At 64.7% G+C, this 56744-nt stretch carries 50 protein-coding genes, 1 tRNA gene and 1 pseudogene (1 of these 52 running past the window's edge); 27 read left to right on the forward strand and 25 right to left on the reverse strand.

Translation table 11 applies throughout. From position 1 onward, the window contains the following. Window positions 1-490 precede the first annotated feature (490 nt). Window positions 491-799, reverse strand: a complete 309-nt coding sequence (rpmB, locus tag XI09_RS29530; protein ID WP_271569968.1) for a 50S ribosomal protein L28 — start codon at window positions 797-799, stop codon at window positions 491-493. Window positions 800-1317: 518 nt separating this feature from the next. On the opposite strand from rpmB, the gene XI09_RS29535 reads away from it, so the two are divergent. The 5 genes from XI09_RS29535 to XI09_RS29555 all read left to right on the forward strand — a co-directional run bounded on the left by XI09_RS29535 (window position 1318) and on the right by XI09_RS29555 (window position 8190). Then, window positions 1318-2127, forward strand: a complete 810-nt coding sequence (locus XI09_RS29535) for a DUF3108 domain-containing protein (RefSeq protein ID WP_271570083.1) — start codon at window positions 1318-1320, stop codon at window positions 2125-2127. A gap of 787 nt (window positions 2128-2914) precedes the next feature. Continuing rightward, window positions 2915-6292: a helicase-related protein gene (locus tag XI09_RS29540; protein WP_271569969.1), complete on the forward strand. Its 3378-nt coding sequence runs from the start codon at window positions 2915-2917 to the stop codon at window positions 6290-6292. Between the two features lie 21 nt (window positions 6293-6313). Then, a complete protein-coding gene (locus XI09_RS29545; protein ID WP_271570084.1) occupies window positions 6314-6571 on the forward strand; it encodes an RNA-binding S4 domain-containing protein in 258 nt (85 codons plus the stop codon). A gap of 132 nt (window positions 6572-6703) precedes the next feature. Further along, window positions 6704-7042, forward strand: coding sequence for a ferredoxin FdxA (gene fdxA, locus XI09_RS29550; protein ID WP_027545217.1), 339 nt, complete (start codon window positions 6704-6706; stop codon window positions 7040-7042). A gap of 344 nt (window positions 7043-7386) precedes the next feature. Then, window positions 7387-8190 carry a CarD family transcriptional regulator gene (locus XI09_RS29555; RefSeq protein WP_271569970.1) on the forward strand — a complete coding sequence of 268 codons (804 nt, stop codon included), beginning with the start codon at window positions 7387-7389 and terminating at the stop codon, window positions 8188-8190. 124 nt (window positions 8191-8314) lie between these two features. On the opposite strand, the gene XI09_RS29560 is transcribed toward XI09_RS29555, so the two are convergent. Continuing rightward, window positions 8315-10150, reverse strand: coding sequence for a DUF4231 domain-containing protein (locus XI09_RS29560; RefSeq protein ID WP_271569971.1), 1836 nt, complete (start codon window positions 10148-10150; stop codon window positions 8315-8317). A 231-nt stretch (window positions 10151-10381) separates the two neighbouring features. Between XI09_RS29560 and XI09_RS29565 the strand changes: the two genes are divergently transcribed. Then, the gene (locus XI09_RS29565) at window positions 10382-11896 is read left to right on the forward strand and encodes a toll/interleukin-1 receptor domain-containing protein (RefSeq protein ID WP_271569972.1); all 1515 of its coding nucleotides are present in this window, start codon (window positions 10382-10384) and stop codon (window positions 11894-11896) included. 4 nt (window positions 11897-11900) lie between these two features. After that, the gene (locus XI09_RS29570) at window positions 11901-14756 is read left to right on the forward strand and encodes an nSTAND1 domain-containing NTPase (RefSeq protein ID WP_271569973.1); all 2856 of its coding nucleotides are present in this window, start codon (window positions 11901-11903) and stop codon (window positions 14754-14756) included. Window positions 14757-14765: 9 nt separating this feature from the next. Here XI09_RS29570 and XI09_RS29575 read toward each other — a convergent pair whose 3' ends face one another. From XI09_RS29575 to cyoA, 7 genes are read right to left on the reverse strand one after another with little or no spacing between them, the layout of a single operon-like run. After that, window positions 14766-15299, reverse strand: coding sequence for a response regulator transcription factor (locus XI09_RS29575; protein ID WP_027545216.1), 534 nt, complete (start codon window positions 15297-15299; stop codon window positions 14766-14768). Then, the gene (locus XI09_RS29580; protein ID WP_271569974.1) at window positions 15289-16686 is read right to left on the reverse strand and encodes an ATP-binding protein; all 1398 of its coding nucleotides are present in this window, start codon (window positions 16684-16686) and stop codon (window positions 15289-15291) included. The genes XI09_RS29575 and XI09_RS29580 overlap by 11 nt, the downstream gene beginning before the upstream one ends. Beyond that, complete coding sequence (locus XI09_RS29585) at window positions 16658-17521, reverse strand: SURF1 family protein (protein ID WP_271569975.1); 864 nt, start codon at window positions 17519-17521, stop codon at window positions 16658-16660. The genes XI09_RS29580 and XI09_RS29585 overlap by 29 nt, the downstream gene beginning before the upstream one ends. A 13-nt stretch (window positions 17522-17534) precedes the next feature. Further along, complete coding sequence (gene cyoD / locus XI09_RS29590; protein ID WP_271569976.1) at window positions 17535-17915, reverse strand: cytochrome o ubiquinol oxidase subunit IV; 381 nt, start codon at window positions 17913-17915, stop codon at window positions 17535-17537. Beyond that, window positions 17912-18541 (reverse strand): cytochrome o ubiquinol oxidase subunit III, encoded by a 630-nt coding sequence (cyoC, locus tag XI09_RS29595; RefSeq protein ID WP_271569977.1) that lies wholly within the window; start codon window positions 18539-18541, stop codon window positions 17912-17914. The genes cyoD and cyoC overlap by 4 nt, the downstream gene beginning before the upstream one ends. Next, window positions 18542-20539, reverse strand: a complete 1998-nt coding sequence (cyoB, locus tag XI09_RS29600) for a cytochrome o ubiquinol oxidase subunit I (protein ID WP_271569978.1) — start codon at window positions 20537-20539, stop codon at window positions 18542-18544. An 11-nt stretch (window positions 20540-20550) separates the two neighbouring features. Further along, window positions 20551-21714, reverse strand: coding sequence for a ubiquinol oxidase subunit II (cyoA, locus tag XI09_RS29605; protein ID WP_271569979.1), 1164 nt, complete (start codon window positions 21712-21714; stop codon window positions 20551-20553). A 181-nt stretch (window positions 21715-21895) separates the two neighbouring features. Here cyoA and XI09_RS29610 point away from each other — a divergent pair, with 181 nt between their 5' ends. Then, complete coding sequence (locus XI09_RS29610) at window positions 21896-23224, forward strand: MFS transporter (protein ID WP_271569980.1); 1329 nt, start codon at window positions 21896-21898, stop codon at window positions 23222-23224. Between the two features lie 234 nt (window positions 23225-23458). Here XI09_RS29610 and XI09_RS29615 read toward each other — a convergent pair whose 3' ends face one another. Together XI09_RS29615 and XI09_RS29620 are read right to left on the reverse strand one after the other, a co-directional pair. Continuing rightward, window positions 23459-24850, reverse strand: a complete 1392-nt coding sequence (locus XI09_RS29615) for a M48 family metalloprotease (protein ID WP_271570085.1) — start codon at window positions 24848-24850, stop codon at window positions 23459-23461. A 132-nt stretch (window positions 24851-24982) separates the two neighbouring features. Continuing rightward, window positions 24983-25786 (reverse strand): thermonuclease family protein, encoded by an 804-nt coding sequence (locus XI09_RS29620; RefSeq protein WP_271569981.1) that lies wholly within the window; start codon window positions 25784-25786, stop codon window positions 24983-24985. Window positions 25787-26189: 403 nt separating this feature from the next. Between XI09_RS29620 and XI09_RS29625 the strand changes: the two genes are divergently transcribed. From XI09_RS29625 to XI09_RS29640, 4 genes are all read left to right on the forward strand, one after another. Beyond that, a complete protein-coding gene (locus XI09_RS29625; protein WP_271569982.1) occupies window positions 26190-27395 on the forward strand; it encodes an ABC transporter substrate-binding protein in 1206 nt (401 codons plus the stop codon). A 136-nt stretch (window positions 27396-27531) separates the two neighbouring features. Next, window positions 27532-28323: an enoyl-CoA hydratase gene (locus XI09_RS29630; RefSeq protein ID WP_271569983.1), complete on the forward strand. Its 792-nt coding sequence runs from the start codon at window positions 27532-27534 to the stop codon at window positions 28321-28323. A 2-nt stretch (window positions 28324-28325) separates the two neighbouring features. Further along, entirely contained in the window at window positions 28326-29078 is a 753-nt protein-coding gene (locus XI09_RS29635) for a hypothetical protein (protein WP_271569984.1), read from the forward strand. 150 nt (window positions 29079-29228) lie between these two features. Then, complete coding sequence (locus XI09_RS29640; RefSeq protein ID WP_271569985.1) at window positions 29229-31400, forward strand: acetate--CoA ligase family protein; 2172 nt, start codon at window positions 29229-29231, stop codon at window positions 31398-31400. Window positions 31401-31528: 128 nt separating this feature from the next. Here XI09_RS29640 and XI09_RS29645 read toward each other — a convergent pair whose 3' ends face one another. The 3 genes from XI09_RS29645 to XI09_RS29655 all read right to left on the reverse strand — a co-directional run bounded on the left by XI09_RS29645 (window position 31529) and on the right by XI09_RS29655 (window position 34772). After that, entirely contained in the window at window positions 31529-32341 is an 813-nt protein-coding gene (locus XI09_RS29645) for an enoyl-CoA hydratase/isomerase family protein (RefSeq protein ID WP_271569986.1), read from the reverse strand. A 189-nt stretch (window positions 32342-32530) separates the two neighbouring features. Continuing rightward, window positions 32531-33691 carry an acyl-CoA dehydrogenase family protein gene (locus XI09_RS29650; RefSeq protein WP_271569987.1) on the reverse strand — a complete coding sequence of 387 codons (1161 nt, stop codon included), beginning with the start codon at window positions 33689-33691 and terminating at the stop codon, window positions 32531-32533. Between the two features lie 16 nt (window positions 33692-33707). Continuing rightward, on the reverse strand, window positions 33708-34772 hold the full coding sequence (locus tag XI09_RS29655; RefSeq protein WP_271569988.1) for an acyl-CoA dehydrogenase family protein: 1065 nt from the start codon (window positions 34770-34772) through the stop codon (window positions 33708-33710). 260 nt (window positions 34773-35032) lie between these two features. On the opposite strand from XI09_RS29655, the gene XI09_RS29660 reads away from it, so the two are divergent. Continuing rightward, window positions 35033-35818, forward strand: coding sequence for an SDR family NAD(P)-dependent oxidoreductase (locus XI09_RS29660; RefSeq protein ID WP_271569989.1), 786 nt, complete (start codon window positions 35033-35035; stop codon window positions 35816-35818). Between the two features lie 174 nt (window positions 35819-35992). On the opposite strand, the gene XI09_RS29665 is transcribed toward XI09_RS29660, so the two are convergent. Both XI09_RS29665 and XI09_RS29670 read right to left on the reverse strand, forming a co-directional pair. Continuing rightward, complete coding sequence (locus XI09_RS29665; RefSeq protein ID WP_271569990.1) at window positions 35993-36265, reverse strand: GlsB/YeaQ/YmgE family stress response membrane protein; 273 nt, start codon at window positions 36263-36265, stop codon at window positions 35993-35995. Window positions 36266-36307: 42 nt separating this feature from the next. After that, a complete protein-coding gene (locus XI09_RS29670) occupies window positions 36308-36904 on the reverse strand; it encodes a YidB family protein (protein WP_271569991.1) in 597 nt (198 codons plus the stop codon). Between the two features lie 161 nt (window positions 36905-37065). On the opposite strand from XI09_RS29670, the gene XI09_RS29675 reads away from it, so the two are divergent. Then, complete coding sequence (locus XI09_RS29675) at window positions 37066-38067, forward strand: 2-dehydropantoate 2-reductase (RefSeq protein ID WP_271569992.1); 1002 nt, start codon at window positions 37066-37068, stop codon at window positions 38065-38067. A gap of 459 nt (window positions 38068-38526) precedes the next feature. Here the strand turns inward: XI09_RS29675 and XI09_RS29680 are convergent, their stop codons facing one another. Then, the gene (locus XI09_RS29680) at window positions 38527-39147 is read right to left on the reverse strand and encodes a hypothetical protein (RefSeq protein WP_271569993.1); all 621 of its coding nucleotides are present in this window, start codon (window positions 39145-39147) and stop codon (window positions 38527-38529) included. A gap of 208 nt (window positions 39148-39355) precedes the next feature. On the opposite strand from XI09_RS29680, the pseudogene XI09_RS29685 reads away from it, so the two are divergent. From XI09_RS29685 to XI09_RS29710, 6 genes and pseudogenes are all read left to right on the forward strand, one after another. Next, a pseudogene (locus XI09_RS29685) lies at window positions 39356-40364 on the forward strand (alpha/beta hydrolase). A gap of 96 nt (window positions 40365-40460) precedes the next feature. Next, window positions 40461-41978: an AMP-binding protein gene (locus XI09_RS29690; RefSeq protein WP_271569994.1), complete on the forward strand. Its 1518-nt coding sequence runs from the start codon at window positions 40461-40463 to the stop codon at window positions 41976-41978. A 26-nt stretch (window positions 41979-42004) separates the two neighbouring features. Then, a complete protein-coding gene (locus tag XI09_RS29695; RefSeq protein ID WP_271569995.1) occupies window positions 42005-42643 on the forward strand; it encodes an RraA family protein in 639 nt (212 codons plus the stop codon). Window positions 42644-42754: 111 nt separating this feature from the next. Then, on the forward strand, window positions 42755-43669 hold the full coding sequence (locus XI09_RS29700) for a hypothetical protein (RefSeq protein WP_271569996.1): 915 nt from the start codon (window positions 42755-42757) through the stop codon (window positions 43667-43669). 20 nt (window positions 43670-43689) lie between these two features. Continuing rightward, window positions 43690-44061, forward strand: coding sequence for a cupin domain-containing protein (locus XI09_RS29705; protein WP_271569997.1), 372 nt, complete (start codon window positions 43690-43692; stop codon window positions 44059-44061). 124 nt (window positions 44062-44185) lie between these two features. Continuing rightward, the gene (locus XI09_RS29710; RefSeq protein ID WP_271569998.1) at window positions 44186-45142 is read left to right on the forward strand and encodes a tripartite tricarboxylate transporter substrate-binding protein; all 957 of its coding nucleotides are present in this window, start codon (window positions 44186-44188) and stop codon (window positions 45140-45142) included. 57 nt (window positions 45143-45199) lie between these two features. Here the strand turns inward: XI09_RS29710 and XI09_RS29715 are convergent, their stop codons facing one another. Next, the gene (locus tag XI09_RS29715; RefSeq protein WP_135215901.1) at window positions 45200-45493 is read right to left on the reverse strand and encodes a GYD domain-containing protein; all 294 of its coding nucleotides are present in this window, start codon (window positions 45491-45493) and stop codon (window positions 45200-45202) included. Between the two features lie 124 nt (window positions 45494-45617). After that, a complete protein-coding gene (locus XI09_RS29720; RefSeq protein ID WP_271569999.1) occupies window positions 45618-45971 on the reverse strand; it encodes a VOC family protein in 354 nt (117 codons plus the stop codon). Between the two features lie 142 nt (window positions 45972-46113). On the opposite strand from XI09_RS29720, the gene XI09_RS29725 reads away from it, so the two are divergent. The 3 genes from XI09_RS29725 (at window position 46114) to XI09_RS29735 (ending at window position 48849) form a co-directional block, all read left to right on the forward strand. Then, window positions 46114-46190: transfer RNA gene (locus XI09_RS29725), tRNA-Arg, on the forward strand. 239 nt (window positions 46191-46429) lie between these two features. After that, the gene (locus XI09_RS29730) at window positions 46430-47569 is read left to right on the forward strand and encodes a DUF2252 family protein (protein ID WP_271570000.1); all 1140 of its coding nucleotides are present in this window, start codon (window positions 46430-46432) and stop codon (window positions 47567-47569) included. A 140-nt stretch (window positions 47570-47709) separates the two neighbouring features. Then, on the forward strand, window positions 47710-48849 hold the full coding sequence (locus XI09_RS29735; RefSeq protein WP_271570001.1) for an amidohydrolase/deacetylase family metallohydrolase: 1140 nt from the start codon (window positions 47710-47712) through the stop codon (window positions 48847-48849). Window positions 48850-48854: 5 nt separating this feature from the next. Here the strand turns inward: XI09_RS29735 and XI09_RS29740 are convergent, their stop codons facing one another. From XI09_RS29740 to XI09_RS29750, 3 genes are read right to left on the reverse strand one after another with little or no spacing between them, the layout of a single operon-like run. After that, window positions 48855-49460: a TlpA disulfide reductase family protein gene (locus XI09_RS29740; protein ID WP_271570002.1), complete on the reverse strand. Its 606-nt coding sequence runs from the start codon at window positions 49458-49460 to the stop codon at window positions 48855-48857. Continuing rightward, window positions 49453-49911, reverse strand: coding sequence for a DsrE family protein (locus XI09_RS29745; protein ID WP_271570003.1), 459 nt, complete (start codon window positions 49909-49911; stop codon window positions 49453-49455). Before XI09_RS29745 ends, XI09_RS29740 begins: the two co-directional genes overlap by 8 nt. Before the next feature lie 20 nt (window positions 49912-49931). Further along, window positions 49932-50360, reverse strand: coding sequence for a DoxX family protein (locus XI09_RS29750; protein ID WP_271570004.1), 429 nt, complete (start codon window positions 50358-50360; stop codon window positions 49932-49934). A 104-nt stretch (window positions 50361-50464) separates the two neighbouring features. Here XI09_RS29750 and XI09_RS29755 point away from each other — a divergent pair, with 104 nt between their 5' ends. After that, window positions 50465-51349: a LysR family transcriptional regulator gene (locus XI09_RS29755; protein WP_271570005.1), complete on the forward strand. Its 885-nt coding sequence runs from the start codon at window positions 50465-50467 to the stop codon at window positions 51347-51349. Window positions 51350-51388: 39 nt separating this feature from the next. Here the strand turns inward: XI09_RS29755 and XI09_RS29760 are convergent, their stop codons facing one another. Further along, window positions 51389-52114, reverse strand: a complete 726-nt coding sequence (locus XI09_RS29760; protein ID WP_271570006.1) for an alpha/beta hydrolase — start codon at window positions 52112-52114, stop codon at window positions 51389-51391. 151 nt (window positions 52115-52265) lie between these two features. Between XI09_RS29760 and XI09_RS29765 the strand changes: the two genes are divergently transcribed. Beyond that, a complete protein-coding gene (locus XI09_RS29765) occupies window positions 52266-53246 on the forward strand; it encodes a helix-turn-helix domain-containing protein (RefSeq protein ID WP_271570007.1) in 981 nt (326 codons plus the stop codon). A 6-nt stretch (window positions 53247-53252) separates the two neighbouring features. Here the strand turns inward: XI09_RS29765 and XI09_RS29770 are convergent, their stop codons facing one another. Beyond that, window positions 53253-54398, reverse strand: a complete 1146-nt coding sequence (locus XI09_RS29770; protein ID WP_271570008.1) for an acyl-CoA dehydrogenase family protein — start codon at window positions 54396-54398, stop codon at window positions 53253-53255. Window positions 54399-54524: 126 nt separating this feature from the next. On the opposite strand from XI09_RS29770, the gene XI09_RS29775 reads away from it, so the two are divergent. Next, window positions 54525-55202: an alpha/beta hydrolase family protein gene (locus XI09_RS29775; protein WP_271570009.1), complete on the forward strand. Its 678-nt coding sequence runs from the start codon at window positions 54525-54527 to the stop codon at window positions 55200-55202. Between the two features lie 3 nt (window positions 55203-55205). On the opposite strand, the gene XI09_RS29780 is transcribed toward XI09_RS29775, so the two are convergent. Beyond that, entirely contained in the window at window positions 55206-56180 is a 975-nt protein-coding gene (locus XI09_RS29780; RefSeq protein WP_271570010.1) for a ketopantoate reductase family protein, read from the reverse strand. 154 nt (window positions 56181-56334) lie between these two features. Here XI09_RS29780 and XI09_RS29785 point away from each other — a divergent pair, with 154 nt between their 5' ends. After that, on the forward strand, window positions 56335-56744 hold the 5' portion of the coding sequence (locus XI09_RS29785) for an enoyl-CoA hydratase-related protein (RefSeq protein ID WP_271570011.1). Its footprint extends 394 nt past the window's final position; 410 of the gene's 804 nt are visible here — the first part of the coding sequence; the start codon lies at window positions 56335-56337; the stop codon falls past the right edge of the window.

The following is a 56744-nucleotide window of genomic DNA, read 5'->3' on the forward strand; positions in this document are numbered from 1 at the left end:
AACCTCATCGAGCTGATCAGGTTCTACAAAGAGAACCCTGGACTGCTCAGGCGGTAACCCTGCGGCCTACGCCGAATGGATACGGTCCAGTTCATCAAAAGCGAATTGGGGCTACAGAGAGAATGAGTTGGCGCGTGGCCGGCTTGTTGGATGATCGAAATGCCGCGATGGAGTACGAGACCCTATTCAATATTAGGAGCGCCTTTGTCCACGGGCGAACGATGGGGGCAATATCAACCGAGCAGCGGATACTCGCTCGTTCGTTGGCACGCCGCGTCGTTTGGCAGCTTGTTTTGATGGCTAGCAACAGGACTGTCACCTCTCGAGCATCCTTTCTTGAGAACCTTCTCGACCGAGGATTGCTCCTCCGTTAGTTACCCCAAAAACAAAAACGGCCGGATCTTCCGATCCGGCCGCTACACAAAACTCTACTTGGCTAAGCCTACGCCACGCGACGCTACTTAGCCCCCGCCCAATTCGAAAAAATCGCTCAGCTGGCCTTCTTGACCGGCGCGGTGTCGCCGACCTTCTTCTGGATGGCGCGCTTCAGCTCGAGGGCGCGCGGCGACAGGGCGTCGGCTTTGGCCTTGAGCAGGAAGGCGTCGAGGCCGCCATTGTGGTCGACGCTCTTGACCGCGTTGGTCGAGACGCGCAGGCGCACGTTGCGCTCCAGGGCTTCGCTGATGAACGTCACGTTGACGAGGTTCGGCAGGAAGCGGCGCTTGGTCTTGATGTTGGAGTGGCTGACCTTGTGGCCGACGAGGGGGCCCTTGGCCGTCAGTTCGCAGCGGCGAGACATGTCACAAATCCTTATCCTGACCCCCAAACGAGTTGCGGCCGCCATTCGGGGCGCCACGGGGGCAAATTCTCTGTCCTTGCAGGGAGCGGCGGACGTATAGGGGGGAAGCGGCGGGACGTCAAGTTTTTGGGGCGGGTTTCATGCCCCGCAATCGGTGTCATCGCCGGGCTTGACCGGGCGATCCAGTACTCCGAGGCGGTGCGGCCAGAGCCGAGGGGGCGCGGCGTACTGGATGCCCCGGTCAAGCCGGGGCATGACGGCGGAGTGCTGGGAGCAGGATACCGCCCCGATCACCAAAACGGCAATGATTGAAGTGCCTTACCATCACATAAAGGGCGTATTCGCACCGGAAGACTCCGGTGGAGTTCCGTGCCTGTTACGCCCGGACACATTGTTTGCCGCGGTTTTTGGCTTAAATAACAACCGTCGCGCCCCGATTGGATCGTTTCGTGCTCATTTTCCCCCGACTTGCGCCCAAGCCGCGCATCGCCAGTCCGCGGTTTGCCGCCCGGCTGGCCGTGGCGGCCCTGTGCGGGCTGGCCTTCGCGTGGGAGGCGAAGCCGGCCGCGGCGCAAGGCAAGCTCGAGGCGCAGTATGAGGCGACGCTATCAGGCATTCCCGTCGGCAAGGGCGCCTGGAACATCGACATCCAGGACGACGTGTTTGCCGCGGCCGCCTCCGGCGGCACCACGGGGCTGCTGAAGTCGTTCGCGGGCGGGTCCGGCACCGGCGCCTCGCAGGGGCGCGTCGTCAACGGCGCGCTGGTTGCGACCGGCTATCAGGCCTCCACCACCACCTCGAAGAAGACCGAAGAGATCCGCATCACGCTCGACAAGGGCAATGTGAAAGAGTTCGGCATCGTGCCGGAGCCGCCGGTCGACCCTGATCGCATCGTCGTTACCGACGCGCATCGCCGCGGCGTCTGGGACCCGATGACGGCCTCGCTGCTGCGCGTGCCCGGCACCGGCGACCCCGTGACGCCGGACGCCTGCCACAACGCCGCGCCGGTGTTCGACGGCCGCATGCGCTACGACCTCAAGCTCGATTTCAAGCGCATGGAGACCGTGAAGGCGGAGAAGGGCTATCACGGGCCGGTCGTGGTCTGCGCGCTCTATTTCGTGCCCGTGGCGGGCTACATCCCCGACCGCCCCGTGATCAAATATCTCGCCGCCCAGCGCAACATCGAGATCGCCTTCGCCCCCGTCGCCGGCACGCGCATCCTGGTCCCGTTCTGGCTGAAAGTGCCGACGCCGCTGGGCCCCGCGATGCTCGAAGCGACCAGCTTCATCACATCAGCCCAGCCGCCAAGGGTTGCGAAGACGCAGTAATTCTCCCCGTCATTCCGGGGCGCGCCCCTTGGCGCGATCCCGGAATCCATCGTGAGACAAACCCCGCGGCCTGATGGATTCCGGGCTCGCGACTAGCGTCGCGCCCCGGAATGACGGGCGGAGCGATTCGGCACGCAGTCTCAACAACTTACGCGCCGTCACCCCGCCACTCGCCCGCGCGCCGTTTCTACTGTGCATGGGGTTGTTTTCGCGAAAATGAGTTTGGGGGGGACGGCGGAGCAGGCGGAGGGGCCCGTGAATCCATTTGACTCCTCCCCGATTCTGATTCGACTCCGCGCCGTCCCCAATTTTAAGGAACCCGCCACCGAAACGTCGCTTGTGCGGCAGCCCAAAACTCCATCTAGTGCAATCAAACACAGGGCGCCGCGACATGTTGCGTGAACGGAACAGGACTCAACAGGGAGTCAGCGATTCGGCCGCGATTCGTTCTAGAGTCGTTCCGATGCTTAAGGACACAGGGAAAAGCGTCGCAAAGTGAGACAGTTGCGCGAGGTTCGGGGGGGCGCTCCCACACGCACGATGTGCGAAGGGGCGTGCACCTGTCGGCTATGTGTCCGAACGTCGTCGTCCGCACCGCTGTCATGCCCCGGCTTGACCGGGGCACCCAGTACGCCGCGGCTTCTCGGCTCATCCACAACCGCCTCGGCGTACTGGATCGCCCGGTCAAGCCGGGCGATGACAGCCGTGCGTGCGGGAGCAGCCCAGCCGCCGCGCCGCCCCAAACAGCACTGACATTCGCCCAAATCGGCACTACCTAATCCCCAGAATGGCTTTTTCCCCCTCCCCCTTCGCTTCCGAGCGCGCACCCGGCGCAGGCGTCACTGCGGTGCTTGGGCCGACCAACACCGGCAAGACCCATCTCGCCATCGAGCGGATGCTCGCGCATCCCTCCGGCATGATCGGCCTGCCGCTGCGGCTGCTCGCGCGCGAGGTCTACAACAAGATCGCCGATCGCAAGGGCGTGGAGAGCGTTGCGCTCGTCACCGGCGAGGAGAAAATCAAGCCGAAGAACCCGCGCTACTGGGTCTCCACCGTCGAGGCGATGCCGAGGGATCTCGACGTCTCTTTCCTCGCCGTGGACGAGGTCCAGATCGCCTCCGATCTCGAACGCGGCCACGTCTTCACCGACCGCATCCTCAACCGCCGCGGCCGTGACGAGACGCTGCTGCTGGGCGCTGCCACCATGCGCCCGATCATCGAGCGGCTCTTGCCCGGCGTATCCATGATCACGCGGCCGCGGCTGTCGCAGCTGGAATTTGCCGGCGATCGCAAGATCACCCGCCAGCCGCGGCGCACCGCCATCGTCGCGTTCTCGGCCGATGAGGTCTACGCCATCGCCGAGCTGATCCGCCGCCAGCACGGCGGCGCGGCTGTCGTGCTCGGCTCGCTCAGCCCGCGCACCAGAAATGCACAAGTGTCGATGTTCCAGAACGGCGACGTCGACTATCTCGTCGCCACCGACGCGGTCGGCATGGGCCTCAATCTCGACGTCGACCACGTCGCCTTCGCCTCCGACCGCAAGTTCGACGGCTACCAGTTCCGCCGTCTGACGCCGTCCGAATTCGCGCAGATCGCCGGCCGTGCCGGCCGCGCCACGCGGAATGGAACATTCGGCACCACCGGCCGCTGCGCGCCGTTCGAGCCCGAGCTCGTCAACGCGCTGCAGAACCACACCTTCGACAGCGTGAAGATGCTGCAATGGCGCAATTCGAAGCTGGATTTCTCCTCGCTCGGCGCGCTCCAGGTGTCGCTGAACCTCTCCCCCGGCCATGAGGCGTTGACGCGGGCGCCGATCGCCGAGGACATGCGCGTGCTCGACCACGTCGCCCGCGACGCCGATGTGCGCGATACCGCACATGGCAAGCTGGCGGTGGAACGGCTGTGGGAGGCCTGCCAGGTCCCCGATTACCGAAAACTGTCGCCGGCGGCCCATGCCGAGCTCGTCACCACGCTGTACGGCTTCCTGATGCAGAAGGGCCGCATTCCCGATGCCTGGTATGCGGCCCAGGTCGACCAGGCCGACCGCATCGACGGCGATATCGACACGCTGTCGGGCCGGATCGCGCAGATCCGCACCTGGACCTTCGTCGCCAACCGGCCGGACTGGCTCGCGGACCCCGAACACTGGCAGGGGATTACGCGGGAGGTCGAAAATAAATTATCGGATGCGCTCCATGAACGCTTGACTGAGCGTTTCGTTGATCGCCGGACCAGTGTATTGATGCGCCGCCTGCGGGAGAACACGAGCTTGAATACTGAAATCGGCAAGACCGGCGAAGTCATCGTCGAAGGCCATGTCATCGGCCGTCTCGATGGCTTCACCTTTGCACCGGATGCGGCGGAAGCCGGCTCCGATGCGAAAGCCTTGCAGGCTGCGGCCCAAGCGGTGCTCGCCGGCGAGATCAACGCGCGCGCCGAAAAACTGGGCAACGCGCCGGACGAGCAGTTCGTGCTGACCTCGGAAGGCACCATCCGCTGGACCGGCGACGCCGTGGCGCGACTGTCCGCCGCAGAGGACGCGCTGCATCCGCGCATCCGCATCATCTCCGACGAGCGCCTGACCGGCAGCCCGCGCGAGAAGGTGCAGGCGCGGCTCGACCTCTGGCTCAAGACGCATATCGAAAAGCTGCTCGGGCCGATGTTCGAGCTCAGCAAGGCCGAGGACGTCACCGGCATTGCCCGCGGCATCGCCTATCAGCTCGTCGAGGCGCTCGGTGTGCTGGAGCGGCCGAAGATCGCCAACGAGCTGAAGGATCTCGACCAGCCCTCGCGCGCGACCTTGCGCAAATACGGCGTCCGCTTCGGCGCCTATCACCTCTATTTCCCCGGCCTCTTGAAGCCCGCCGCGCGTGCGCTCGCCGCGCTGCTGTGGGCGCTGAAGCAGGACAATGTCGATCTGTCCTCGCTCTCGGGCGCGCAGCATCTGGCATCTTCGGGCCGCACCTCGTTCCCGGTCGACAAGGCTCTGCCGCGCGACGCGTATCGCGTGCTCGGCTACAAGCAGGCCGGCGAGCGCGCCGTGCGCGTCGACATCCTGGAGCGTCTTGCCGATCTGATCCGTCCGGCGCTTGCGTGGCGCGATAACTCGCCCGGCGAAAAGCCCGCCGGCGCGTTCGACGGCCGCAGCTTCGTGGTGACGCAGGCGATGACCTCGCTCACGGGCTCGGCGGGCGAAGATTTCGCCTCGGTGCTGCGTGCGCTCGGCTATCGCATGGAGAAGCGCCCGCCGCTGCCGCCGAAGCCTGTGGCGGTCGCTGCTGAAGCTTCCAGCGCAGAGGCTCCCGCCGAGACGCCTGCGACCGAAACACCGGTCGAGGACGCTGCCGCCGCAGACACGCCGATCGAAGCCGCTGGGGTCGCAGTCACCGTCGAAGACGCGCCCGGCATGGAGCAGCACGACGAGCCCGCACAGGAAGAGCCGGCGCTCGAAGCATCGCCCGAGGCTCCCGTCACGCCCGAAGATGCTCCCGGCATCGCGCCGCCGGCCGAAGAAGCCGCTGCGCCCACGGAGGCAGCCGGCCTTGAAGCCGCGCCCGCCGAAGCCGCCGCGGTCGAGGCTGCTGCATCGCCCGACGCTGCCGCGCCTGTCGAGGCCGCACCCGCCGAGCCCGAGCTGGTCGAGGTCTGGCGTCCCGGCGGCCGTCACGAGGATCGCAAGCCGCGCCACGAGCGTCATCGCCACCAGCGTCACCATCATCAGCCCCGTCCGCAGGCGGGCGCCGAGGCGGGTGCTGCGCCCGCGGAAGGCGAGGCCGCGCAAGGAGCCGACGGCGAGAAGCGCGACGAGCGTCATCGCCATGGCGGTCGCAGGGATGGCGGCAGAGATTTCCGCAAAGGCCGCGAAGGTGGTGGCGAGGGCGCGCCGCGTCCCGAAGGGCGCGACGACAAGAACCGCAGCTTCCAGGGCAAGGACCGCGACAAGGATCGCGATCGCAACAAGGGCAAGTTCGGCGGCGATCGCGACAAGGGCCGCGACAATCGTGGCCGCGACCGTGACAAGGGCCGTGACCGCCAGGGCGGGCCGTCGCTGCGCCCCTACGCCTCGAGCGCGAACCCGCGCGAGCGCGATCGGCCGGTCGATCCGAATTCGCCCTTCGCAAAGCTCGCTGCGCTGAAGGAGCAGCTCGCGGGGCGCAAGGAGTAGCCCACGACCGAGCGGCAGCGCATCGACAAATGGCTGTGGCACGCGCGGGTGGTGAAGGCGCGCACCTCCGCGGCTGAACTGGTCGAGTCCGGCCATGTCCGCGTCAACGGCGTGCGCGAGACCTCGCCCGGGCATGCGATCAAGGCCGGCGACGTGCTCACCATCGCGCTCGACCGCACCGTGCGCGTGTTGAAAGTCATAGCCTTCAACGAGCGCCGCGGCGATGCCGCCTCGGCGCGCGTGCTCTACGAGGAGCTCGGCGAAGGAAAGCGCAATTAATTGCGCTTTGAATTCATTTCTTGGTCGATCAAACGCGCAAAGCCGTCATGATCGGCCGTCCCCGACCTTGCGGCGCCGGGCCATCCGCGCTACGCAAGCCGCGACTTTTAAAAGAGCTTTTCGGAGCGTTGGATGACTTACGTCGTCACTGAAGCCTGCATCAAGTGCAAGTACACCGACTGCGTCGAGGTCTGCCCGGTCGACTGTTTCTACGAGGGCGAGAACATGCTCGTCATCCATCCCGACGAATGCATCGACTGCGGCGTGTGCGAGCCGGAATGCCCCGCCGACGCCATCAAGCCGGACACGGAACCGGGCCTGGAAAAGTGGCTGTCGGTCAACGCCGACTATGCCAAGAGCTGGCCGAACATCACCCAGAAGAAAGAATCACCCGCCGACGCCAAGGAATTCGATGGCATGGAAGGCAAGTTCGAGAAATATTTTTCTCCGAACCCCGGCTCCGGAGACTAATTCGGACCCAAACTTAACCCTAATACCTTCGTTCGCGCCGAAAACCAGGCCTCAAGACCCCTAAATCATTGATTTTTGCGGGAAATGTGCTATATTGGGCACATTAAGCCGAACCCCGTCAGCCCCGTTGGCCCTTCTGGGTTCCCGTGAAACCAAATGTCGAACAGGGGCGTGGCAGTTTCCGCGCGCAGGCTGTGTCACAGAAAACGCGTAAAAAGAGTACTTCAGCGAGGGCTTCCCATAAGGAGGCCAAAAAAGTCGCCGCGGCCAGCCGTAGCGCATCCAAGGGTCGGACCGCGACGAAGGCGCCGGCTGCAAAGTCCTCGAAGAACAAAAGAAGCGCAATGCCTAACAAGACTGCCAAACCGGCCGCGAAAGCGACCGTTGCCAAGCCTGCTGCCAAGGCTCCCGCTGCCAAGTCCGCTGCGCCGAAGGCCCCTGTTGCTGCTGCCAAGGCTCCTGTTGCTGCTGCCAAGGCTCCTGTCGCTGCCAAGCCGGCCGTGAAGCCGGCGGCTGCTGCGCCGAAGGTCGAGGAAAAGAAGGTCGTGACCCAGCGTCAGGGCTTCAAGGCCAACGAATTCGTCGTCTATCCCGCTCACGGCGTCGGCCAGATCCTGGCCATCGAGGAGCAGGAGATCGCCGGTGCGAAGCTCGAGCTGTTCGTCATCAACTTCATCAAGGACAAGATGACGCTGCGCGTGCCGACCGCCAAGGTCGCCAATGTCGGCATGCGCAAGCTGTCCGAGCCCGCGCTGGTGAAGAAGGCGCTGGAGACGCTCAAGGGCCGCGCCCGTGTCAAGCGCACCATGTGGTCGCGCCGCGCCCAGGAGTACGAAGCGAAGATCAATTCGGGCGACATCGTCGCGATCGCGGAAGTCGTGCGCGACCTCTATCGCTCCGAGTCGCAGCCCGAGCAGTCCTACTCTGAACGCCAGCTCTATGAAGCGGCGCTCGATCGTCTCTCCCGCGAGATCGCGGTGGTGCAGCACTCGACCGAGACCGAAGCGGTCAAGGAGATCGAGGCGCAGCTCGCCAAGAGCCCGCGCCGCAACGCCAAGGCGGAAGCCGCCGAGGGCGAGGCGGATGCCGAGGGCGATGCCGACGATACCGATGGCGACGACACTACGGTCGCCGACGAGGCCGCGTAAGCCTCTCATCGCGTCGATCGCAACAGATCAAGAGCCCGGCCGTTTGGCCGGGCTTTTTGTTTGGGCGGGCTTTTGTTTGCGGCGACGAGTCGGAGCACCGTCTCCACTGGGCCTCGCGAGGATATTACCCCGGTAGCGTCAGGGGCTTTCGGCTGTAGAGCGACGTCCAGCCGCTGATGTCGGCGGCCATAATGCGGGCGCTCTCGAACAGAACGCCAGCGCTCAAGTCGAAGTCGAGCCGCTCGAGGGCAATATCGTAGGTATCGTGAAGCAAATCGAGTTGCGCGCCAGTCTTGGCCGACCTCTCAGCGGCTCCCTCGAACTCGCCAGTAAAGCGGATGCCGGCAACCGCCGCGCCGAGTGCGGGAAGAAAGGCGGTTGCCACGGGCACCCAACGCGCCATCTGTCCGAGGAATGTCTTCAGCGCTTGAAAATGGCCTTCGCCGGACAATTTGGTCACGAGGCTTTCGCTGACCAACGCGACTAGGAAAAGCAACAGAATGACAAGCGCGGTCAGGAAGCACACGTTGCCCACCCAGTGCAGGCCCAGGTCCTGTGTCCTGCGCAGCTTCAGGTTCGAGGCATGATATTGGATCTGGGGGGCCAACTCGGCGGAGACAGTCGCGTTCAATATCTTGCGTTGATATTCCGGGCCGAGATTGCCCGAGGGCATGCCGAGCTCGCGCATCGTGGCGCGAAAGTACCACAGCAGCCAGTCGCCCCCCGGCCGCGCGGCGGCCTCAACATAGGAGCTCTTCTCGTACTGACCGAAGAGACTGAGAAAACGCAGGTGCCTGAGGATCTCGGCCAGGGCCCGATAGTCGAGCCAGCGATCGTGCCAGCGTCGCAATCGTCCACGCCGGACGACCACGACGATGGAAGCAACGATCACAAGTTCTATGGCAACGAGCCAGAGCTCTCTGGCTGGGACCTCTGCATGTCCGCCGTCGTGCAGCACGAGGCTCGCGAGCGCGATAGCAACGGCCAGTGACGACAGCAGATAGGCAGACACATAGGCCAGCCGATAGCGCCGGCCATACAGTCGCGCCAGCGCGTCGGCCGCGAGACAGCGCGGCAACAGCACTTCGGCGAGCCGCGACCTGAATCCGTTCTCGTCGGGCACCTCCGCCAAGAAGCTGTCCCACGACCGCCTTGCCTCCTCGTCCGGAGGAGGAGCCGATTCGATTAGGAAATCATTCAGCCTGACTGCCGCGTCCGAACCGTGATGCTTGATATGCCAGACTTCAGGGAGGTGAATGGAGCTCCTGCTGATCGCGAGAGCTTGGTGCACGAGGTCGGAGATCGGCCCCGAGGTTGCGTCCGCCATCGGCGTGTCGCGCGTGACATCGCTCGTCCGGCTGATGACCCAGGGCCGTTGCAGCCGATCGGCCGCAATCCAGATTACCGGGATACCTGCTTCGGTCGCGTGCGCCACAGTATCGCCGGTGCCGCCTGGAAGTCCGTCACCCGTGCTCCCATCCCATACCGTCACAAGCACATCAATTTGCCGGAGCAGGAGGTCGCGCGAGCGAACCAATCCCTTGTCGTCCTCCAGTCGTGGTCGCGGCAGGATCGTAACCTGGCTGCAGCGCCGTAGCGCCCCGGTGAATTCGTCGAGCGCCTTGTCGCCGTGACCTGCGGGAGCCGTGGTCTTCAGCGCTCGCTCGTACTCATCCTGAGGTGTGGGCAGCAAACCAGCGATCGACCAGGTTTGGGGACATTGTCGCACCGCCAACGCATCCGTGCCATCGGCGAGGCCCGAAAGCAGCACTATCTGAGGCTTGGCCGGCGCATAGAGATCGTGCTGCCGTTCCAGCTGCTTGCAGCACTCGTCCTCAATGTTGCGAAAGACGTCCGAGAGCTGATCCTCGAGGCGTGTTTCGTGCTCACGCTTCAGGCGGGCCGAGCGATGACCGGTCACGCCGACAACGAAGGTGAGGACCGGCTTCGCAATCGTCATAATGAATTTGTCCGGAAATATGCGCCCTGCGTCTCAGTTAAGCGGCGGTCGTTTGGGTGCGCAACTGAAATCCGACACGCCGCGGTAGCATGGGCCCCGTAGCCGGGGCCGGATGCGAGACGGCTGCAACCCAGCCGGCGGTACAGCTTGACGTTGTGGTACGTCCGCGGCTAGCCTGATCGACGCCGGCCGCCTGCGGGTTACCGCGGAGATTAGCGGAGATTAAATGGCATGACCGATAAGCGCGTCCAATTTTTTATGTCTTACGCGTGGAATGACAACCGGCTGCCGCCGGGTGAGCATCCGGACAAGCAGCCGTTTGTGGCGACCTTGGCCGGACAGATCGAGTGGCACTTCAACGATGCGAAGCCCAACAGCCCTTTACTCTGGTGGGATCGCGACAACATCGATGACGGGACCCAATTCCGTCCCGCGATCCGTGCCGCCATCGAGGCATCGGCCTTCCTTGTCATCGTGCTTTCCGAGCATTGGCTGGCAAGCGAGTATTGCCAATTGGAGCTGCAACTGTTCCGTGAGCGCTGGCGGCATGAGAGCGATTTCGCTTTCAAGCATCGCATCATCCTGGCGCACAAGAGTGAGGTGCCGAAGGAGCGGTGGCCCTCGCTGCTGCCGGAGCAGAAAGGCTTTCAGTTTTTCTCGAGACACGGACCCTACCATTGGCTCGGGCGGGCGAGCGAGGAATTTTATAGGGTGGCCGGGGATCTCGCTAAAATCCTGATCAAGCGTGCCAAGTTCGAGGGCGAAGAGCCTCCTCAACCCCCGCAGCCGTCCCGCGGCTTGAAGGTCTATCTGGCGAAGCCCGCTCCCGACGTGCGTGATCAATATCTTCGCGTGCATCGGGAATTGGTGCGTGGCGGCTACCACGTTGTTCCGGGTGTCGCTGACGACATTCCGCTCGATGCCGGCGCGCTTGACTTCATCGACCGTGAGTTGAAGGACGCCAGGGTATCGATCCACCTGCTAGGCCGCAGTGCTGGTCCGGCGCCGGCGGATCTCGAGCACATCGCAAAGCTTCAGCTCAATAAGGCAGCGGAACGAATCCCCGCAACGGGCGCCGATGACAAGGCTAGCTTTCATCGCGTGATCTGGGCGCCAAAGAGATTCGAAGAGCCGTCAGGTCAGCCGGTCGAGCGTGACCCGATCGATACCGTCAAGAGCTTTGCTTCTCAGCAGCCCGGTGATCGCATTGAGGGAGACAGCATCAGTCCTTTCACCGCCTTCTTGCTGAAACACCTTGAGGATATCGATACACCTATGCCGCCCGGCGAACCGTCAGCGTTTGATCACATCTACCTGTGTCACGACGAGTCGGACACAGAGTATGCAGCCGAGGTAGCAACGCTGCTCGAAGAGCACGAGATCAACTACGTCATGCCGGCGTACTACAATACGACCGACGTCGAGCGGCGGCAGTTTCATCGTGAGCGTCTGTCTGAATGTACGGCGGTGGTCATGTGCTGGGCCAAGGCCTCGGAAATGTGGGCGAGAGCGCAATCCAAGGAGCTCCGAAGCTGGCAGACGCTCGGCCGCAAGCAGGAGTTCATGTGCCGAGGCCTGATCGCGGGACCGCCACCGCATATCCGCAAGGACGAGCACATGCTCCGCCATCTCTTTCCTTCGAAGGAGATTGATCTCGTCCTGAACTGGACCCAGACCGAGAAGCCGAGCATCGAGGCGCTGAGGCGCATTTTCCAGACAAACGCCGAACAGCGCGCCCATGAGTGAAGCCATGAGTGATCTGGTCGCCGCTGCTCCGAACCAGTCGACCGTAGCGACAGCACCCTTTCCGGGTCTGAGACCTTTCGCCAAGCGGGACCACAAATATTTCTTCGGACGTGAAGACCAGACTTTCGCGTTGTATCGGTTGCTGCGGACGAACCACTTCATCGCCGTGGTAGGCAGCTCAGGGAGCGGCAAGTCCTCGATTGTACGTGCCGGATTGCTGCCACTTCTCGAGCAAGAGAACGGGGAATCGGGCCGGAAGGTTTGGCAATACGCGGCGATGCGACCGGGACGGGCTCCCATCGATCGATTGGCGATCGGGCTCGCCAAAGTACTTGGAGATCGTGACGAATTCTTCGCGGCACGCCGCGATCGCATCGCCGCCCTGTTGTTCGCCTCCAGCCACGGCCTGTCGGACGCGTTGCAATACGTGGCCCCGGACCCGGAGACGCAGCTCGTCGTTCTGGTCGATCAGTTCGAGGAGCTGTTCCGCTACATGTCGGCGGGCGCGCAGATCAACACGCGCTTCGAGATGTCCCAGCGGCGGGAAGAGGCGATCAATTTCATTCAGCTCCTGCTCGCTGCGACCCGCAGTCACGACAGCCGAATCCGCGTTGTGATCACCATGCGCTCCGACTTCATCGGCGACTGCGCGCGCTTTCAGGGGCTGCCCGAGGCTGTGTCATCGGCGCAGTTTCTCGTGCCGTCGCTGTCTCGCGATCAGCGAGAGGAAGCGATCCGCGGCCCCATCGAGATGTCGGGGGCGACCATATCATCCGAACTAGTGGAGCGGCTGATCAACGACAGCAGCGAGGAGCTCGACCAGCTGCCAATCCTGCAACATTGCCTGGCACGGCTCTGGATGCGGGCTGGCACCGTCGCGGGAGAAGCAGCCGATGGCTGCGCTGGTTCGGAGCCACCCACACGGCATCTAACCGAGCAGGATTATCGGGACATCGGCGGACTTTCCGGTGCCATCTCCGGCCATGCTGAGGAGATCTTCTCCTCGTTGCCCGGTCGGGAAAAGATTGTCGAACAGGTCTTCCGCGCGCTTGCCGAGATCGATAGCGAAGGGCGGGCCGTGCGGCGCGCGCGTTCGCTGGGACAACTCATCGGAGAGTCCGGTGCTTCACGCGACGATGTTTGCGCCGTGCTCGATCAGTTTCGCGCGGACGAATGCTCGTTCTTGGTTCCGCCCCTATCGTCGTCACTAACGGCGAACCTGCCTGACGATACTATCGTCGACGTCGGCCACGAAGCGCTGCTGCGCCGCTGGACGCGCGTCTCGGGCGATCCGGAGGCGACCGGGGAGCGTGGTGACAAGCGCGAGATCGGATGGCTGCGACAAGAACTGCGCGACGGCGAGCGATATCGCTTCCTTCACTCCTGTGTCGATCCCCAAAGTCTCAATGAATCCCGTCTATCCGACGATCAGGCGCGGCGGTACTGGGGCTGGTGGAACAAATGGCATCCGAATGCGGCCTGGTCCGCGCGGTACGGGGGAAGATACGAGGAGGTTGAACGGCTCGTGCGCGCCTCCTACGCCGCGAGCGGCCGCAGCCGAAATCTGAGAAACGTGACCTACGCCGGCATTGGCGTGGCGCTGATCCTGCTAGCGGTGGGAAGCACGGCGCTGTACCGGGCCAGCGAGACCTTCAAGCACGTGGCGCTATCCACCAGGAATCTCTCGAGTGCGGTTTTGGACTCCTTCAACGCCGGTCAGACGTCGCTCCAGTCGGCGACGAAATATCGCGACATTGTAAAAGATCTGTACGATCGTTTCGACGATCTCCCGAATACCGCGCAAGTCTCGCAACTAAAGACGTCCTGGCTGCTGACGTCTTCCGATCTGAATGTCGCGCTTGATGACAAGGCGGCTGCCAGACGCGATGCGTCCAAGGCCGAAGAGACCACCCGTCCCTATCTGGAGAAGAGCCCCGACGACAAGGGATGGCTGCGCCTGCGCTATGGAGCGCTCTTCAGATTGGGTGACCTCGATCTCGAGGACTCGGTCGTTTACGACGGCACGGGGACTGTTGTCGCGCGCAATCAGGAACCGATCGCCGCAGCGCTGGCCAACTACCAGGAAAGCGAGCGTATCGCCGCCAAGCTGCTCGAGTTCGATGTTACGAACCCGACGAGCATCAACCCGGAGAGCATCGATCATCTGGCGCAGCAGCGGTTCGAGCTGGCCTTCGCGCTCAACAAGACCGGCGAGGCGCTGCAGGTCAAGCGGGACTTCGCGGGGGCAACCTCGAAGTTCAAGCGGGCTTTGGAGTACGCGACCATGATCCAGGGTGCTTCGCGGATGGAATGGAAGCTCCAGGCCGCCGCCACCCAGATCAAGATCGGACGTGTGCAGCGGGATTTCGCCGATATCGATGGCGCGTTGCAAAGCTATTCAGATGCCATCGGTCGGGAGGAGCTTCTGTTCCTGGCATATTCCCACGATAAGATCCTTCGATCGAATCTCGCATCTTCATATGAAGATCGTGCGGCGCTCTACAGGACGAAGAAGAGCTATGACCTTGCCCTTCAGGAATTCGCCAAAGCCGGGCAGATCCTGACCGCGCTTAACGAAGAGGATCCGCGGAACATGAGGATTCTGGATGGCCTCGCCAGAATCTATGCGAAGGCCGGGGCGGTCGAACAGGACAAGGCGGTGTTGCAAGATCTGCCCCTAGACATGGTGATTGTGCAATTCCGCAAGGAAGTGAGCGTTCGCGAAAAGATCGCGCAGCGCCGCGCAGGCGATCAGGCATTTCAGGACCGCTTGCTCCAGAGCCAGGACAAGCTCAAGCGCGTCGAATTGGCTGCGGCAGGGGCCGCAAAAGAGGTTAGCAAGTCGCTGGAGACGAAGTGAGGGGGCTGCTCACTTCACCGGCCGCTTCTCGAGCTTCCTTGCCAGCGTGCGCCGGTGCATCCCGAGCCGCCTTGCGGCTTCCGAGATGTTGAAATCCGTCTCGATCAGGGTCTGGTGGATGCGTTCCCATTCCAGCGTCTTGATCGAGGTCGGCCGCGCATCGAGCGCGACTTCGGCATTGCCTTCGGCCTTGTTGAACGCGGCCTCGATGTCGTCGGTGTTCGACGGCTTGGCCAGATAGTGGCAGGCGCCCAGCTTGATCGCCTCGACGGCGGTCGAGATGCTGGCAAAGCCGGTCAGCACCACGATCAGCATCTCCTCGTCGTGGGTGTGCAGCAGCTCGACGCAGGCTAGCCCCGAGGCGCCGCCGAGCTTGAGGTCGACGACGGCGTGGCCGAAGGATCGCTCCTCCAGCACTTTCCTCACCTCCTCGATCGAGCCGGCCAGCACGACCTCGTAGCCGCGGCGCTCGAACGAGCGTTTCAGCGTGCGCGCAAAGCCTTCGTCGTCCTCGACGACGATGAGCGAACGGTCAGGCGTCAAAGCTGCCTCCGATCGCGAGCGTTGCGAGCGGCAGCGTGAGGCGGACGGTGGCGCCGCGCTTCCTGTGGTTCTCGGCGGTCACGCTGCCCCCTAACTTGCGCACCACGTTGACTACCAGGAACAGGCCGAGCCCGCCGCCGGCGCGGCCCTTGCTGGAGTGATAGGGCTTTCCGAGCTGCGCCAGCATCTCCGGCGCAAAGCCGGGACCGCGGTCAGAGATCGACAGCACGAGATTGTCGCCCTCGCGCTCGGCCAGAAGCTCGACCCAGTCGCGCGAGACCTCATAGGCGTTGTCGAGCACGTTGAAGATCACCTGCTTCAGCGCCACGTCAGACGCGATGGCGACGTCCTCGCCGAACGTGTTGACGAAATAGAGCGTGCGGGCCGAACGGGCGTCGCGCCACTCATCGACCAGCGCGGTGACAAAGGCCGTCACCGTCGTCGGCGAGGAACCTTCGCCGCGCGCTTCGCCCGCCGACACCAGGATGCCCGTCACGATCGACTTGCAGCGTTGCAGCGAGGTCTCCATCTCCGCGAGATCCTCGGCGAGCTCCTGATCGGCGGCGAGATCCGGCATGCGGCGCCAGTCGCTGAGGATGACCGAGAGCGAGGCCAGCGGGGTGCCGAGCTCGTGCGCCGCACCCGATGCCAGGAGGCCCATGCGGACGATGTGGTCCTGCTCGGCCGCATGCTGGCGCAGCGCCGCCAGATGCGCGTCGCGCTCGCGCAGGTTCCTGTTGATGCGGGTGACGAACACGACCAGCAGCACGGCATTGAGCACAAAGCCCAGGAGCATGCCGGCCACGGTAAGGCTGTAGGTCTCGCTGATCGGATTCGGCGGCAGGTCGAGCGGCCGGTACGCCAATGTCAGCCAGACGAAGCTGGCGCAGGTCAGCGCCACCAGCGACCAGGTCGAGCGCGCATCGAGCAGCACGGCGCCCAGCGTCACCTGGAGCAGGAATAGCGAGGTGAACGGATTGGTGGCGCCGCCGCTGAGATAGAGCTGCGCGGTCAGTGCCGCGACGTCGAGCATCAAGGCGACCAGCAGCTCGTTGTTGGAGATCGCGGCGCGATGGCGCACCCAGACCAGGCTCGAGACGTTGAGCAGCACCAGCGCGCCGATCACCGCGCCCATCCGTTCCAGCGGCAGGGGGATGCCGAGCCAGAAATGCACGCCGCCGATGGTCACGATCTGGCCGACCACAGCGGTCCAGCGCAGCTGGATCAGCAGCGCCATGTTCTTGCGGTTGGTCTCGTCGTCGGTCGGCGCAGCGCCGACCAGCTCGCTGCGCGCGTCCGCCTGCGATTGCAGCGTGACGGCGAGCTCGCCAAACGCCCGGGGAGGCGTTCTTCCGTCGTCAGGCCTGTTCGACGATCGTTCCAACATCTGATCCCGTCCTGCGGGCGGCAGCATCGGAGCCGCCGGCCGGTTCGTGGACGAAGCGCCCGCGGCGGAACAGCCCGCCGCCGAATGTGACGAAAAGTTTACCGGCCAGCATGAACGCCAGGGCAAACCACGTCAGCGCGTAGATCAGGTGGTTATTGGGAAAGCGGATCACGGTCAATCCGCCGATGGGGCCTTCGATGGGGCCTTGGGCGGTTTGTGATCCGGCATCGGCATCGACGAAAAAGGGTGCGACATCATGGAGCCCGCGTGCCGTCGCGATCGCGGCGACATCCCGCGAGTACCAGCGGTTGTGCTGGGGAACGTTGTTCCGGAGGAAGCCGCCTTTCGGCTCCGTCATGCGCAGCAGGCCGGTGATCACGACCTCGCCGTCCGGATTGCCATCCCGGCGTGTTGATGCGTCGCGCCGCTCGGACGGCACGAAGCCGCGGTTGATCAGGACCAGCGTGCCGTCATCGCGTTTGAGCGGCGTCAGCACCCAATAGCCGGGGCCTTCCTCGGTGACGGCCTGAACCAGCGTCTCGCGGTCATGCAGGAAGCGGCCGCTGACGGTGACGTGCCTGTATTCGTCGCGTGCGGTGGAGACCGCAGGCCACGCCGCGGGCGAGGGGATCGGCTGGGCCGGGGCATGGACGCGCTGCTCGACGCGGTCGATCAACGCCAGCTTCCAGGCGCGGCGTTCGATCTGCCAGACGCCGAGCGCGATCAGAACTGCAAAGGCCGTGAGCGAGAGGACCGTGAGCCACAGGGACGGGGACCGCGCAACCTTGCCGCGCGCCCCGTCTGCCTTGCCTGTCACGGTCCCGGTCTTGCTCACGTCAGAGCCTCGTTCACTTCATTCCGCTCATCTGGTGGATCGGCATCATGTTGCTGTTGAGGTGGTTCATCACCCACAGCGAACCGGACAACGCGATCACCACCATGACGATGGTAAAGATCAGCGCCATCATGCTCCAGCCGTTCTCGGATTTCGTATTCATGTGCAGGAAGTAGATCATGTGCACGACGATCTGCACGACCGCGAAGGCCATGATGACCAGTGCGGTGATCTGCTTGCTCGGCAGAGCCCCGCTCATCACCAGCCAGAACGGGATCGCGGTGAGCACGACCGAGAGCACGAAGCCGAGGAGATAGGTCGAGAACGTGCCGTGGGCGTGACCATCGCCGTGGTGATGATCGTCCGCGTGGGCGGCGTGAGTATCGGTGTTCATCGCAGAACTCCCAGGAGATAGACGAAGGTGAAGACGCCGATCCAGACCACGTCGAGGAAGTGCCAGAACATCGACAGGCACATCAGGCGGCGGCGGTTGGCCTCGATCAGGCCGAACTTCCAGACCTGCACCATCAGGGTCACCAGCCAGATCAGGCCGCAGCTGACGTGCAGGCCGTGGGTGCCGACCAGGGTGAAGAAGGCGGACAGGAAGGCGCTGCGCTGGGGCGTTGCGCCTTCATGGATCATGTGGGCGAACTCGGTGAGCTCGATGCCGATGAAGGCGGCGCCGAACAGGCCGGTGATCGCCAGCCACATCTGGGTCTGCGCGATCTTGTTCTGCTGCATCGTCAGCATCGCGAAGCCGTAGGTGATCGACGACAGCAGCAGCATCGAGGTGTTCACCGCGACCAGGTCCAGGTCGAACAGGTCCTTCGGCGCGGGCCCGGCGGCGTAGTTGGCGCCGAGCACGCCGAAGGCGGCGAACAGCATCGCGAAGATGAGGCAGTCGCTCATCAGGTAGATCCAGAAGCCCAGCGAGGTGCTGTAGCCTTCAGGATGCGGATGTTCGTCGGCGAGATAGAAGACCGGTTCGCCGGTTTGCGTGGGATTGACAGCAACAGTCATTTACTTGGCTCCGGCGAGCAGTTTGGTGCGCGCGTCCTCGGCCCGGATGACGTCTTCAGCCGGAATGTCGAAGTCGCGGTGATAGTTGAAGGTGTGACCGATCCCGACGACGAGCATCGCGATGAAGCTCGCAGCCGCCAGCCACCAGATGTACCAGATCAGGCCGAATCCCATCGCGGTGGCGAGGCCGGCGAGGATGACGCCGGTGCCGGTGCTGCTCGGCATGTGGATCGGCCTGAACCCGGTGAGCGGACGCTGGTAGCCGCGCTTCTTCATGTCCCACCACGCGTCATTGTCGTGAACGACGGGGGTGAAGGCGAAGTTGTAGTCCGGCGGCGGCGAGGAAGTGGCCCATTCCAGCGTGCGCGCATCCCAGGGATCGCCGGTGACGTCCTTGAGCTGCTCGCGCTTCAGGAAGCTGACCGCGAACTGCATCAGCATGCTGAGAATGCCGAGGAAGACGAGGCCGGCGCCGATTGCGGCGATGACGAACCAGATCTGGAGGCTGGGATCGTCGAACACGCGCAGACGGCGGGTCACGCCCATCAGGCCGAGCACATAGAGCGGCATGAAGGCGAGGTAGAAGCCGACGACCCAGAACCAGAACGACAGCTTGCCCCAGAAGACATCGAGCTTGAAGCCGAATGCCTTCGGGAACCAGTAGTTGATGCCGGCAAAGGCGCCGAACACCACGCCGCCGATGATCACGTTGTGGAAGTGCGCGATCAGGAACAGGCTGTTGTGCAGGACGAAGTCGGCCGGCGGAACTGCGAGCAGAACGCCGGTCATGCCGCCGAGCACGAAGGTCAGCATGAAGGCGATCGTCCACATCATCGGCAGCTCGTAGCGGATGCGGCCGCGATACATCGTGAACAGCCAGTTGAACATCTTCGCGCCCGTCGGGATCGAGATGATCATCGTGGTGATGCCGAAGAACGAGTTGACGCTGGCGCCCGAGCCCATCGTGAAGAAGTGGTGCAGCCAGACCAGGTACGACAGGATGGTGATGACCACCGTGGCGTAGACCATCGAGGTGTAGCCGAACAGCCGCTTGCCGGAGAAGGTCGAGGTGACTTCCGAGAAGATGCCGAAGGCGGGGAGAACCAGGATGTAGACCTCGGGATGGCCCCAGATCCAGATCAGGTTCACGTACATCATCGGACTGCCGCCGAAATCGTTCGTGAAGAAGTTGGTGCCGACGTAGCGATCGAGCGAGAGCAGGGCGAGCACCACGGTCAGGACGGGGAAGGAGGCGACGATCAGGATGTTGGTGCAGAGCGAGGTCCAGGTGAACACCGGCATCTTCATCATGGTCATGCCGGGGCAGCGCAGCTTGACGATGGTACAGATCAGGTTGATGCCGGATAAGGTCGTGCCGACGCCGGCGACCTGTAGCGCCCAGATGTAATAGTCGACGCCGACATCAGGGCTGTAGCCGATGTTCGACAGCGGCGGATAGGCGAGCCAGCCGGTGCGGGCGAATTCGCCGATGAACAGCGAGGCCATCACCAGCACCGCGCCGCCGACCGTCATCCAGAAGCTGAAATTATTCAGGAACGGGAACGACACGTCGCGCGCGCCGATCTGGAGCGGCACGACATAGTTCATCAGGCCGGTGACCAGCGGCATCGCCACGAAGAAGATCATGATCACGCCGTGGGCGGTGAAGACCTGGTCGTAGTGATGGGCGTTGAGATAGCCATCGGAGCCGCCAAACGCGAGCATCTGCTGGCCGCGCATCATCAGCGCGTCGGCAAAGCCGCGCAGCAGCATCACGATGCCGAGGATCATGTACATGATGCCGATGCGCTTGTGGTCCACCGTGGTGAACCATTCGCGCCAGAGGTAACCCCAGAGCCGGAAATAGGTGAGGCCGCCGAGCAGCGTGGCGCCGCCGAGCGCGACCACCACGAAGGTGCCGACGACGATCGGCTCGTGCAGTGGCAACGACTCGAGGCCGAGCCGGCCGAAGATGAGCTTGAGAAGATCAGGAGACATGCGAGCTCTCTTTAGGAGTCTGACTTCGGACGCTGTCCGAGGAAGAAGGACGAGGACTTGAGCGGCGTGAAGGTCGGCCGCCTCAGGCCGGCGCCGAGCAGCGGCGCGGTGTCGACCGGCGCCTTGATCGACGCGGTGGTCGCGGCGCCTTGCGGCGCATCCGGCGTACAGGTGCCGGCGACGAAGGTCGGCTCGGGCCCGAGCGCGGTGCCGCGGCGGGCGTACTTGTCGTAGGCGAGCGGCAGGGTGTTGTTCAGGCCCTCATGGCCGCGGCCGCCCTTGGCGTCGATCGCCATCATCTCGCTCTGGCACATCTTGCCGGTCTCGACGCACATGTTGAGGATCAGGCGGTAGAGATCGGAATCGATGGTGCCGTAGCGGCGCACCGGCTCGTTCTGGCTCGGCTTTTCGAGCTGGAGATATTCGGCGCGGCCGAGCGGGCCGCCGGCGGACTTGGCGCTGGCGATCCAGGCGTCAAAGCCCTTGTCGTCGAGGCCCTGGAAGTCGAAGTGCATGCCGGAGAAGCCGGCGCCGCTGTAGTTCGCCGAGAAGCCCTTGTAGGTGCCGGTGTGGTTCACGACGGCGTGGAGCTTGGTCTCCATGCCCGGCATCGCGTAGATCTGGCCGGCGAGCGCGGGGATGTAGAACGAGTTCATCACCGAGGAGGCGGTGATGCGGAAGTTGATCGGACGATCGACGGGCGCTGCCAGGTCGTTGACGGTGGCGATGCCGTAGTCCGGATAGATGAAGAGCCACTTCCAGTCGAGCGCGACGACGTCGACCTCGAGCGGGGCCTTGGACTGGTCCACGGCGCGGTCGGCGTGGATGCGGCCGAGCGTGCGATAGGGGTCGAGCAGATGCGTGCCCATCCAGGTCAGCGCGCCCAGGCAAATGATGATCAGCAGCGGCGCCGACCAGATCACCAGCTCGAGCTTGGTCGAGTGGTCCCAATCCGGCTCGTAGCGGGCGGAGGTGTTGGACTGGCGGTAGCGCCAGGCGAACAGCACCGTCAGCGCCATCACGGGGACGACGATCAGGAGCATCAGGACGGTGGAGATGATGACGAGGTCGCGCTGCTGGGCAGCGATGTCGCCGGCTGGCGCCAGCACGACGTAGTTGCAGCCACTGAGCGCAACTGCCAGGGGTAGCAGCGCCAGGATCTTGAGACGGGACACGGGCCGAGCCTTTGAGAATGAGTTTCCTTTGCGGGGCCAACGGGTAGCTGCGGCGCAGCAATCCGGACATTGGACAATTTGTCCAATGTTGCAGTGCGGAATGTTGGGTCAGACAGGCCCGGATTGCCTGGCGCCCCGCCGGGCGGTCGGCTTTGGTTTTCAGGACGTTAAGGGCGCACGCATGGCGACGGCACAGACCCCCGCAATGGCAGACTTCCACTCGGGCGAGCACGGCCACGACCAGGCCAGTCCCGGCGAGATCGCCATCGGCGTCATCATCGGCCGCACCTCGGAATTCTTCGACTTCTTCGTCTTCGCGATCGCCTCGGTGATCGTGTTCCCGCGCCTGGTGTTCCCGTTCGCGAGCGAGCTCACCGGCACCCTTTATTCCTTCATGATCTTCGCGCTGGCCTTCATGGCCCGGCCGATCGGCACCGTCATTTTCATGACGGTCGACCGGGAGTACGGCAAGACGGCCAAGCTGGTCTCGGCGCTGTTCCTGCTCGGCACCGCCACCGTGGCGCTCGCGTTCCTGCCCGGCTATCACGACATCGGCGTTGCGGCGATCTGGCTGCTGGCGCTGGCGCGTATCGCGCAGGGTCTGGCCTGGGGCGGCGCCTGGGACGGCATGGCTTCGCTGCTGGCGCTGAACGCGCCGCCCTCCAAGCGCGGCTGGTACGCGATGGTGCCGCAGCTCGGGGCTCCGCTGGGGCTGATCGTGGCGAGCGCGCTGTTCGCCTATTTCGCCGGCAACCTCTCGGCCGACGATTTCTTCGACTGGGGCTGGCGCTACCCGTTCTTCGTCGCCTTCGCCATCAACGTCGTGGCGCTGTTCGCCCGCCTGCGCATGGTGACGACCGAGGAATATGCCTCGCTGTTCGAGACCCGGGAATTGCAGCCCGCGCGCATTTCCGAAACGGTCGCGCGCGAAGGCCAGAACATCATGCTCGGCGCGTTCGCACCGCTCGCAAGCTTCGCGCTGTTCCACATGGTCACCGTGTTTCCGCTGTCCTGGGTGTTCCTGTTCACCCGCGAAAGCCCGGTGCGCTTCTTGATCATCGAGATCGTCGCCGCCGTGTTCGGCGTTGCCGCGATCGTGGCCTCCGGCATCATCGCCGACCGTGTCGGCCGCAAGTCGCTCTTGATGGGATCGGCGATCGCGATCGCGATCTACAGCGGCTTCGCCCCGCAGCTGCTCGACGCCGGCGCGTTCGGCGAGACCATCTACATGGTGATCGGCTTCATCCTGCTCGGCCTGTCCTTCGGTCAGTCCTCGGGCGCGATCGCCTCGAACTTCAAGCAGGCGTATCGCTACACGGCCTCGGCGCTGACCTCTGACATGGCCTGGCTGTTCGGCGCCGGCTTCGCCCCGCTCGTCGCTCTGTTGCTTGCGACCAATCTCGGCGTCATCGCCTCGGGTGCGTATCTGCTCTCGGGCGCGTTCTGGACACTGCTCGCGCTCTGGCTTAGCGGCCAGCGCGAGGCGGGCGATATGGACGCGGGGGGCTAGTCAAGCGCGGAATTTGTAGGGTGGGCAAAGGCGCATAGCGCAGTGCCCACCGTCTTTGAACAGTTGGATAGGGAGCGGTGGGCACGCTACGCTTTGCCCACCCTACTGGCTGCAGCCACAAACGAGATGTCGTCCCGGCCGAGTGCGCAATTGCGCACGGGGGGCCGGGACGACAGCGGAATTTGCGGAGCGATATCCCGGGTTCGCGCTAAGCGCATCCCGCTCAGCGCAGCCTCAATCCGCGACGATCTTCACGCGATCCCTCACCTTCACCTGCGCGGTGCGATCGAGGCCGTTGAGCACGCGGAAGCGCTCGGCGGGGTGATCGACGCCGGCCATGCGGTGGGAGAGCGATTCCACGGTGTCGCCGGGCTGCACGGTGATGACCTTGATGCGCAGCGGGCGCGCGGCCTGGATCTCGTCGAGGGTCAGGCGGCGGAACGAGTTGACGGTCTCGCGCGCGTTGCGCTCGCTCTCGGTCGACTTCTGCCGCGCGGCGAAGATGAAGCGATAGACGTCGCTGCCGAAGCGCAGCGCATAGACCTTGAACTGCCACTGGTCTCCCTTGGCGGTGACGGACGCGGCCGGGAAGCCGTTGATGGTGATGTCTTCCGTGGACGCCTTCTCGACGCCTTCCATCCAGCCTGAATTGAGGTAATCGCCGAGCGACTGCTCGGCCGGCACCCTCACCACGTCGAAGCGCATCGCCTGCGAGCCGCCGTCACGCACGCCGATCACCGCCTGCGCGGTGTTGTCGAGCGTGAAATTGTCCGGCGCCTGGAAGGTGAAGCCGAGCTTCGGATGCAGGAAGCGGCGGCCGCGGACAAAACCTTCGCTCGGGTCTTCGCCATAGACGAGGTTGTCGATCGCGGCGAGATAGCTCTCGCGGTCGCGCTCGCCGCCTTCCGGGGCGACGTACTGCCGCGCGATGGTTTGCGCGTTCTGCACACGCTCCGGGGTTGCCGGATGCGACGAGGTGAAGTCCTGCGCGCGCGGATCGAGCGAGGTCTTGCCGGCCTTGAGCTCGGCATTGCGCTCCATCGCCGAGAGGAAGCGGGCCGCGCCATAAGGGTCGAAATGGGCCTTGGCGGAGATGCCGACGCCGATGCCGTCCGCCTCGAACTCCTGGTTGCGCGAAAAGCTCGCCATGGTGAGCTTGGTCTTGGCCAGCGCAAGCGCGGTGAGATCGGGATCGTTGCTCATGTCGGTGACGACACGGGTGACGATCGCGGCCTGGCGCGCCTGGTCCTCGCGCATCGCGGCGTGCTTGGACAGCACATGCGCCATCTCGTGGCTGAGCACGGAGGACAATTCCGACGTATCGCTCGCAAGCGCAAGAAGGCCGCGCGTGACGTAGAGCTGGCCGTTCGGCAGCGCGAAGGCGTTCACCGCGCCGGAATTGAGAATGGTGACCCGGTAGCCCTGGTCGGGGCGGTCGGAGGCGGCGACGAGCCGGTCGACGGTCTTGGTGACGAGCGATTCGAGCCTGGGGTCGTCATAGGTGCCGCCATAGCTCGCCAGGATGCGCTCGTGCTCCTTTTCGGTGGCGGGGGTCTGCGCGACCGCGGGCTTCGGCTTGGGCATCGCGACCGCCGGCGGGGCAGCCGCGGTCTGGAACCGGCCCATATCGCCGCAGCCGGCGAGCGCCGTGCCCAGCACGAGGCATAGCACAGCCGGCGCAGCCCGAAGGCGGCGGCCTTCACCCGTTTTGTGCTGTTCTAGCACCCCATTCACGTCGCTAACCCGTGCCCGGCCCGTTTAAGGCCTTACCCCTGTCGGCTCGTTTGCACTCAGCAACTCGACCTGTCCCACCCGGAGCACATCGATACGCGGCCCCGTATTCCCCTCAACCCAGCCCCGGACTCGAATACGTCTACTTTCCAAGGACTTAAGGGTAACCCCGGCGTTTTCGAACGCCGGTAACGCACGCCTTGAAATAGTCACGGCAAAGCCGCGTGTCCAGTTCCGTCCGAAGTTGAGGTAGGTCATTGCCCCAGCTTGCCGGACCGACAGGACTTTGCCCTCGACCACCATAAATCGCCCGATCCCGGCCAAAATATCGTCCGGACTTTCCGCGTTTTTTATGGCCGACAGGTCAGCCCAGTTGCCCTTTTTTTGGCGCCGCGCCTCGGCCTCCGACGACATCAGGGCGGCCGCACAGTCCTTGTCGGCGATCTCGGCGGAGACGATGGCCTCGCCCTGGGCCAGCAGCATCGCCTGCACCGGGGTGTCGCTTTCGCCGATGAAGACCAGCCCGCCCTGGCGCCCATAGCGGTCTGGCGTGTCGTCAGCGCTCCGCAGCGTCACGTCGCGGCCGACGAGCAGCGAGGCCAGCGCCTGCTTCGTCGTCGCGGTCGGTTCGATTCCGGAGAGGCGGATCTCGCGGCCGTCATCGAGACGCACGCTGCGGGCATCGACGATCGCGGCGACGCGGCCTTCGCCCTGGGACTCGAATTGGCACGGCGCTGCGCGTGCGGTGACGTGCGAGGCGAGGAGGATCGCTGCGGCGATGCGGATGAGTGGTCGCGTCACGTTGCCCGGAGAGGTTGCGTTACGCGCCATTCTTAACTCAAACGCGGCGAACGACGAAGGGGGTTTAATGCTCCGCTATTACTCCACACTCCGTCATTGCGAGCCAACGGGTCCGCGCAAAGCGCGGCCCGATGACAGGCTCCGCGAAGCAATCCAGAGTCCCTCCGCGGAAAGATTTCCGGATTGCTTCGCTGCGCTCGCAATAACGACGTGGAAACATCTTGCGTCATCCCACCATTCCGCTTTGCGGAAAACGCGTGACGATCGCGCGACCTGCACTGCCCTCACGCTTGCTGCCCTCTCGCGCATGCGGCATGATTGCGGCAATAGCGATCGGCAATAGCGATAGCCAAGAGCGATAGCCAAGAGCGATAGCCAAGAGCAATAACCAAGCCGCCATCAGAGCACGGCGCGATAAGGGAGGTCTTTTTCGATGAAGCGAATTTTGCCGGGCATTTTTGCCGCTGCGTTGGCCCTGAGTGCGAGCGCCGTGCAGGCCGAGGACAAGTCGCCACTGAAGATCGGCGGCATTCTCGACATGTCGAGCCTCTATGCCGACATCACCGGTCCCGGCAGCGAGACTGCAGCCAAGATGGCCGTCGAGGACTTCGGCGGCGAGGTGCTGGGACGCAAGATCCAGGTGCTGGCGGCCGACCATCTCAACAAGGCGGATCTCTCCGCCAACATCGCCCGCGACATGCTCGACAATCAGGGCGTCGAGATGATCTACGACGTCGCGGCCTCCGCGACCGCGCTTGCGGCGGGCGAGATCGCGAAGGCGCGCAACAAGATCATCATGTTCAACGGCCCGGGATCGATCCGTCTCACCAACGAGGCCTGCGGTCCCTACACCGTGCACTACGTGTTCGACACCTACGGCCAGGCCAACGTGACCGGCCTTGCGGCGGTGAAGTCGGGCCTCGATACCTGGTTCTTCCTCACCGCCGACTATGCCTTCGGCCAGGATCTGGAGAAGGACACCAGCGCCGTCGTCACCAAGACCGGCGGCAAGGTGCTCGGCGGCGTGCGGCATCCGCTCAACACGTCGGATTTCTCGTCCTTCCTGCTTCAGGCCCAGGCCTCCAAGGCCAAGGTGATTGGCCTTGCCAACGCCGGCGGCGACACCGTCAATGCCATCAAGCAGGCGGCCGAGTTCGGCATCACCAAGGGCGGCCAGAAGGTCTCGCCGCTGCTCGCCTTCGTGACCGATATCGATTCGATCGGACTGGAGACGGCACAGGGCCTGCTGCTGGCGGAAGCCTTCTACTGGGACCTCAACGATGACACGCGCGCATTCTCGAAGCGCTTCACCGAGCGCATGAAGCGGCCGCCGACCTCGGCGCAGGCCGGCGTCTATTCGTCCGTGACGCATTACCTGAAAGCCGTGAAGGCGGCGGGCACGACGGATGCGGCTGCGGTCATCAAGGTGATGAAGGAGACGCCGATCAACGATTTCTTCGCCAAGGGCGGCAAGATCCGCGAGGACGGCCGCATGATCCACGATATGTACCTGTTCGAGGTGAAGAAGCCGTCGGAGTCCAAGGGCCGCTGGGACGACTACAAGCTGCTCGCCACCGTGCCCGGCAGCGAAGCGTTCCAGTCGCTGGAGCAGTCGCGCTGCCCGCTGGTGAAGAAGTGACGCAAAGCGTCATCCCGGGGCGCGCGTAAGCGTGAACCCGGGATCTCGAGGTTCCCAGGTGCGCAATTGCGCACCATAGTTCGATGCTTTGCATCGCCCCGGAACGACGACCAAAACAACAAGAGGGAGACGTCCCATGAGCAACGACATGGTCCTGCAAAAGCTCGAAGGCGGGCTGCTCACCATCACGATGAATCGCCCCGAACGGAAGAACGCGCTCAACCCGGACATGGTACGCGGGCTGGTCGAGGCGGCGCGGCGCGCGGCTGACGATCCGGAGGTGCGCGCGGTGCTGTTCAAGGGCGCCGGTGGATCGTTCTGCGTCGGCGGCGACGTCAAATCGATGGCGGAGGGCCGCGCGCCGCTGCCGTTCGAGCAGAAGCTTGCGAATTTGCGCCGCGGCATGGAGGTCTCGCGCATCCTGCACCAGATGCCGAAACCCGTGGTGGCGCAGCTCGACGGCGCCGCGGCCGGTGCCGGCCTCTCGATGGCGCTGTCCTGCGATCTGCGTATCGCTAGCGAATCCTGCAAGATCACGACCGCCTTCGCCAAGGTCGGCTTCTCCGGCGATTACGGCGGCACCTATTTCCTGACCCAGGTACTCGGCAGCGCGCGGGCGCGCGAGCTCTATCTGATGTCCCCGGTGCTGACGGCAAAGGAGGCGCATGCGATCGGCATGGTGACCAAGGTCGTGCCCGACGCCGAGATCGACACTGCTGCCCACGAGCTCGCGCTGTCGCTGGCGCAGGGCCCCTCGATCGCACTCGGCTTCATCAAGCGCAACATCAACAATGCCGAGCACCTGGCGCTGGAGGATTGCTTCGACGGCGAGGCGATCCATCACACCCGCTGCGGCGACACCGCCGATCACAAGGAGGCCGCAAAGGCCTTCGTCGAGAAGCGCAAGCCCGCCTTCAGAGGCGAATGACGATGTCTTCGTATATGCGCTTGCGGCAGATCTGCCTGGTCGCGCCGCAGCTCGCGCCTGTCATCTCCGACATCGCGGAGATCATGGGCCTCGCCGTCTGCTATCGTGACGGCAATGTCGCGAAATACGGCCTGGAGAATGCGCTGCTCCCGGTCGATACGATCCTGCTGGAAGTGGTGGCACCGTTCAAGGGCGGCACCACCGCCGGCCGCTTCATCGAGAAGACCGGCGGCCGCGGCGGCTATATGGCGATCTTCTGCTGCGACGATCCGGACGAGCGCGGTCGCAACGCCAACGCGCTTGGCGTGCGCACGGCGAACGTGATCGACCACGCGCCTTATCACGGCGTGCAACTCCATCCGCGCGACTGCCGCGCAGTCTTCATCGAGTTCAACCACACCGAAGGCAGCGACGACATTCTGGGCCCTTATCCGCCGGCGGGACCGGACTGGCAAAAATTCATCCGCAAGGATGTGACGCAGGCGCTGACCGGCGTCGAGATGCAGAGCCCGGAGCCAGCGGGGCTGGCGGAGCACTGGGGCAGGATCATCGGGGTCGCGCCGAGCGGTGACGCCGAATTGAAGCTGCCTAATGCCAGTTTCCGCTTTGTGAAGGGCGCCAGCGAGATCATGAGCGCGCTGGAGTTTCGGGTCGCCGATGTCGCGCAGGTGCTGCATGTGGCGAGGGCGAAGGGCCATGCGGTGGCTGGCAACGAGTTCCTGCTGGGCGGGGTCACGTTCCGGGTCAATGCCTGAGCGAGCAGCTTGTTCAGTCGTCATGCCCGGGCTTGTCCCGGGCATCCACGTTCTTGATCGTCGGTGCCTGAGGCGAGGCGTGGATGGCCGGGACAAGCCCGGCCATGACGGAGAGAATAAGCTAGAATAAGAAAAAGGACTCGCCCCCCGATGCCGCATCCGCTCGATAGCTTCTTTTCGCCCGCCAGCATCGCGCTGATCGGCGCCTCCCGCGATCACGAGAAGATCCCGGGGCGGCTCTTGTCGATGCTGCGCAAGAACGAGTATCCCGGAAAGATCTATCCGGTGAATCCGAACTACGCGGAGATCGACGGGCTCGCCTGCTACAAATCGATCGCGGAGATCGGCGCAGCCGTCGATCTCGCCGTCATCATCATTCCAGCCCGCGCCGTGCTGCCCGCGCTCGAGCAATGCGCAGGCGCCGGCGTCAAGAACGCGGTCATCATCTCTTCCGGGTTCGCGGAGGAGGGCGGCGACAGTGCGGCGATGCAGGATGCGATCGCGGCACTTGCCAAGCGCACCGGCATGCGGATCTCAGGCCCGAATGCCGAGGGCTTCTTCAGCCAGGTGCAGCGCGTGGCGGCGACGTTCAGTCCGGTCGTGGACGTCAAGCCGGGTGTCGTGCCGCTCGTCGCCACGAAGCGACGGATCGGCATCGTCGCGCAGAGCGGCGGCATCGGTTTTGCCTATTATCACCGCGCCCGGGCGCTCGGTGTCGCCGTGAGCTACGTCGTCAGCGCCGGCAACGAATCCGATCTCGGCGCCGGCGAGTTCCTCGACTACCTGGTGCAGGACGCCGCGACCAACGTGATCCTGCTGTTCATCGAAGGCATCCGCGACGTCGACAAGTTTCTCGCGGCGGCGCGGCGGGCGGCTAAGATGAAGAAGCCCGTCATCGTGACGAAAGTCGGCCGCTCCGGCGCAGGTCAGCGTGCCGCGGCCTCGCATACCGCGAGCATGGCCGGCTGGTCGACAGCCTATGATGCGGTGTTCGCGAAATACGGCTTCATCGTCTCCAACGATCTCGACGAAGCGCTGACGATTGCCGCAGTGCTGGCGAGCAACCCGTTGCCGAAGGGCGATCGCGTCGCCGTCGTCACCGTCTCCGGCGGCGCCGGCATCTGGGGCGCGGATGCGGTGGCGCTGCGGGGCTTGCAGGTGCCGGAATTGTCCGAGCGGATCCAGGCAGGCATCAAGACACTGATGCCGTCCTATGGCACGGCGCGCAATCCGATCGACGTCACCGCGCAGGGCGTCACATCGGGCGATCTCCAGAAGAGCGTCGATCTGCTCACGACCTCCGACGAGGTCGACGCGATCCTGGTCGTGTTGTCGCTGTCGAGCGAGGTGCGCAAGCCGTTCAACGAGGTCGAGCTGACGCCGGTGCTGGCGGCGCAGCACAAGCCGGTGGTGTTCTATTCCTACACAATGCCGTCCGACTTCGCGCGGCGCGAGCTTGCCAAATCCGGCGTCGTCGTGCTCTCGGGCCTGACTCATGCCGGCGTCGCGATGCGGCAGCTCGTCGACTACGCCCGTTTCGAGCTGCCGAAGCCTGCGGACGAGGCGCGGCCGCCGTCACGCGATCTCTCCGCGCATCTGACCTCGCCGGTTCTGTCAGAGGCCGACAGCAAGGCGTTGCTGCGCGCCGCCGGCATCGCGTTGCCGGACGAAGTGCTGGTGAAGGACAAGGCCGGGCTCGATGAAGCGGTCGCCCGCGTCGGCTTCCCGCTGGTGATGAAGATCCAGTCGCCCGATATCGCGCACAAGAGCGAGGTCGGCGGCGTGCGCGTCAACATCGCCACCAAGGGCGAGGTGTTTCTGGCGTTCGAGGCGCTGCTGGGCAATGCGTGCAAGCACCGGCCGGAGGCCGTGATCCAGGGCGTGCTGGTCGGCCCGATGGCAAAGCGGGGCGTCGAGATCATCGTGGGAACGATGACGGACGAGACCTTCGGCCCGATGGTGATGGTGGGTTTCGGTGGGATCACCACCGAGCTATTTCGTGACGTCGCCTATCGCCCGGCGCCGGTCGGCGCGGAAGAAGCGAGCGCGATGCTGGCGGGATTGAAGGCGGCGCCACTCTTGAACGGTTTTCGCGGAGCCGCGAAGGCGGACGTTGCGGCGCTATCGCAATTGATCGCCGACATCTCCGTGCTCGCCGCGCGCCACGCGAGGCAGATTGCGGAGATCGAGCTCAATCCGGTGCTGGTGCACGCCGAGGGACAGGGCGTGACGATCGTGGATGCGCTGGTGGTGGGAAGGAAGTCGCCGCTACACCCACCGCCGTCGTCCCGGACAAGCGAAGCGCAGATCCGGGACCCATAACCACAGGGTGTGGTTTGACGAAGACTCGGAGTTACCAGCTTGCGCTACGACTCCCTCCTGTGGTTATGGGTCCCCGCGTTCGCGGGGACGACAGGAGAGGTTGCCGAAGCACCGGCGCGATACGTTGACTACCGCCCCCTGAAGTTCGCCGCGCGCCGTTCTTCCGTCGCCTTGACGCCTTCCTTGAAGTCTTCCGTTGCGCGCAGGCGGGTCTGCTCGGCGAGCTCGTGGTTGGTCGCGGCCATGACGCGGTCGGCGAGACTGGCGCGCATGGTCGCGCGCGTCGACAGCAGGCCGAGCGGCGAGCACTCGGCGATCTCGCCGGCGAGCTTCATCGCGGCCGACTTCACCTGGTCCTGCGGCACCAGCTCGTTGGCGAGGCCCCATTTGACCGCTTCTTCGCCGGTGACGCGGCGGCTGGTGTAGAACATCAGCTCGGCATTGTTCTTGCCGATCAGCTCCGGCAGCGTCACGGTCAAGCCGAAGCCGGGATGGAAGCCGAGTTTTGTAAAGTTCGCGGAGAAGCGGGCCTCGGGGCAGGTGACGCGGAAATCCGCGGACACCGCGAGGCCCAATCCGCCGCCGATGGCCGCGCCCTGCACAGCCGCAACGATCGGCTTCCTGGCGCGGAAGATACGCACGGCCTGGATGTAGAGATGGCTGATCGGCCCGAGGTTGTCGGCCGGATCGCCCTTCTTCTCAGCCTCGCGCGCTTCCTGGGCTTGTCGCGCCGGGTCGCCAAAATTGGCGCCGGCGCAGAACGCCTTGCCCTGCGCCGAGAGCACCGAGGCGCGGATCTCGATGTCGCGGTCGAACTCGTCGAGCGCGTCCGCGATCTGGTTGATCAGCGAGATGTCGAAGAAGTTGAGCGGGGGCCGGCGGATCTCGATGGTGCCGACATGCCCGACCTTCTCGACGCCGATATCTGTATAAGTACTCATTCTTGCCTCCAATATCTCAGTAGCGAAGAACCACCTCTCCCATCGGGAGAGGTCGATTTGCGTCAGCAAATCGGGTGAGGGGTTGTGCTCCATCGAGGGACCGTAACCCCTCACCCGGCGCTACGCGCCGACCTCTCCCGATGGGAGAGGTGAACGGAGTGTGCGGCCGGGAGTTCGCTCTCATCAGCGCTAGCGCAAGCCCAAGCCGCGGGCGATGATGCCGCGGAGCACCTCGGTGGTGCCGCCCTGGATGGTGAGTTTCGGCGCGGTCTTGATGGCGAAGTCGAGCTGCCGCTCCAGCGTCTCGCGGTTGGTCGCGGTCTCCTCGACGAAGGCGGCAAGGTCGCGCACGCGATGCGGAAGCTGCTGCTCCCAGACCGTGCCGATGTCCTTGACGATGGACGCTTCCACCACCGGCTCCTTGCCGGCTTGCAGCATGCCAGCAACGGAGACCGACATGCGCCGCATGGTGTGGAGCTGGGCCACCAGGCGGCCGATGCCTTCGGCGCTACGCGTGTCCGGATTGGGGCCGACCGCGCGGACCAGCTCGGTCAGCACGTAGTAGGTTTCCAGGAAGCGCTCGGGGCCCGAACGTTCATAGGCGAGCTCGCTCGTTGCCTGCTTCCAGGCGCCGTCGACCTCGCCGAGCACGTGATCGTCAGGGACGAAGAAGTCGGTGAAGACGACCTCGTTGAACTCGTACTGGCCGGTGATCTGGCCGATCGGGTTCACCTTGATGCCCGGCTGCTTCATCTTGACCAAAAACTGCGTCAGGCCGTGACGGCGGTTCTCCTTGGTCGGCGGCGACGTCCGGAAGATCGCGATCATGTAGTCGGCGATGTGCGCCGACGAGGTCCAGATCTTGGTGCCGTTGATGAGATAGCCGCCGTCGGTCTTGGTCGCGCGGGTCTTCGCCGCGAACAGGTCGGAGCCGGAGTTCGGCTCGCTCATGCCGATCGCGAAGCAGATCTCGCCGCGGCAGATCCGCGGCAGGATCTCCATCTTGATATGTTCGGGCGCGTATTTCAGCAGCACCGGCCCGCTCTGGCGGTCGGCGACGAAGAAGCGCCGCGTCGGCGCATTGGCCACGCGCATCTCCTCGGTCACCACGTAGCGTTCGAGGAAGGAGCGCTCCTGGCCGCCATATTTCTTCGGCCAGGTCATGCCGAGCCAGCCCCTGGCGCCGACCCGGCGGGAAAATTCCGGCGCGTCGGTGTCTTCGCGGTTGGGCTTGTGCGGATCGAAGGTGCCGGCGGCGATTTCGTCGGCGAGGAAGGCGCGGACTTCCTTGCGCAATTGCTCGCATTTCTCGGGCAGGCGGATCGGATCGAAACGGAGGGCAGCGGTCATGTGTTTCGTCTCCCGATCAACGCGAAGCTACCAGCGGCCACAATTCGTCGGCGCCGCGTGTGGCCACCAGCTTGCCGAGCTCGACAGCCCAGTGGCTTTCCGAACCGAAATCGTCGCGCCAGGCCAGCGCGCGCAGCGAATAGCGGTGCAGGATGTGCTCCATGGTAAAGCCGATCGCGCCATGGACCTGATGCGCGATGGCACCGCCCTTTTCGGCGGCTTCCGCGCAGCGGATCTTTGCTGAGGCGGCCTCCAGGTAGACCGCGTCGTCGAACGACTTTGCGTTTGCAAGGGCGTCGGCCGCGGACGTTGCGGCCGCGAGCGCTGCGGCGGATTCGCCGGCAAGGCGCGCGAGATTGTGCTGCACCGCCTGGAATTTCGAGATCTTCTTCTCGAAGGCGACGCGCTCGTTGGAGTAGCGCACGGAGATGTCGAGCATCGATTCCAGCGCACCCGCGATCTGAAGGCTGCGCGCGACGCCGCCCATCAGCATCAGGGTGGTCTGGTCAAAGCCCTTCGGCGCCGGCTTGGTCGTGATTGGCTGGACCTTGTCGAGTGTGACGGTGTCGCTGTGGTCGTAGCCGACATTGAGCCCGGATTCGATCCGGCCCTTGCTCGCGTCGACCAGCGCGATCACGGCGCCGTCCTTGCCATGGGCCAGCACGGCAAAATGCTTTGCGGCCTTCGCAAAGGGCACGCCGCGGGCTCGGCCGGAGAGCGCGCCGTCGGCATCGCGCGTGATGCGATCCTTCGGCGACGCCGGGACGACCGTCATCGCGCCTTCGGGCGAGGCGATCCTGGCCTGCGCCAGCAGCCAGCCCGCCAGCATGGTCTCGGCGAGGGGGACCGCGACCGCGAAGCGGCCGGCAGCGTTGAGCAGCGCAAAGCCGTCGGCAAGGCTCGCGCCGGAGCCGCCGAGATCATCCGGCACCCAGGACAGCGGCAGCCCGGCCTCGCTCAGTGCCTGCCACAGCGGCGCCTGCCAGGAATCCTTCTTGTCGTTGTTGATGGTTTGCGGATCGGCGAGATCGGCGAAGATTTTTTCCGCGGTCTCGACGACGATATTGTCACTCTCCGCCACAGCGTTCCCCGTGTTTTGCCATTGGCGCGTCCCGCCAGGTCAAGCCGGCGCGCGGTCTCTTCTTGCGCCCGATGATCTGAAAAAGCCATGGCCCTGACAAGCGTTGATCGCAAGCCCATCTGCGGCGCCGGCATGGGGGCAAGAACCGGTCTGGACTAATTCCGCTTAGCGGAGTTTGCTCGATTTGCAGGGTGCGGCAAACTCGCTAAACAGGGCCAGCGACTTAACGCTTGCATCAGATACAGGGGAAGGAAATCCGGATGGCCAAAGGCAGCTTGTGCGCAATCGTGACGGGGTCGGCATCCGGGCTGGGTGCAGCGACCGCGGAAATTCTCGCACGGAGCGGGGCGCGGCTCGTCATCAACTATTCGTCGAGCCAGAAGGAAGCCGAGGCCACGGCGGAGCTCTGCCGCAAGGCCGGCGCTGCGGAAGTGCTGGTCGCCCAGGGCGACGTTTCCAAGGATGAGGATTGCCGCAAGATCGTTGCGGCAGCTGGCGGCTGGGGTCGGCTCGACGTGCTCGTCAACAATGCCGGCACCACCAAGCACGTCGCTCATGCCGATCTCGACGGATTATCGGCGGAAGATTTCCAGCGCCTCTATGGCGTCAACACCATCGGCCCGTTCCAGATGGTGCGCGCGGCGCGCAGCCTGCTGGAAGCCGGCGCGAAGGCGTCGGGGCGGGCGTCGGCGGTCGTGAACGTGTCGTCGGTGGCCGGCATCAGCGGCGTCGGCTCGTCGATCGCCTATGCCGCGAGCAAGGGCGCGCTCAACACCATGACGCTGTCGCTGTCGCGCGCGCTGGCGCCGCTGATCCGCGTCAACACGGTATGCCCCGGCTATATCGACACGCCCTGGTTCACCAAGGGCCGCGGCGAGGCCGGCGCAAAGCAGGTGCGCGACAGCGTGGTGGCGAAGGTGCCGCTCAAGGTCGCATCATCCGCCGAAGACATCGCGCAGCTCGTCTGCTTCCTGGCGATGCCGGCCTCCAGCAACATGACCGGCGAGGTCGTGCGCATGGATGCGGGGATGCATTTGATTACGTGAGATCGCGCGGCACACTCAAATGTCGTCCCCGCGAAAGCGGGGACCCATAACCACGGGGAGGAGTTTGGCGCGAGACTGGTAACTCCGAGTCTTCGCCAAACTCCTCCCTGTGGTTATGGGTCCCGGATCGGCGCGCGCTTGGGGCGCGCTTGTCCGGGACGACACCGAATGTGTTTAGCCTTTTATCACGCCGCTCGTCACCAGCCGGTGCCAAATGAACAGCACCACCACCGCGCCGATCGTGGCCATGATGAAGCCGGCGCCCTGGTCCGGACCGTAATGGCCGATGGCCTGGCCGACGAAGGTCGCCAGAAACGCACCGGCGATGCCGAGGATGGTGGTGAGGATGAAGCCGCTCGGATTGTTCGGCCCCGGCGCGAGCCAGCGCGCGATGAGGCCGGCGATGAAGCCGACGACGATGATCCACAACAGGCCGCCCATGCTCATGACAATGCTCCCCTTCCCGAGAACGCGCAGATCAATCTTCGATTAAATTCTGCCCGAGAGTTCGTTCTCGGTCGGCAGCCGTCCGTCCGGCGTCAGGTGGTCGATCACCTGCGGCAGATATTGGCTGAGGCCGGAGAGCAGCTCCTCGCGCGACAGGCCGCTCTGGGCGGACAGGCTCTCGATCTGGTCCGCGCCGAGTGCGCTCGCGAGATCGCCGGGCGCGATCGGCTTGTTCTCGCCCTTGCCGACCCAGGAATTCGCGGCCTCGCCGTGGCCGCCCTGCTGGAGCTGATTGAGGAGATCGCCGAGACCGCCGCTCAGCACGGTGCCGGCCGCGCCGCCTGCGAGCAGGCCGCCGAGGCCGCCTTTGAGCAGATCGCTGAGACCGCCGCCGCTTCCTCCGGGAATCGTGGCGTTGCCGGTATTTACAGGCGTCGGAGGCGGCAACGGTGAGCGCTGCTGCGGGGCAGGCGCCGCGCCCGGCTGGCCTGCCGTCAGATGCTTGAATGCCTTCCAGGCGAGCAGGCCGAGCAGCGCCATGGTCATCGGCGACATGCCGCCGGAGGATTTCTCGGAGCTGGGTGTGCTGGGGCCGCGCGGGCCGTTCTGCATGCCGTTGAGGACGTCGAGTAGACCCATGGTGCTCTCCTTTGGCGTCTCGTTCGGCGAGCGCTCGCCGCTGACTGCCCCCGGGGCGAGAACATATGGGGCACTCATGACGGTTACAAGGCGGCTGCGATGCGATGGGCAGCTGGCCTCGCCTCTGCTATCGAAGGCCGGTCATTCAGGGAGCGAGGTCAGTGGTTACGGATCGACCGATCGTGGTGGCCGGCGCGGGCGCCATCGGCTGTTTCGTCGGCGGCATGCTGGCGGCCTCGGGCCGCCGCGTCGCGCTGCTGGTGCGGCCGCGGGTGAAGACCGAGATCGAGCGGTTCGGCCTGCGGCTGACCGATTTCGACGGCTCCGAGAAGAGGCTCGGGGCCGGCCAGCTCGCGCTGTCGGAAGACCCTTCGATCTTCCATAGCGCCGGCATCGTGCTGGTGGCGGTGAAGAGCGCCGACACCGCCGATGTCGCGGAGCAGATCGCGCAGCATGCGCCGCAGGATGCCGTCATCGTCTCGCTTCAGAATGGCGTTGGCAATGTCGCGGTGCTGCGCGAGCGTCTCGGCGGCCGGCGCGTGCTGGCCGGCATGGTGCCTTTCAACGTGGTCGCGATGGGCGAGGGCCGCTTCCACCGCTCGACCTCCGGCGACATCCATGTCGGAGAGGACGCCGGGAACACGGCCGGGGCGCTCTCGGTGGCTGGCCTTTCGATGCGCGCGAGCCGCGACATCACCGGCGTGCAATGGGGCAAGCTGATCATCAACCTGAACAACGCGCTCAGCGCCTTGTCGGACATGCCGCTCGCCGCGCAACTGGCAAACCGCGACTGGCGAAAATTGTTCGCCGACCAGATGGCAGAGGGGCTGGCCGCGATGAAGGCCGCCGGCATCAATCCGGTCTCCGCGACGCCGATCCCGCTGAACTGGACGCCGACATTGCTGCAATTGCCCGACATGATCTTCAACGCGATCCTGGGGCGGACCATGAAGATCGATCCCGAGGCGCGCTCCTCGATGTGGCAGGATCTGAAGCAGGGCCGCAAGACCGAGATCGACTATCTCCAGGGCGCGGTCATCGCGCTTGCCGAGCAGAACAATGTCAATGTGCCGCTGATGCGCCGCATTGTTGCGCTGATCAAGGAGGCTGAAGTCGCCGGCAACGGCCCGCCCGGGCTGACGCCGCAGCAGATTCGCGGGTAGCGCCTGAGTGCATGCCGTGCGACCGGAGGAGCAACGATGAGGCGTTTCTTGATGATCGGATTCGCACTGGCTGTGCTCTGCGGCGCGTCCACGCTTGCGCAAGCCCGGCCGCCGACCGTCATGAACTCTCCCGGCTATGACAGGCGGTTGCAGGAGAGCAGGTCGCAGTTGGGCAGTTCACCGGCGACGGCGCCTGTGGTGACATCCAAGCGTAGCAAGAAAAAACCTACGAACTGACGCCGCACCCTCAGCTGTCGTCCCGGACTCAGCTGTCGTCCCGGACAAGCGCGCCCCAAGCGCGCGCCGATCCGGGACCCATCACCACAGGGAGGAGTTTGGCGAAGACTCGTGGTTAGCAACTCGCTCCATAACCACTCCCTGGGGTTATGGATCCCGGATCTGCGCTCCGCTTCGCTGCGCTTGTCCGGGACGACAGCGAAGTGTGTGGCGGCCCTCAGCTCACCCCTTCTTCGCCGCCGGCTTGCTCGGCGTCGGATTGAACAGCTTCTTCAGCTCGTTCAAACCTTCCGACAGGCGCGGCCATTCGCAGGAGAATGAGCCCTTGGTGCATGCGCCCTTCGGTCGCTGGCCGACAGTCTGCTGCACCTTCGGCCGCTCGACCGGGACGGGTACGCGCTCGACGTCGGTCCGCAGCGCGACCTGCTGGATCTGCTGCGCCTGTTGTTCCTGCTGCTCGCGCTGCTGACGCGCGGTGGCTTGGGCCGCTTCGTTGCTGCGGCGCTGATTGGCGAGATAGCCGGTGTAGGCTTCGTCGATCTTCTTCTGCTCTTCCGGCGTCGGGTTGGGACCTGCGATGTCGAAGGTGCGGTCCTGGAGGAAGTCGTAATAGGTGTAGCCGCCGCCTGCCTTGCGGCGGCCGGCGAACTTGGCGTTGCAGTCGGCAAGTGCGGATGTCTTCTCGGCCTTGGTTGCGGCCTTTTCGGCGGTATCGGCGCATTCCTCGAAGTCGACGGGCGCGCGCTTCCACCATTGCGCCTGGGCATGCGTGTGCGTCAGCAGAAAAAATCCTGCTGCGGCAACGAGAAGCGCCGCACGACGCGATGCAACGACGACCGACATTCTACGAGTGCATTCCTTGCCAAACTCAACCCGAACTGAGTCGGGCCAATTTTTGCCCCTTTATCGCCGGCTTGTCACCCGTGGAACCCGGGAATTTCATGGCTGCAATGCTGACATTTTTTGCTTGACGTGGCGCGGGAGTCACAGCCGCGCGGCATCGGATGCGTTTACAGTTTTATCGATCTGAATTTGGGGGAGAATCTCGGTCATGAGAGCGCTGGCCCGATTTGCCGCACTCGCCTTGGTGCTGATTTGCGGCCATGCCTTCGCGGCGGACGAGGATGCGCCCAACCGCCGATGCGCGGCTCTCGGTCGGCGGCCGGGGAATGCTGCCGCTCTACCTCTCCCGCGACTGGTCGATGCCGCAGCCCGCGATCTCGCGCGCGATCATCGTGCTGCACGGACGCCTGCGCAACGCCGACGAATATTACATATCGGCCAACAACGCGCAGGCCGCGGCGGGCGACGACGGCAAGAGCGCGCTGATGATCGTGCCGCAGTTTCTTGCCGAGATCGATATCGAAGCGCACAAGCTGGCGGAGGAGACGCTGCGCTGGTCGCTGGAGGGATGGGAGGGCGGCGACGCCGCGCTTGCGCCCAATCCGGTCTCCTCGTTCGAGGCACTCGATGCGATCCTCGCAAAACTCTCCGACCGGCGCATCTTCCCGAACCTGAAGCAGGTCGTGGTCGCCGGCCATTCCGGCGGCGGGCAGGTCGTGCAACGCTATGCCATCGCCGGCAAGGGCGAGGCGGCGCTGTCGCGCCAGCACATCGACGTCCGCTATGTCGTCGCCAACCCCTCGTCCTATGCCTATTTCAGCGCCGACCGGCCGGTGCCCGCAATTGCCGCATCCTGTCCGGGCTACAACAACTGGAAATACGGCATGGGCGACCGGCCGCCCTATCTCGCGAACGCGACACCGGCGGCGCTGGAACAGCGCTATGTCGAGCGCGAGGTGATCTATCTGCTCGGCACGCTCGACACCAATCCGAAGCATTCCGCGCTGGACAAGAGCTGCATGGCAGAGGCGCAGGGGCCTTATCGTTACGCCCGCGGCCACGCCTATGCGGACGCGATGGCCAAGCGCGACCACGGCACGCCCAATCACAGGGTCTGGGATGTCGCCGGCGTTGGCCATGACGGCGACAAGATGCTGACCTCGAAATGCGGGCTCGCGGCGCTGTTCGATATTCCGGGCTGCGGCGCAGAGCGCTGACGCCGCTACCTTGAAGCTCCGGCTCTGGCTGTTACACTTCGCACCGCGAGCGCCTCACCCCGAGGCGCCGCCAAGAAGACGAAGTGGAAACGCCCAATGCTGCTGCCCCTGTCCGACGTGCCGCGCTGGTATGCCGAGCGCAAACCCGAAGGCACGATCGCCATCCGCCATGGGCAGGATACGCTGACATGGGACGAGCTCGAGCGCGGCGCCAACCGGCGCGCGCGGGCGTTTGCGGCCAAGGGCGTCAAGCCCGGCGACTTCGTGGCGATCGGATTGCCCAACGGCAATGCGTTCTTCGAGACGTCCTTCGCGGTGTGGAAGTGCGGAGCGACGCCGACCTCGTTGTCATGGCGGCTGCCGCGCGGCGAAGCCGCCGCGGTGCTCGACATCCTCAAGCCTGCGCTGGTGGTCGGCGGCGAGGCCGACTGGAACGCGCCGAACCGGCTGCCTGCGGATTTCGTGCCGGATGGGTTTTCGGACGCGCCGCTCAATCCGCCGGTGGCGCGCTACTGGAAGGCCATGACCAGCGGCGGCTCGACCGGCCGACCGAAAGTGATTCTCGATCATCAGCCGGCGGTGACCGACACCGTCGCCGCGCCGCCGCTCAACATCCCCTTCGGGGTCTCGCTGCTCAATCCCGGCCCACTCTACCACAATGCGCCGTTCATCGTGTCGCACTACGCGCTGTTCACCGGTGGCCAGCTCACCGGCCTCGTCAAGTTCGATGCCGAGGAGACGCTGCGGCTGATCGAGCGCGAGCGTGTGCAATGGGTCAATTTCGTGCCGACCATGATGCACCGGATCTGGGCGCTGCCGGAGAACGTGCGCAAGGCCTACGATGTGTCGAGCCTTCAGACCGTGTTTCACATGGCAGCTCCGATGCCGCCCTGGCTGAAGGAGAACTGGATCGCCTGGCTCGGGCCCGAGCGGGTCTGGGAGCTCTATGGCGGCACCGAGCGGCAAGGCTCCTGCATCATCTCCGGCACCGAATGGCTGACGCACAAGGGCTCGGTCGGCAAGATCGGCGAGACGGCACGCTTGCGCATCATCGGCGAGGACGGCAACGACGTCGCGCCGGGCGAGACCGGCGAGATCTATTTCCTCAACAATGACGGCAAGGACGCCACCTATCACTATCTCGGCGCAGAGCCGAAGCGCAGCACCGACGGCTGGGAATCGCTCGGCGATATCGGCAGGCTGGATGCGGAAGGCTATCTCTATCTCGGCGACCGCCTCGCCGACATGGTGCTGCGCGGCGGTGCCAACATCTATCCGGCCGAGGTCGAGGCCGCCGTCTCCGCCTGCCCCGGCGTGCGCTCCTGCGTGGTGGTAGGACTGCCCGATCCGGAATTGGGCCAGCGCGTGCATGCCATCATCGAGCCGGAGCTGGACGCGGACGGCCAGGCCATCGCCGACGGCATGGCGGACTTCTTGAAGGACAGGCTCAGCCGCTATAAGCACCCCGAGAGTTTCGAGATCGTCGGCGCCCCGCCGCGCGATGATTCAGGCAAGGTTCGCAGAACATTGTTGCGCGACGAGCGCGCGGCGTGGATGAAGGAAGGGCGCGCCTTCCGGATCATGCCGGCGAAGGCGCGGGCGCACGCCGAATAAGAAGATTCTCGAAAGGACTCTTTGACATGACCATCACGATCGCAGCCAACAGCGTGCCGAAGCCGCCGGCCGATATCATCGAGGGCTTTCGAGGTGCGCCCACCTCCGTCATTTCAGACAATCTCGCCCGGCTGCCGGGCGCGGTGGGGCTCAAACCCTATCATCGCGGCGGCAAGCTGGTGGGCACGGCCTTCACGGTGCGCACCCGGCCCGGCGACAATCTCGCCATCCACCGCGCGCTCGAGCTGGTCGGTCCCGGCGACGTCATCGTGGTCGATGGCGGCGGCGACGAGACCCGCGCGCTGGTCGGCGAGATCATGAAGAACATCGCGCAGTGGCGCAAAGCCGAAGGCTATGTGATCGACGGCGCGATCCGCGATGTCGCGGCCTTCGCCGCGGACGACTTCCCCTGCTATGCCCGCACTGTCATCCACCGCGGCCCCTACAAGAACGGCCCCGGCGAGATCAACGTGCCTGTGTCGGTCGGCGGCAGCGTGATCTCGCCCGGCGACATCGTCGTCGGCGACGAGGATGGCGTGGTGTCGTTTCCCGCCGCCGGTGCGGCTGCATTGCTGGAGGCCGTGCGCGCCCAGGTCGCGCGCGAGGAGGAGACGCTGAAGGCGATCCGCGAGGGCCGCTACCAGGGCTCATACGGCAAAGCCTGATCGACGCGAGGCTTAAGCCAAAAGCAATGGTTGAGTTGACGGCAGGTCGATGTCGGCCATTGCTGCTTTCCAAAGTGATTTCACAATCTTTATTCCGGCCAAACTTGTCTCATGCTTTTGATGCTGGGGTTACTTCAAGTGATGAGGAACTACGCGATCCTCCTGCCTGGCTTTCTCCTTCTGTTGGTCTCTGGAAGCCACGAGGCTGGTTCGTGGGGGATGCGCGAGGCCACCAACAATCATCCCAAGCCGGCGACAGTTACTGTCGCTTTGGCGGATCCAGAACGGCGGATGACGGAAGAGACTTACGCAAAGGCAAACGGGCTGTCCCAAGGTGAGGTGCGAAAGCGCTTCGCGGCAAGTGGAGTCCTACGATGTCCCGGCGGAGCCAGTAGCGCTCAAGTCACCGGAGCGCGCGACGTGATCACGACGGCGGCTCACGCATTTCGGGACGCCTGCAAACCTCATACGTCACCCGACAAGTGCACATTCGAGTACTATTTGGGAGCAGAGAAGCGAATCATTCCCTTGTCCGCGGCTCTATGGATGGGCACCTGCGTTGATGCTGCACCGAGACAGGGCAGCGTCGATTGGGCCGTCGCAAGACTTGAATTTCCCGCAGACGTGACGCCGTACGAAATTTATGAGCAGCCCGAAACTCTGGTGGAGCTGGAGCATGTTCTGGCGGTTGTCGGTTATGATATCGAAGCCACAGGCAAGACGGACAAGGACGGGCCGTTCAACAAGACGATCCAGGAGTGCCAAATACGTGACGTGAGGGATTGGCAGACATTTGAAACGAACTGCGAGTTCGAGTTCGGGGCGTCAGGGAGCGCCCTCTTTCGTCTGTGGGGCCGTCGAATGACCCTGCTTGGCGTCGTTTTCGGGGACTATCGAGATAAAGAATATTGTCCACGAGGTGGCTGCGAGTACAAGAGCCGGAAATGGTCGAGCTTGTTTGTGACCTTGAGGGGCGAGTTCAAAGACCGGCTCTTGGCCGCCGTGCGTCAGTCTGCAGCAAGATAAAACGTAGAAGGGAAAATGACGTGAGCCAGAAGGAAGAATTCCACAATCTCGACAATCCCGACGACGGGCTGTTTCGCGAACTCGCCGCCGGCGTGACCACGCGCATCTTCTCCGGCGAGCAGGCGATGCTGTCGGTGGTGACGCTGGCGCCGCATGCGCAGGGCACGCTGCATCATCATCCCGAGGAGCAATGGGGCGTGCTGCTCGACGGCTCCGCGATCCGCGTCCAGGGCGATGAGGAAATCCCGGTGAAGAAGGGCGACTTCTGGCGCACGCCCGGTCATGTGCCGCACACCATGCGCGCCGGCCCCGAGGGTGCACGCGTGCTGGACATTTTCAGTCCACCACGGCCAGAATACAAAAAAGCGGGGTCGGGCTTCGGGACGACCTGAAGCGCTTTGTGCTTTAGGTTATTTTCTGAGCATGATCCTTTCGGAAAACCGATACACGCTTTTCCGGATCATGTCCTAGCGCCAAAGAGCAAAAGCCGGGCGCGGAAACACAAGGGAGGGGACGATGACGATCACGCGACGCGCGCTGCTGGCAGCGCCCGCAATCCTGGCGATGGCGCCCGCGGCGGCGCAGGCCGGCAAGATCACGCTGGTCGTGCCGTTCCCGCCGGGCGGCTCGACCGACGCGATGGCGCGGCTGCTCCAGAGCAACCTGCAAACCAAGCTTGGCCGCATCGTCGTGGTCGAGAACAAGTCGGGCGCCGCCGGCGCGCTCGGCGCCGCGCAGGTCGCCAAGAGCCCGCCGGACGGCACGTCGTTCCTGGTCACCTTCGATTCCCACGCGGTGATCCCGTCCATCCTCGACAAGCCGCCGGTCGATGTCGAGCGCGAGCTGATGCCGGTGCTCCTGATCGGCACTGCGCCTTACGTGATCGCGGCCGGCGCCGGCCGTCCCTACAAGCGCTTTGCCGACGTGGTCGCGGCCTGCAAGGCCACCCCCGGCGCGGTGAAATACGCCTCCGTCGGCATCGGCACGCTCGGCCATCTCGCGATGACCGTGCTCGGCAACAAGGCCGGCGTCGAGATCATGCACGTGCCTTATCGCGGCGGCGGTCCGGCCATGAACGACGTGCTCGGCGGCCATGTCGATCTGATCGCGGGATCGGCGGCGCTGGTCGCAGCCCAGCTCGGCTCCAACATGCTGCGTCCGATCCTGCAACTCGGCCGCGAGCGGCTGCCGGCGCTGCCGGATACGCAGACCGCGATCGAGGCCGGCTTTCCGGACTTCGAGACGCTGGCCTGGTGGGGCATCTTCGCGCCCGCAGGCACGCCGCCCGACATCGTCGCCGCCATGGCGACGGCGTCCAAGGAGATCCTGAGCGAGCCCGCGACCGCCGCCCAGCTCAAGGAGACGCAGCACATGACGCTGCTGCTTCAGGACGGCGCAGCGTTCAAGACCTTCTTCGACAAGCAGGTCAGCTACTGGGGCAAGGTGGTGCGCGAGAACAATATCAGGGCATGAGAGGCCTGTTCCCGGGATTGCCATCCCGGGTCCAGTGCGCTCGCGCGGGCTTGAGCGTCAGAGCATCTTGCCGACGATCTTTGTCATATCTGCCGCCGAAAACGCGCGCAGCGTTTCGGTGCGGACATTGCCGAGCGCGCTGAGACTAAGGCTGAGCGACATTGCAGCAGCCTCATCTGGAGCCTCGAGAACGGTCACAACGTCATATCGTCCCTGCGTCCAGACGATCTCTTTCACGGTTACGCCGAACGTTTTGGCCATCTCCTTGAAGGCGTCGGCCCGCTTCGGCGAGTCCTTGACGTTGCGGACTCCCTGATCAGTGAAGTTCGCCAGCACGACATAGGTTACCATGGTCGTCCTCCCTGGTTAGAACCCAGATACAATTCTCGCTTGAGGCAACCGCGCCGAGCTTGCCACAGCGGCTGAGACAGCGCTACTTGCGCGTTGTGAACGTCAGCGGATGTGACTTATTCGGTCAGGACAACGGCCGCGCGAAACTGAGCTCATGGCCGTCGGGGTCGGTGAGATGGAAGTAGCGCTCACCCCATTCTGCATCGCGCGGCGTGGTCGAAGGCTGCCATCCGGCGGCGCGTGCGCGCTCGTAGGTCCCGTCGACGTCGTCGACGTAGAAGATGATGCGGCCCCACCAGGACCAGCGCTTGTCGTCCGGCTGCGCCGTCAGGTTGAGATAGCCGGTGCCGGCGCGAAAGCTGGTGAATGCAGCGGCTTCGCCGCCATACAGGAGCTCGAACCCCAGCGAACGGTAGAAGTGCACGGCGCGCCCCATGTCATGCGTGCCGAGCGTGATGGCGCTGATGCTTTCGATCATGTGAGCTGCTCCGCCGAGAGGGACCTGGGCGCGATTGTACAGCCGCCTTGGTCAGGTTGACGATGATCCGGCCCGCCTTGCGGCTGGCGAACCGTATCCTGCTCTGCTATGAGGGGGCCGAACCCGCACCCGCAGGTTCCGCGGTCCCGTAGCTCAGCCGGATAGAGCGACGGTTTCCTAAACCGTAGGTCGGAAGTTCGAGTCTTCCCGGGATCGCCATTTCCTCAGATACTTAGCGGGTCGTTCGCCAGATCCTGGGGCTCCCACGTGCATCCTGCTTCTCAGGATTTGCCGTGCTTGCTCGTGCCCTGCGGCCCTCGCTAGCGGACGAGTAGCGAACGGGCTATCGTTCTCGCTCTGAGGTTGAACCTTTTTAAAGTCCTTTTCATAGCAAAGCAGCCTGCCGCAATCATCTCTGCGGGCTGGCTTATCGTCATTCTTTTGAGAGAGCTCTGGCCGTGATCAAGCAAAAGCCAAATGGCAGCGGCGGGCCCGCGTCGCGTTCGTTCTTGGACGATAATCGAGATTTTGAGCGCTGGCTGCGCCGCCAATGCAAGGTCGTCGAGCCCGACCTCGATGAAAAGCACAAGAAGATGAAAGACGACCCGTTCGTCTTCCTTCGCGCAACCTTCTTCCGCTGGGCCAATTGCATCGAAGCGCTCTGCCCGGATTTGAGCCGAGCGCCGCGCGTGTTGTCCGTGGGCGATACCCATATCGAAAATTTCGGGACCTGGCGCGACGCGGAAGGACGCCTCGTCTGGGGCGTCAACGATTTCGACGAGGCCGCGAACATCGCATATCCCTTCGATCTCGTGCGGCTGGCCACAAGCGCCCGGCTTGCGCCCAAGGCCAAGAAAAAGAAGGTGCGGGCGATGACCCACGTCGGCAATGGCGACGCCGCAAAGTCGATTCTCGACGGCTACAGGAAGGGTCTCGAACATCCGCGGCCCTCGCTCCTGGATGAAGACGCCAGCTGGATGCGCACCTACGTTGCATGTACCGACAAGGAGCGCGATGAGTTCTGGGACGACGTGGAGAAATACCGGCGCAAGGGGCGACCGCTGCCACCGCCGCCTCCTGTTGCCGCGGCGCTCCGCAGGAATTTACCGCACAACGCCTCCTTTGATCATTTCGCGACACGTGCGGCAGGCGCCGGCAGTCTGGGTCGCCCGCGTTTCCTCGCCATTGCCAATTGGAGCGGTGGCCAAGTCGTCAGGGAGGCGAAGGCGCTGGTGCCGTCGGCCTGGGACTGGGCCCATCGTCAGCAAGGCAAGCCTCGCTTTCTGACGCTCGCGAGAGGTCCGTTTCGAGCGCCCGATCCACACCTCGTGGTCGAACGCCAAAGCGGCTTCGTAATTCGGCGCATTGCGCCCGACTCGCGCAAGATCAATCTCGGCGATCACGCGAATATGAGACTGGAGCTCGATCTGCTCAACGTCATGGGCTTCGACCTCGGCGCCGTTCACGCCGCGACGGGGGCGTCGGCGAAGATCGCTGCAGACCTGAAAAAGCGCGACAATGATTGGCTCCATGCCGCTGCAAAGGCCGCCGCCGCATTCGTTGAAGAAGATTTCAAGGAGTGGGGCAGGCAGGGCTGATCGGTAAGTCGCCGGCCCGCTCAGGATCGTCCCCGCGCTTTGCCCGGTTGGTGCAACATTTGCTATGGGCAGGAGGGCGGTGCGGGTATACGTGCCGCTCCCCCGCCACTGGCAATGCCTTGCCATATCCGGAGACAACAATGCCTTTCGACCTGATCCTGCGCGGCGGCCGTGTGGTCGACCCGTCCCAGAAGCTCGATGCCGTGACCGACGTTGCCTTTTCCGGCGGCAAGGTGGCGGCGGTAGGCAGCGGGCTCAAGGCCGATCCGGGTACGGAGGTGCGCGACGTCTCGCAGCTCATCGTGACGCCGGGGCTGATCGATCTGCACACCCATGTCTATTGGGGCGGCACCTCGCTCGGCATCGATGCCGAGGAATTCTGCCGTCTCTCCGGCGTCACCACGGCGGTGGACACCGGCAGCGCGGGGCCCGGCAATTTCGCGGGCTTCCGCAAGCATGTGATCGAGCCGAGCCAGGTCCGCATCCTCGCATATCTGCACGTTTCGCATGCCGGCATCTTCGGCTTCTCGCACCGGATCATGGTCGGCGAGAGCGAGGAGTTGCGGCTGATGAATCCGATCGAGGCGGCCAAGGTGGCGGATGCCAACCGCGATCTCATCGTCGGCATCAAGGTGCGCGTGGGCTTGCACTCCTCCGGCACCTCGGGGGTCGTGCCGCTCGACATCGCGCTCGAGGTCGCGAACGAGGTCGGCATGCCCCTGATGGCGCATATCGACCATCCGCCGCCGAGCTATGAGGAGGTGCTGGCCCGCCTGCGTCCCGGCGACGTGCTGACCCATGCGTTCCGTCCCTTCCCCAACACGCCGGCGACGGCGCAAGGCACGGTGAAGAAGGCGGTGCTGGATGCACGCGAGCGCGGCGTGCTGTTCGACATCGGCCACGGCAAGGGCTCGTTCGCCTTCAAGACCGCGCGCGCGATGCTCGCCAACGGCTTCTATCCGGACACCATCTCCTCCGACATCCATCAGCTCTGCATCGATGGCCCGGCCTTCGACCAGGTGACGACCATGTCGAAGTTCTTGTGCATGGGCATGGAGCTGTCCGATGTGATCGCCGCCTCGACGGTGAACGCGGCGATGGCGCTGCGGCGCCCCGAGCTCGGCAGCCTCAAGCCGGGCTGCGTCGGCGACGCCACGCTGATCTCGGTCAGCCGAGGCCAGTTCGACTATGAGGACGTCGTCGGCGAGCACCTGATCGGAGATCGTAAGATCGCATCCGAAGGCGTGGTCATCGGCGGCCGCTGGTGGCATCCGAATTGAGCGGATCAGGCTTGCTCGCGATAGAATTGCAGCAACCGTGCGCCCGCCGGCGAGAGCCAGTCGGGTGCGCCGGTGATGTACCCCTCGACGTGATTGCTCGCGCCGACCAGATAGGTCACGGGCATGCCGACGAGCGTGAAGACGGAGGCTGAGGCTTCCGCCGTCGTGCCATACGCATCGACGTAGCAGGCGAGGTTCTGCACGGCGAGACCGCCGAGGAACGCGCGGATCTTGCGCAGGTCCTTCGTGTCGGTGCAGATCGCGACGACGTCGAGCCGGTCCGGCCGCGATCCCGCGAGGCTTGCCAGCACAGGCAGATCGAGCCGGCAGGCCGCGCACCACGTCGCCCAGAAATTGACGAGCGTGATCCGGCCCGGCCGCGCCGTCAGCACAACGTCTTTTCCATGCAGGTCCTGAAGCCTGAGCTGTGGCATCGTTGCGCGAGGCCGCACCACGGTAAACTGGCTGCGGCCGGCCTCGAACACCGGCGGCCAGGCGGGATCGCCGCCCTGCGCGCGGCCTGCGCGCGGAGCGAGAAGGATCGCCGGCGCGGCCATCAGCAGCGCTCGTCTGGACAGTGTCGTGCCTTGCGCACGGGGCTTCTCACGCATGGATATAGGCCCAGCCCTTGAGTTGCAGATCGACCACGCGGCCGATACCGAAGGGGACGAGGCTGGCGCCTGATATCAGCTGAATCGAGACCTGCTCCTTGGCTTCCGCGATCGCCTTTGACGATGCGCACATGCTGTAGGTGAGATTGGGCAGCGACTGCCGCAACGTCGCGAGCGGCTCGACCAGCGGGGTCTTGTCCGCCCGGAAGACGTCGATGCCCTTGCCGTTGGCGACGACCTCGATCAGCAATCGCGCGCCCTTGTCGGCGAAGTGCTTTGCGAGGTTGGCCGAGTAGCTGATCGCATGTCCCATGACATAGGGCTCGTTGCTGTCGATCAGGATCACGACGCCGTCGACGAGACGGTCCTCCCTGGCGGCGGCGCCGCCCGCGGTGAGGACCGCGGTGCCTGCGAGCAGGCCCCTCCGGGACCATCCATTGGCTGACATCATCGCGGCGGCGTTCCTGCCGCTCAGAACTGTCGCGGCGCGATCGGCGCCTTGCGGCCGCGTCCCCACAACACGAACAGGCTGAGCGCAAGCAGGACGACATTGAGTGGCGTGACGTCAGCCTCGCCGCGCGAGAGGTGGAAGGTGAGCGCGAACACCTGCAACACGGTGCAGCCCAGCGCGGCCAGCACCGTCAGCCGCGGCAGGATCCGCGTCAGGGCCGGCAGCAGGATGCCGATCCCGCCGGCGAGGTCGATCAGTCCGATGATTCGGACGAAGGTTTCGGAATACTGCCCGGCCCAAGGCATCATCGCGGCCAGCTGAGGGATGGGGGTCAGCAGCTTGACCAGCCCGGCCGAGGTGAACACGAAGAAGATCAGGCCCTGAGCGGCCCAGAGGCCGATACGAAGGGCGCGGCCCGGGGTGGCGGTCTCGATGGTGGTGGCGGACATGGTGGGGTCTCCAGGATGTGAGGGTTGCCACCATTTGATGGTTTCGCCTTATTTGATCATTATGCGTTCCAGGATTGATTCCTTTCCTGGATGTTGATGATTTCATGGATTCGCTGGTCAGTATGAGGGTGTTTTGCCTGGTCGCGGAGCTGAAGAGCTTTGCGACCGCGGCGCAGCGCCTGCGCATTTCTCCCGCCATGGCGAGCAAGCACGTGATGCAGCTCGAGAAGCGGCTGGGCACGCGGCTGCTCAACCGCACCAGCCGGCGGGTCAGCCTGAGCGAAAGCGGCGCGCTCTATTTCGAGCAGGCGCGGCAGATGCTGGATTCGCTCGACGAGGTCGAGGCCGCTGTCAGCAAGGCGACGGTCGTTCCGCGCGGCACGTTGCGGCTGACCGCGCCGGTGTGGATGGCGAATGCGATCTTCGCGGGCGTGCTGGCGGATTACCAGGCCCGCTATCCGGAGGTGTGTCTCGACGTCGATCTCAGCGGGCGGCTGGTCAATCTGGTCGAGGAGGGATTCGATCTCGCCCTGCGCGCGACCGGCACGCCGGACGAGGCGCTGATCGCGCGTCCCATCACCAAGGTCCCGTTCTTGTTGGTTGCAGCCCCCGCGTTCCTCAAACGCGCCGGACGCCCCACGAAGTTCGCCGATCTTGCCGGCCAGGCGCTGTTGCACTACGCGCTCTATCCGGGCGAGAGCTTCTCCCTGAACAGGAATGGCACGGTCGAGACCGTCAAGCTCAATCCGGTCCTGCGCAGCGGCAACGAGACGCTGCTGCACATGGCCGCGCTGGAAGGCATGGGCTTCGCCTTCCTGCCGAAATGGCTGGTCGCTGACGACATCGCCGCCGGTCGGCTCGTGCATATCCTGCCCGACGACGTCATCTTCGACGGGCGCCTGTTCGCGGTCTATCCGAGCCGCAAATACCTCTCCGCGAAGGTGAGGACCTTCATCGACTTCGTCGCCGCCGACAAGCGGATGAGGTGAGCGGCTACAGCGACGGGAGCAAGGCCTGGAACGGCCCCGTCAGTCGCGTCCTGCTGCCATGATCGCCCTGGCAAGGCGCGCCGGATCGGAGAAGCACAGTTCGTGGCTCCCCGGCACCTGCACGAGGCGAAACAGGCCGAGCTTCTCCGACAGCCGTGGATGCCAGGGATAGCCGTGCGGCAGCGCGGTGTCTTCGGTGCAGTTGATGTAGGATTTTGCCAGCGGCATCTCCGCCGGATTGGTCTTCAGCGCAATCTTGTCGCTGAAGGTCTTCAGCGGATGCGGATTGAGAATGTCGTAGGCGCGCTGCGCCAGTTCGAGATCGGCGTCGTTGATGAAGGCCTCGCGCCAGATCGGGAAGGGGAGCACCACCGAGCCGTCGCCGCGCTCGGCCGCGATCATGTCGAACAGCCCGATATAGTGCGGCGGCACCATGTCGTTGAGCGACTCGCCATTGTTGGGCACGAAGGCGTTCCAGTAGACAAGGCGGCGGATGCGCTCCGGCACGAGGTCGGCAACGCCGGTGATGACCATGCCGCCATAGGAGTGACCGAGCAGGATCACGTCCGTCAGATTGTTCTCGGTGAGGTAATCCGCGATCGATTGGATCGCCTCCTTCAGCCCCGTCGTCTTGGCATCGCCGGGGCGGTTGCCCTTGATGGTCGGGAGGTGGACCTGATGGCCGGCGGCCCGGATCGGCGCTGCGACCGGTTCGAGCTCGGCACCGGTGTGCCAGGCGCCGTGAACGAGAACGTAGGTCGACATATTGTAGCTCCCTCGGAAGGCTGGTTAGATCGGCGGGGCGATGGCCTTGCCGGCCGAACGCCGGTCTTTGTCGTTGTTGCCGCCATATTGAACCGGCCGGGATGCCGCGCGCTTGTCTGGCGCTGAACCGGATTGGTCTCGGAGCGAACTGATGGAGCAGGTCAATTCCCCAAGCCGGCCGCGGCACGTGATCTGGAACACCGCACAGACCCGGCCGGACGAGCAGTTTTCCTACTACCGCGAGGCGATCTGCCAGGCCTTCATGAACCTGACGCCGGAATCGGCGACGACGTCGCACTTCCCGGCCAAGGTGGAGACGATCGGGCTCGGCACCGGCGCAATCAACCGGGTGATGTTTCCCGAGCACACCGTGAATCGTTCGCGTGCCGATATCGCGGCATCGCGCGATAGCTGCTTCTATCTCAACTTCAAGCTCGCCGGGCGCTGCCGCATGCTCCAGGACGGCCGCGAGGTCAGCCTGTCGCGCGGCCAGGTCGGCATCGTCGACAGCGACCGCGAGGTGACGCTGTTGCACGATCGCGGCCCGACGCTGAAGGTCGCTTCATTCTGGGTGCCGTCGCGCGCCTTGCGCGACCGGCTGCCGCCGTCGTTCGATTTCAGGGCCGAGCGCGTGTCCGACGATCCCCATGTCGGTCACCTCATCATCGAGACCGCGCGCTCCCTGAACGCCGGCGCATTGCGGATGACGGAAGAGGACAGCGTTCGGCTGTTCGACGTGCTGCTCGATCTCGTTGCGCTCAGCCTGTCGCGCCGCTCGCGGGCGCAGACGGCCGAAGTCGCAAGTTTTGCGGACGCCACCGTGCTGGCGCTGCGCCGTGCCATTCACGAGCGGCTGTGCGAGCCGGGATTGACGGTCGCGGCGGTCGCCGGCGCGGTCGGCATCAGCGAGCGCTACGTCCACAAGCTGTTCGAGCGCTCGGGCACGACGTTCTCGGACTATGTGATGGATCGCCGCCTCGTCGGCGCGGCGGCCGACCTGAAGGATCCGGCACTCTGCGGCCGCGCGATCGGCGCCATTGCGTTCGACTGGGGCTTTTCGGATCTCTCCCACTTCACGCGGCGCTTCAAGCAGCGCTTCGGCTGCCGGCCGCGCGATTGGCGTGCGGGCTGAGCGGCGCTACAGCGACCTTGCGATCAGCAGCTTCATGATCTCGTTGGTGCCGCCATAGATCTTCTGGATGCGGGAATCGACGAAGATGCGCGAGATCGGGTATTCCTGCATGTAGCCGTAGCCGCCGAACAGCTGGAGGCATTCGTCGGCGGTCTGGACCTGCTTGTCCGAGCACCAGTACTTCGCCATCGAGGCCGTCACCGTGTCGAGGTCCTTGGCGACCAGGCGCTCGATGCACCAGTCGACGAAGACGCGCGCGATCATCGCCTCGGTCTTGCGCTCGGCGAGCGTGAAGGCGGTGTTCTGGAAATCCATCAGCGGCTTGCCGAACGCCTTCCGTTCCTTGGTGTACTCGGTGGTGAGCTTGACGGCGCGCTCCATCGAGGCGACGGCGCCGACCGCGAGCGCGAGACGCTCCTGCGGCAATTGCTGCATCAGTTGGACGAAGCCCTGGCCTTCCTCCTTGCCGAGCAGGTTCTCTGGCGGCACCGTGACGTTATCGAAGAACAGCTCTGACGTATCGGAGGCATGCAGGCCGATCTTGTCGAGGTTGCGCCCGCGCTTGTAACCGTCCGCGCCTGACGTCTCGACCGCGATCAGCGAAATGCCCTTGGCCCCAGCATCGCCGGTGCGCGCGACGACGATGACGAGATCGGCGGCCTGGCCGTTGGTGATGAAAGTCTTCTGGCCGTTGATGACGTAGGAATTGCCCTGCTTCTTCGCGGTGGTCTTCACGGCCTGGAGGTCCGACCCGGTGCCGGGCTCGGTCATGGCGATGGCGCCGACCATCTCGCCGCTCGCCATCTTCGGCAGCCAGCGCTTCTTCTGCTCCTCCGAGCCGTAGTTGAGGATGTAGTGGGCGACGATGGCGCTGTGCACGGAGACGCCGGTCGTCAGCTCCGGCACGGTGCTCTCGAGATCATCCAGCACGGCCGCGTCATAGGCGAAGGTCGCGCCCAGGCCGCCATATTCCTCCGGCACGCTCGCCAGCAGCGCGCCCATCTCGCCGAGGCCGCGCCAGGCGAAGCGGTCGACCATTTTCTGCTCGCGCCATTTTTCGGCATGCGGCGCCAGGTCCTTGGCAAGATACTTTCGGAACTGGTCGCGAAAGACGTCGAGCTCTTCGGTCATCCAGGAGGAGCGGTAGGCCATGGTTACCTCGGTTGATGCGGTGTTCCGGCTTGGTAGGCTGGCCGGCGGCGACAATTATTGTGTTTTCAGGCTGCGCCGGTGACGCTACCAAGGCGGCCGGAGTAGCGTCTGTCGGGATGGCTGATTGTGGCGACCAAAACTCAAGAGCTCAAGCTCGACATCGAGCGTATCGGCACGGTCTCGGCGATCCTGACGCAGCCGGAAGATGCGCGCGCCTGTTATGTGCTGGCGCACGGCGCGGGTGCCGATATGCGGCATGCGTTCATGGAGACGGTCGCAAAAGGCCTTGCGGATCGCGGCATTGCCACGCTCCGCTTCAATTTCCCCTACATGGAGAGGAAGCAGGGACGTCCCGACCAGCCGGCTGTCGCGCACGCCGCCATCCGCGCGGCGGTCGCGGAGGCGGCGCGGCTGTGCCCCGGATTGAAGCTCGTCGCGGGCGGGAAATCATTTGGCGGGCGCATGACCTCGCAGGCGCAGTCCAGGGGTGCACTGCCTGATGTCAAAGGGCTCGCCTTCCTCGGCTTTCCCCTGCATGCCGACAAGAAACCGTCGTCCGAGCGCGCCGAGCACCTCGCCGGCATCGCCATCCCCATGCTGTTCCTGCAAGGCACGCGCGATGGACTTGCCGATCTTGGCCATCTCAGGCCTGTCATTGCGGCCCTGGGATCGAAGGCAACGCTGCACGAAGTCGAAGGAGGGGATCACTCCTTCGCGGTGCTGAAAAAGTCAGGCCGGACCAATGACGAGGCGCTCACGGAGGTGCTCGACACGCTCGCGGCCTGGATCGACGGGCTCGCCTGAAGTTCAGGCCGAATAGAGTCCCTTGTCGCGCGCCTTCTGGATCGCCAGCGCGGCGATCAGGTCGAGCGTCGGCGTCGACAGGCCGCCGGTGCGCGCGAAGGCGGCGGGCGCCTTCACCAGCACGTCGATCTCCATGGCGCGGCCGAGCTCGTAATCCTGCAGCAGCGACGGCTTGTGATTGGGGGCGGGGCCGCTGCGCGTCACGCGCTTCACCTCGGGAATGAAGTGCTGGGCGATGTCGTTGGCCTCGTTCAGCATGCGCGGAATGACTTCGGCGAATGCAGGGTCGTCGCGGACGCCGCGCGCGGTCTGGCCGGTCAGCAGGCACAGCACCGACAGCGACATGTTGGTCAGCAGCTTTGACCAGATCGCCTCGCGGATCTCGGCCACCGGCGGCGATTCCAGTCGCGCATCGTTGAAGACGCCGCGGAGTTTCGTGATGCGCTCGCAGTTGCGGTCGTCGCATTCGCCGATCAGCAGGCGGTTGCGGTCCGGCGTGAGGTTCTGCACCACGCCGGGCGCGATCACCTCGTTGGAGGAGAAGACCACGCCGCCGATAATCCGCTCCTTCGGGATGCAGGCGCGCAAGCGGCCTCCGGGATCGAGGAAGGAGATGTCCGGCGGGGTGGGATGCCGCGGCGGCAACCCGATGCCGTACCACCAGGGAATGCCGTTTTGCGCGAACACGATCGCCGTGTCGTCCTGGAGCAGCGGTTTGAGGCTGGAAACCAGTCCCGTCAGCGCGGTCGCCTTGAGCGTCGAGATCACCACGTCCTGCGGGCCGAGCTGGGCCGGATCGCCTGAGGCGTTCACCTTGGCGGTGACCTCGGAATCACCGACGCGCAGCTTCAGGCCGCCCGCGCGCACGGCCTCCAGATGCGCCCCCCGCATCACGCATGACACCTCATGGCCGGCGCGTGCCAGCCTGACCGCGATGTGGCTGCCGACGGCGCCCGCGCCGAAAATGCAGATGCGCATATATGTCCCGTCCCTGATCCGTTGGTGCCATCAGGCGGCAGCATGACACAAGCCGCCATGCGATGGACGCGGCCGCCCTACGCCGGAAAGATATGGATCGGGATGCGTTGCCTCGGCCATAGTGTGCGCCAAACAAACGACCGGAGGATCGCCGATGACTGCCAACCCCGTTTTGTGGACTTTGGATGAGCGTGGGGTTGCGACCGTCACGTTGAACCGGCCGGAGGTCAACAACGCCTATGACGGCGCGCTGATCGCGGGCGTGCTCGCGGCCATGGATGATCTCGGCAAGAAGCCGAACCTGCGTGTCGTCGTGCTCAGGGGGAACGGCAGGCATTTCCAGGCCGGCGCCGACCTCAAATGGATCAACGGCGTGCGGCCTCAATCGACCGAGGCGAACGAGGCGGCGTCCCGGGCGACCTTCGAGGCGGTGCAGCGGCTCAACACGCTGCCGATCCCAACGGTGGCGCTGGTGCAAGGCGGTTGCTTTGGCGGCGGCACCGGCGTGATCGCGGCCTGCGACGTCGTGATTGCGGCGGACAATGCCCTGTTCTCGATCACGGA

This window comes from Bradyrhizobium sp. CCBAU 11386 (genome assembly GCF_028128955.1).
GTDB lineage: Bacteria > Pseudomonadota > Alphaproteobacteria > Rhizobiales > Xanthobacteraceae > Bradyrhizobium.

What these genes read in the sequence shown, in the direction of transcription:
- XI09_RS29610 (WP_271569980.1), top strand. Translation starts at nt 21,896, where the DNA reads ATGGCGACGGCACAGACCCCCGCAATGGCAGACTTCCACTCGGGCGAG.
- XI09_RS29615 (WP_271570085.1), bottom strand. Translation starts at nt 24,850, where the DNA reads ATGGGCCGGTTCCAGACCGCGGCTGCCCCGCCGGCGGTCGCGATGCCC.
- XI09_RS29690 (WP_271569994.1), top strand. Translation starts at nt 40,461, where the DNA reads ATGCTGCTGCCCCTGTCCGACGTGCCGCGCTGGTATGCCGAGCGCAAA.
- XI09_RS29540 (WP_271569969.1), top strand. Translation starts at nt 2,915, where the DNA reads ATGGCTTTTTCCCCCTCCCCCTTCGCTTCCGAGCGCGCACCCGGCGCA.
- XI09_RS29745 (WP_271570003.1), bottom strand. Translation starts at nt 49,911, where the DNA reads ATGATGTCAGCCAATGGATGGTCCCGGAGGGGCCTGCTCGCAGGCACC.
- XI09_RS29765 (WP_271570007.1), top strand. Translation starts at nt 52,266, where the DNA reads ATGGAGCAGGTCAATTCCCCAAGCCGGCCGCGGCACGTGATCTGGAAC.
- XI09_RS29715 (WP_135215901.1), bottom strand. Translation starts at nt 45,493, where the DNA reads ATGGTAACCTATGTCGTGCTGGCGAACTTCACTGATCAGGGAGTCCGC.
- XI09_RS29760 (WP_271570006.1), bottom strand. Translation starts at nt 52,114, where the DNA reads ATGTCGACCTACGTTCTCGTTCACGGCGCCTGGCACACCGGTGCCGAG.
- fdxA (WP_027545217.1), top strand. Translation starts at nt 6,704, where the DNA reads ATGACTTACGTCGTCACTGAAGCCTGCATCAAGTGCAAGTACACCGAC.
- rpmB (WP_271569968.1), bottom strand. Translation starts at nt 799, where the DNA reads ATGTCTCGCCGCTGCGAACTGACGGCCAAGGGCCCCCTCGTCGGCCAC.
- XI09_RS29570 (WP_271569973.1), top strand. Translation starts at nt 11,901, where the DNA reads ATGAGTGATCTGGTCGCCGCTGCTCCGAACCAGTCGACCGTAGCGACA.
- XI09_RS29780 (WP_271570010.1), bottom strand. Translation starts at nt 56,180, where the DNA reads ATGCGCATCTGCATTTTCGGCGCGGGCGCCGTCGGCAGCCACATCGCG.
- XI09_RS29640 (WP_271569985.1), top strand. Translation starts at nt 29,229, where the DNA reads ATGCCGCATCCGCTCGATAGCTTCTTTTCGCCCGCCAGCATCGCGCTG.
- XI09_RS29645 (WP_271569986.1), bottom strand. Translation starts at nt 32,341, where the DNA reads ATGAGTACTTATACAGATATCGGCGTCGAGAAGGTCGGGCATGTCGGC.
- XI09_RS29680 (WP_271569993.1), bottom strand. Translation starts at nt 39,147, where the DNA reads ATGTCGGTCGTCGTTGCATCGCGTCGTGCGGCGCTTCTCGTTGCCGCA.
- XI09_RS29580 (WP_271569974.1), bottom strand. Translation starts at nt 16,686, where the DNA reads ATGTTGGAACGATCGTCGAACAGGCCTGACGACGGAAGAACGCCTCCC.
- XI09_RS29565 (WP_271569972.1), top strand. Translation starts at nt 10,382, where the DNA reads ATGACCGATAAGCGCGTCCAATTTTTTATGTCTTACGCGTGGAATGAC.
- XI09_RS29770 (WP_271570008.1), bottom strand. Translation starts at nt 54,398, where the DNA reads ATGGCCTACCGCTCCTCCTGGATGACCGAAGAGCTCGACGTCTTTCGC.
- XI09_RS29620 (WP_271569981.1), bottom strand. Translation starts at nt 25,786, where the DNA reads ATGGCGCGTAACGCAACCTCTCCGGGCAACGTGACGCGACCACTCATC.
- XI09_RS29695 (WP_271569995.1), top strand. Translation starts at nt 42,005, where the DNA reads ATGACCATCACGATCGCAGCCAACAGCGTGCCGAAGCCGCCGGCCGAT.
- XI09_RS29755 (WP_271570005.1), top strand. Translation starts at nt 50,465, where the DNA reads ATGGATTCGCTGGTCAGTATGAGGGTGTTTTGCCTGGTCGCGGAGCTG.
- XI09_RS29710 (WP_271569998.1), top strand. Translation starts at nt 44,186, where the DNA reads ATGACGATCACGCGACGCGCGCTGCTGGCAGCGCCCGCAATCCTGGCG.
- cyoD (WP_271569976.1), bottom strand. Translation starts at nt 17,915, where the DNA reads ATGAACACCGATACTCACGCCGCCCACGCGGACGATCATCACCACGGC.
- XI09_RS29635 (WP_271569984.1), top strand. Translation starts at nt 28,326, where the DNA reads ATGTCTTCGTATATGCGCTTGCGGCAGATCTGCCTGGTCGCGCCGCAG.
- XI09_RS29625 (WP_271569982.1), top strand. Translation starts at nt 26,190, where the DNA reads ATGAAGCGAATTTTGCCGGGCATTTTTGCCGCTGCGTTGGCCCTGAGT.
- XI09_RS29735 (WP_271570001.1), top strand. Translation starts at nt 47,710, where the DNA reads ATGCCTTTCGACCTGATCCTGCGCGGCGGCCGTGTGGTCGACCCGTCC.
- XI09_RS29670 (WP_271569991.1), bottom strand. Translation starts at nt 36,904, where the DNA reads ATGGGTCTACTCGACGTCCTCAACGGCATGCAGAACGGCCCGCGCGGC.
- XI09_RS29700 (WP_271569996.1), top strand. Translation starts at nt 42,755, where the DNA reads ATGCTTTTGATGCTGGGGTTACTTCAAGTGATGAGGAACTACGCGATC.
- XI09_RS29750 (WP_271570004.1), bottom strand. Translation starts at nt 50,360, where the DNA reads ATGTCCGCCACCACCATCGAGACCGCCACCCCGGGCCGCGCCCTTCGT.
- XI09_RS29720 (WP_271569999.1), bottom strand. Translation starts at nt 45,971, where the DNA reads ATGATCGAAAGCATCAGCGCCATCACGCTCGGCACGCATGACATGGGG.
- XI09_RS29740 (WP_271570002.1), bottom strand. Translation starts at nt 49,460, where the DNA reads ATGCGTGAGAAGCCCCGTGCGCAAGGCACGACACTGTCCAGACGAGCG.
- XI09_RS29665 (WP_271569990.1), bottom strand. Translation starts at nt 36,265, where the DNA reads ATGAGCATGGGCGGCCTGTTGTGGATCATCGTCGTCGGCTTCATCGCC.
- XI09_RS29560 (WP_271569971.1), bottom strand. Translation starts at nt 10,150, where the DNA reads ATGACGATTGCGAAGCCGGTCCTCACCTTCGTTGTCGGCGTGACCGGT.
- XI09_RS29650 (WP_271569987.1), bottom strand. Translation starts at nt 33,691, where the DNA reads ATGACCGCTGCCCTCCGTTTCGATCCGATCCGCCTGCCCGAGAAATGC.
- cyoC (WP_271569977.1), bottom strand. Translation starts at nt 18,541, where the DNA reads ATGACTGTTGCTGTCAATCCCACGCAAACCGGCGAACCGGTCTTCTAT.
- XI09_RS29630 (WP_271569983.1), top strand. Translation starts at nt 27,532, where the DNA reads ATGAGCAACGACATGGTCCTGCAAAAGCTCGAAGGCGGGCTGCTCACC.
- XI09_RS29660 (WP_271569989.1), top strand. Translation starts at nt 35,033, where the DNA reads ATGGCCAAAGGCAGCTTGTGCGCAATCGTGACGGGGTCGGCATCCGGG.
- cyoB (WP_271569978.1), bottom strand. Translation starts at nt 20,539, where the DNA reads ATGTCTCCTGATCTTCTCAAGCTCATCTTCGGCCGGCTCGGCCTCGAG.
- XI09_RS29555 (WP_271569970.1), top strand. Translation starts at nt 7,387, where the DNA reads ATGCCTAACAAGACTGCCAAACCGGCCGCGAAAGCGACCGTTGCCAAG.